Genomic DNA, 50,706 nt, shown 5'->3' on the forward strand with positions numbered 1-50,706 from the left:
GTCGTTTCCACGGACGGATATCCACATGGGAACGCGCGTAGCCGTTGCTCGCAACCTTGCCCCTGGGCCTGACAGGAATACCGCTTCGCGCGGCATCGGCGGACGCACGGCCGCATCCCGACGGGTTGCGCGCCGATTGCCGACTCACGCTCACCATCGAATTGCACAGCGCGCCGAGTCGCTGGAAAAGGCGGAGATACGGCGTCGAAATCCGCATGTCGCGAACCACGCACCTGCGCTCACCGTTAGAATGCACAGCCCTTCGATTGGGGGCCGGAGCCGGATATCGACGTCGCGGGACTCGCATCGGATGGTCACGCACTCGCGCCATTCGGCTAGAATGCGCGTCGCCCCGAACCGCGGCAACGGCCGGAAACCCGCGCCGGTGCGGGCGCACCGCCCGCTGGGGCATGACACTCACCGTTGGATTTCACAGCATTTCGCTTCGTCTTGCCGCGAGTTGTCCACACCTCGCTTCATGTCTCGCGCAGTTTCCGGTCATCCTCACCTGTGAAAACCACAGGGCGCCGAGTCGTTTCGAGGCCCGGATATCCACAACCGGGCGCCCGACCGGATCTTCATCCGCCGATCGACGGACGACTCGGCGCGAGACAACCTGAAAAAGCCGCAAAGGCTTGTCCCGACGGCCTCGGCGGCACACTCACCGTTCAAATGCACAGCGTTTCGACTGGCTCCGAGGGCGAGTTGTCCACATCCCTCCGCCAATGTTTCATCGCGCCGGCACGCGCGCCGGACGACTTTATTCCGCAATCGATCGAATGATCTTCGCCGGATTGCCGCCGACCAGCGTATTCGGCGGAACGTCCCGGGTGACGACGGCCGCGGCCGCGACGACCGCGCTCTCGCCGATCGTCACGCCGCCGATGATCGTCGCGCCCGCGCCGATCCATACGTTGCGGCCGATCACGATCGGCTTCGCGACCACGCAGTCGCGCCGCCGCGAAGGCTCGACCGGATGACCGGACGTGATCAGGCTGACGCTCGGGCCAATCATCACGTCGTCGCCGATGTCGAGCCCGCCCAGGTCGTAGAACGTGCAGTTCTGGTTGACGAACACGTTGCGGCCGACCTTCATGCCGGTGCCGCCCGTCGCGTAGAACGGCGGGATCAACGTGAAACCGTCGTCCACCTGCGTGCCGATCAGTTCACCGAACAATGCGCGTACGTCCGCCGCGTCGTCGAACGTCAGGCGGTTGAGCCGCGCGGTGATCGCCATCGCCCGTTTGACCTCGGCCACCATGGCCGCCGATTCGGGCGTTCTGCGCGGAATGATCGTGATGCGATCGTCGTTGGTCATGCGTGACGGGGCTCCAGTGAAGTGCGGCGTTGCGAGTTGCGTCGGCGATCGCGGGCGCCGATCGCGTTCCTCTGTGCGGGGACGGCGGAATGGGGCGGCCACATTGTAGTCATGCCGATTTCCGCCGCGGCGTCGGCTAATTTTAGTAACTAGTTTGTATATAACTAGTTAGCCTCTGAACTTCCATTAGGCCAGGCTTTGCGGGGTATTTCGCCCGATTCACCGCATGCAATCGAACGGGACGCCCCACGCCGCAGGCCCCGCTCGCCCGGCGCCCTGTCCCAACCGCCTGCGCTCGGGTACGCTTGAGCATCGACCGCTGCACCCAATCCGGAGGCGCGATGAAGCTCTACTACTGGCCGAAGACCCGGGCATTCCGGGCGCTGTGGATGCTCGAGGAAATCGGCGTGGTGTACGAACTCGTGCCGATCGACCTGCGCTCGCACGAACAGGGCAGCGATGCGTTCGTGCAGGTCAACCCGATGGCCAAGCTGCCCGCGCTCGACGACGGCAGCGCGCCGTTCGCCGAATCGGGCGCGGTGCTGCTCTATCTCGCCGACCGCTGCCCGGCTGCCGGGCTCGGCGTCGCGCTCGACGATCCGCTGCGCGGCCGTTTCCTCCAGTGGATGTTCTTCACGCCGACCTGCCTCGAACCGGCGATGGCCGAGAAATTCACCGGCGCGTCGGGCAACCCCGTCGCGTTCGGCTGGGGCAACATCGCGCGCGTTCAGCGCGCCCTCGCGCAAGCGCTCGCCCCTAGCCGCTGGCTCGTCGGCGAGCGCTTCACCGCCGCCGACCTGCTGCTCGCGAGCACGCTGAAAATCGCGTTCGACGCGCATCTGCTGCCGCACGACGGCGTGCTCGGCGACTACGTCGCGCGCGCCGAGGACCGCGACGCGTTCCGCCGCGCGGTCGCGATCGAACAGCGCGAAGCGGCGCGCCTGCTGCACGCGTGACGCGCAACGAGGCCGCGCCCCGCCGCCCGCGATCACGCCTGTCCGGCCGGCCCCGACGACGCCGCGTCCGCGTCGATCACCACGCCCGGCGAACCGCGTTCGTCGGTGTCGTCGTCGGCATCGATCGGCACGACTTCATGAAAATGCGTGTAATCGATGTGCGTGATGCCCTCCTCGTCGTGCATCAGGTCGACATAGCGGTGGCGCCAGCGGATCTCGCCATGCGCCCACGCGTGGCGCGCCTGCATGACCTGCGCGGTCGTCTCGTCCGAGCCCTCGATCGTGATCAGCAATTGCGCGTCGCGCGCGGCGAGCGATTCCGGCGTCTCGCCGAACAGCGCGCTCGACTCGTCGATCACGTGCATCAGGTTCCAGCCGAGCAGGAAGATCGGATGCTCGTTGCGCACGAGCGGCAGGTCGTGAATCTTGCGCAGCGCATAGCCCTCGTGCGTGCCTTCGACGCGCATCAGCCGCAGTTTCGCCTGCGCTTCGGCAATCACGTTCTGGCGGGCATTCGCGGCGCGCACCATCAGCGTCATCCGGCCGTTCAGCGGCCGCACGATCGCGTAGCGCGCGAACAGGATCTTCGCCTGCGGCCGCGAAAACCGCGCGAACACGAGCCCCGTGGCCAGCGCGATGCTCGACATCCCGACGAAAATCTCGAACGTCGCGACGAGATGCGCATAGACCGTCTGCGGATGCATGTCGCCGTATCCGACAGTCGCGAGCGTCTCGACGCTGAAGAAGAATGCGCCGCCGAAGCCGGCCGGCGCCTGGTTCGCGATCGGCGCATCACCGAGCAGATAGAGCAGCGCGAAGCCGCTGTTGAGCAGCAGGAACAGCACCGCGAGCGACAGGAAGAACACGGGCCAGCTCACCGTCAGCGCGCGGTGATAGAAGTCGCGCCAGCCGAGTGGCGGCATCCCGTATGCGATCACCGGGCGGGTGCCCGACCAGATCTTGCGGCCACGGCCGCGGGAAGCTGGGGAAGAGGAATCGACGTTCATCGCGGGGCGCCGGTTGCAGGAAGGCGATGAGCGTAGCACGCGCGGCGGCGGCCGGGAACGCGGGCCGGCCGGGAACGGCAATGCGCCGCGCAGCCGAAAAAAAAGCCGGCCGCACGAGCGGCCGGCTGCGTCGTCATGCGGATGCGCGCGTGGCGCGCGCCGCGGTCACTTCCGGTCGACGATCACCTGGTCGAACGTGCCGCCGTCGGCGAAATGGGTCTTCTGCGCGTTCGCCCAGCTGCCGAAGACCTGCTCGACGCTGAACGTCTTCAGCGCCTTGAACTCCGCCGCATGCTTCTTCAGCACGGCCGCGTCGCGCGGGCGCAGATGGTGCTGCGCGATGATCTCCTGCGCTTCCGGCGTATACAGGTAGTCGAGATACGCCTGCGCGACCTTGCGCGTGCCCTTCTTGTCGACCACCTTGTCGACGACCGCGACGGGCGGCTCCGCGAGGATGCTCGCCGACGGATACACGGCGTCGAACTGCGCGCCCGATGCGCCCGTATCCATCAGCGCGACCTCGTTCTCGAACGTGACGAGCACGTCGCCGATGCCGCGCTGCGTGAACGTCGTCGTCGCGCCGCGGCCGCCCGAATCGAGCACCGGCACGTTGCGGAAGATCGCCTTCTCGAAGTCGAGCGCCTGCTGGTCGGTCGCGCCCTTCTGCTTCTGGAAGCCCCACGCGGCGAGATACGCATAGCGGCCGTTGCCCGACGTCTTCGGGTTCGCGATGATCACCTGCACGCCCGGCTTCGCGAGATCGGTCCAGTCCTTGATCGCCTTCGGGTTGCCCTTGCGCACGAGGAACACCATCGTCGTCGAGTACGGCGAGCTGTTGTCCGGGAAGCGCGCGCGCCAGTCCTTTGGCAGCAGCTGGCCGCGCTCGGCGAGCAGGTCGATGTCGTTCGGCTGGTTCATCGTCACGACGTCGGCCTGCAGCCCCTGCAGCACCGACAGCGCCTGCGCGCTCGACGCGCCGTGCGACTGCTTGATCGTGACCGTCTCGCCGGTCTTCTGCTTGTAGGCCGCGGCAAAGCGCGTGTTGATGTCCTTGTACAGCTCGCGCGTCACGTCGTACGACACGTTCAGGATCGACGTGTCCGCGTGCGCGGCCGTCGCCGCCACGACCAGCGCCGCCGCCGCGCCCGTGTGCAGCCAGCGGCCGATCCCCTTGATGCTTGCCATCGTGATATGCCCCGTTTCCAGTGGTGGTGAATGTGCGTGACCGCCCGCGTACGCGCTGTCGTCGAAACGTAAGCGGGCATTCTAGCGGCCGGCCGCGGCGCGCCTTCCAATCAGTCGTGGAAAGCAAATCTCGAATTCTGCTAAACGACGGCCGGGGCTCGCGCGCGCCGCCGCGCCGGTGTTAAGATCGCCGCTCAGCCCATTCACGGTTCATCCATGTTCGCTACCCTGCGCTCGCCCTCGATCCTCGCCGCCTTCGCGGCAGGTGCGCGCGCGGCCGGGCTGAAACTGAAAAAACGACTCCTCGACTGACGGGGACGTCGCGTCCCGTCAGGCGAATGCCGGACGGGATGCCCGCAGGTCGTTTCTTTCTCCTTGCACGCACGCCTCGCTCCGGCACTTCGCCGGCGGAACGGTTCCTTCCCACTCCGTTTCCACCATGAGGCTTTGCATGAACACACGTTTCGAAGGTATCTGGCTGCCGATCATCACGCCGTTCCACCACGGCGAGGTCGACCACGCGGCGCTCGCGCGGCTCGCGCGCCACTATGCGGCCGCGGGCATCGCGGGTTTCGTCGCGGGCGCGACGACCGGCGAAGGCGTGCTGCTCGACGCGCGCGAACAGGACGCGGTGTTCGCGACGCTGCGCGACGCCGTGCCCGCGCTGCCGATCGTCGTGGGGCTGACCGCGAGCGCGACGCACTTCGCGGCCGCCCGCGCACGCGAACTCGCGGCGCTGCGCCCCGACGGGCTGCTCGTCACGCCGCCCGTCTACGTGCGGCCGACGCAGGACGGCATCCGCCGCCATGTCGAAGCGATCGTCGACGCGGCCGACCTGCCGGTGCTCGTCTACAACATCCCGTACCGCACCGGCGTGAACGTCGAACTGGACACGCTGCAGGCGCTCGCCTGCGACTCGCGCGTTGCCGGCATCAAGGAATGCGGCGGCACGCTCGACCGGATGAGCCGGCTGGTGCACGACACGCCGCTCGCGATCCTGTCCGGCGACGACAACCAGAACTTCGCGGCGATGTGCGCGGGCGCGCACGGCGCGATCGCGAGCAGCGCGCACGTGCTGCCCGAATGGCACGTGCGGATTCACGCGTGGCTGCGCGACGGGCGGCTCGCCGACGCGCGGCGCCTGTCGGTCGCGCTGCAGCCGCTCGTCGCGGCGCTGTTCGCGGAACCGAACCCCGCGCCGGTGAAGGCCGTGCTCGCCGCGCAAGGATGGTGCGAGGACGGGTTGCGGCTGCCGTTCGTACCGGCGAGCGACGGGTTGCGGGCGCGGTTGGACAAGCTCTGTGCGGAGCTCGAAGCGTCCGCGTCGTTGCTCCAATAGGCCGAACGTCCAGCCGCTCGATCACTGGCTTGCCGCCACCTGCGGGATCACGCCGCAAGCGCCCCCTCCGTCGCCCCCCGCACCGCCTGCGTCACGATCCGCGCGAGCCGGTCGACCGTCGGCGTCGCCGACGACGTGCGCCGCAGCAGGATCAGCGGCAAGCTCGGCAGCGCCGGCAGCCCGCACGACGCGGCGTCGAGCACGCGCACCGACGCGGGCAACCCGTAATGCGAGCGCACCGTCAGCCCGAGGCCGGCCGCCGCGGCCGCCCATAGTCCGGCCAGGCTCGGCGTCGTGAACGCGACGCGCCACGGCACGCCGGCCCGGTCCAGCGCATCGGTCGCCGCACCGAAGAACCGGCACGGCCGGTCGAACACGACGAGCGGCAACGGGTCGTCCCTCCCACGCACGGCACGACCGCCGGTTTCGCCGACACCCTCCCCGCCCGCGTCTCCGCCAGCATCCGGCACCCCGACGCCCCCGCCCGCCACCGCGCCGATCCATTGCATCGGCACGTGCGCGACCGCTTCGCCGTCGATCCCCGCCCGCGACACGAGCGCCGCCGACGCCGGGTCGCCCCACACGAGCGCCAGATCGAGCTGGTTCGCATCGAGCCGGTCCAGCAGATCGGCGTTGCGCGCCACGCGGGCCTCGATCTTCACCTTCGGATGCGCTCGCGCGAACCGCCCGAGCACGTCCGGCAGGATCGCTTCGCCGAAATCCTCCTGCAGCCCGACCCGTACCCAGCCGTCGAGCTTCACGCCACGCACGGCCGCGGCCGCCTCGTCGTTCAGCTCGATCATCCGCCGCGCGTAGCGCAGCATCGCGTCGCCGGCGTCGGTCAGCGCGAGCCCGCGTCCGGCTTTCACGAACAGCGGGGTGCCGGCCTGCTCCTCGAGCTTGCGGATCTGCGCGCTCACCGCCGAAGACGAGCGCGCGACGCGGTCGGCCGCCTTCGCGAAACTGCCGAGATCCACGCCTGCGACGAGGCTGCGCAGCGCCGCGACGTCGAAGTTGGGCCGCGCCAGCGCGGCATCGGCGCCCGCGAGCGGCTCGCCGCCGTCGCGGGGCATGTCTTGTCCGGACATCTCAACCATCCTGATTTATCGAACGATTCATCAAAAACTTTCCGATTTTCAGGATTAATGTAGGCCGGCAGACTGAGGCCGTCAACTTCGAATCGGGCTTGCCGTCATGGATACCTCGTGCATCGCTTCCCCCTCTTCGCCTGCCCGCGCCGCCCGCGGGCAGACCCATCGCTGGCGCGTGCTGGCGGCCGGCGTCGCCGCGAACATGAGCTTTTCGGCCGCCGCGGCCGGCATTCCGACCACGGCCGTGTGGATGCGCTCGGCCTATCACCTCGACAACGGCGCGCTCGGCCTCGTGCTCGGCGCGCTCGGCTTCGGCGTCGCGCTGTCCGAGCTGCCGTGGGGGATCGCCGCCGACCGCTTCGGCGATCGCCGCGTGCTGCTGACCGGGCTCGTCGCGACGGCCGCGATGCTCGCGCTGATGATGTGCACGATCGCCCCGACCGCGCACGCGGTGCCGCCGCTGATGCGCGTCGTCGCGGCCATGGGCTGCGTCGGCCTGCTCGGCGGCAGCGTGAACGGATCGAGCGGACGCGCGGTGATGCGCTGGTTCGGCGAGCGCGAGCGCGGACTCGCGATGAGCATCCGTCAGACGGCCGTGCCGCTCGGCGGCGGCCTCGGCGCGGCGCTGCTGCCGTCGCTCGCGTCGCATGCCGGCTTCGCCGCGGTGTTCGGTGCGCTGATGCTGCTGTGCGCGGGATCGGCCGCGCTCACCTGGCGCTGGCTGCACGAGCCACCCGCTGTGCCGGCGGCGGTGCACGTCGCCACGCCGCTCGCCACGCGTCTCGCCGCACAACGACCGCAGCCCGCCGGCCACGCGCGCAATCCGCTCGCGAGCGGCCCCGTATGGCGCATCGTGCTCGGCATCGGCTTGCTGTGCACGCCGCAGTTCGCGGTGCTCACGTTCGCGACGGTGTTCCTGCACGATTTCGGCCGGCTCGGCCTCGCCGGCATCAGCGCGGCGATGGTCGCGCTGCAGCTCGGCGCGATGGCGGTGCGCGTCTGGAGCGGCCGCCATACCGACCGGCACGGCAACCGGCGCGCGTACCTGCGCGGTTCCGTGTTCGTCGCCGCCGGGTCGTTCACGCTGCTCGCCGCAGCAACGGCCGGCAGCCCGCATGTACCGCTCGCCGCGATCGTCGCGATTCTCGTGTTCGCCGGCATCTGCGTGTCGGCATGGCACGGCGTCGCGTACACGGAACTCGCGACGCTCGCGGGCGCGAACCACGCCGGCACCGCGCTCGGGATGGCCAACACGGTCGTCTACCTCGGGCTGTTCGCGACGCCGCTCGCGATTCCGCCGCTGCTCGCCGCGAGTTCGTGGAGCGTGGTGTGGCTCGCCGCGGCGTTGATCGCCGCCGCGACCTATCCGCTGTTCGCGCGCTGACGGGCGCGCGGCGGCCGACGGCGTCGAGTGGCAGCCGCCGTCGCGCTGCGCGGTCAGAACTTGTACACGGCGGACAGCATCGCCGAACGGCCGTCGCCGAGCTCGACCGCCGACGACCGCGATTCGCTGCCCGACACCTGCCGCACGCGTTCGACGTACGCGCGATCGAACAGATTGTCGACGTTCAGCTGAATGCGCAGCCGGCGGCTCACGTCGTAGCTCGCCATCAGGTTGTGCACCCAGTACGCGCCGAGCTTGCCGTCGCCCTGCGACGTCACGTTGCGTCGGCCGACGAAGTGCGAACCGTAGCCGAGCGTCCAGCCCGCCGGCAACCGATAGGTCGTCCACACGTTGAACGCGTGCCGCGGCGTGTTGCCGAGCGCCTGCCCGTCGCGCCGCGGCGACGACGGCGAGCTGAGCGTCACGCTCGCCAGATACGTGTAGTTCGCGAACACGTCCCAGCGCGGCGTCACCTTGCCGGCGGCGCCGAGCTCCACGCCGCGCACGCGTTGCCGGCCCGCGAGCGCATAGCTGCCGTCGGCCATGCGTTCGCGCGCGTTCTTCTTTTCGGTCTGGAACAGCGCGCCGTTCAGCGCGATGCCCGCGAGTCCTTCCCATTTCGCACCGAGTTCGAAGCTCTCGTTTTTCTCGGGCGCGAGCGCGCCGGTCGCCGCGCTCACGCCGGAGCCGGTGGTCACGAGGAATTCGGCGGACGGGTTGAACGACGTGCCGTACGCGAAATACGCGCGACCGTTGTCGGTCGGCTTGAACACGAGCCCCGCGCGCGTGCTCAGATGTCGATCGGCGGTGTCCGCGCGCTCGGTCGGCTTGCCGGCCGCGGTCCCTTCCGACCACCCGTCGATCCAGTCGTGCCGCAGCCCGACGTCGATGTCCCAGTAGCGGCCGACCGAGATCGTGTCGAACGCGTACAGCGCCTTCACGACCAGCGCGGTGTCGTTGCGCGCGCTGTCCTGGCGCTGCGCCGGGCCGCGCCACACGCCGGGCGGCGCGGCGAGCGCGAAGCCGTCGGCCGGGTAGAAGCGGTTGAGCCCGTACGAATAGGTCGTGCGGCCGTACGTCTCGCGCGAGATCTCGAAACCCGTGACCAGCGTATGCCCGATGCCGAACGTCGAGAACGCGCCGGTGACGTTCGTCTGGTTCGCCCACATCGCGGTCGACGCATCGCGGCCATAGCCCTGCGGCCCGGCCGGCTTGTAGCGCCCCGGCGGCAGGCCCTGCAGGTTCACGTGCGACGCCGAAATCACCGTGTCGCGATTCAGGTGCGCATAGCGGCTCAGGTTCTGCACCTTCAGGCCGGACGACACGTCGTGTTCGGCCTTCACGGTGAACGTATCCGACGTGATGCGCTCGCGGTCGAGATTGCGCCAGCCGAAATAGCGGTCGCGCGGCACGCCGGCCAGCACCTGGCCGTTGTGCGCCGGCAGCCCGTAGTCGGGCAGGTTGTTGTCGTACTGGTGGAAATAGCCGAGCGTGACGCGCGTCGGCGTGCCGAGACCGAACGCGAGCGACGGCGCGATGCCCCAGCGCCGCTTGCGGACGTCGTCGCGGCCGGGCACGTCGTTGACGTGCGCCATCGCATTCAGGCGGAACGCCGCGCGGCCGTCGGAGCCGGGCAGCGGCCGGTTCGCATCGAGCGTCACGCGGCGGTAGTCCGATGTGCCGAGCATCGTGCCGGCCTCGGTGAACGCACCCGCCTTCGGTGTCTTGCTGACCAGGTTCACCGAGCCGCCCGTCGTGCCGGCGCCGCCGAACACCGAGTTCGGCCCCTTGATCACCTCGACCGCCTCGACGTTGAACAGGTCGCTGCGATTGTTCTGCGCGCTGTCGCGCAGCCCGTCGAGCTGCAGGTTCGCGTTCGCGCCGAAACCGCGGATATTGAATAGGTCGCCCGACCCACCGCCGCCCTCGCCGGCGTTGAACGTGATGCCCGCGACGTTCGACAGCGCCTCGCGCAAGCTCAGCGCCTGCTGTTCGTCGAGCACCGCGCGCGGCACAACGGTGATCGTCTGCGGCACGTCGAGCAGCGGCGTCGCATATTTGGCGGAACCCGACCGGTCGACGCGCGAACCGGCGTCGCGCGCGCCGTGCACGACGATCGGGTCCAGGTGCGGCGCGTGGCGCGGCTCGCCTTCCTCCGCGCCTGCCGGCGCGACCGCACAGGTCATCATCGCGAACGCGACGGATGCGGTCGCGCGCCGCGGCGGCGTCGCGCTCGACTGGATGCAACGGCTCATGTTCACTCCATTCTATTGATGAGAATGCTTCTCATTCAATAGAATGGAGTGCGACATGGCAATTGGACACGTCCGAACTTCGCCGTCCGAACGAATCGCCGAACGAAACGGCCGGGCTCGGCCCACGTGCGGCCGTCGGCGAGCGCGACTTCGATCGATGCGCTTCACCGATGCGAACGCGTTGATCGACGCGGCGCTGCAAGGCCGCGGCGTCGCCCTCGCGCGCCGCTCGCTGATCGAGCCCGAACTCGCGGACGGCACGCTCGTGCGCATATCGACGGTGCGCATCGCCGACGTGTACGCGCACTACGTCGTGTGGCGCCCCGACCATCCTCACGAAGCGGCGATCCGCGCGTGGCTCGACTGGCTGCGCAGCGAAGTGCGGCGCAGGACGCCGCGGCGCTGACGCCCACGCCGACGCCGACGCTCACGCGCGCATCGGCATCGCCACCTTGTCGAGCGTGATCGGCAGATCGCGCACCCGCACGCCGGTCGCGTGATAGACCGCATTGGCGATCGCGGCCGGCACGCCGGTGATGCCGATTTCGCCGATGCCGCGAATGCCGAGCGGATTGAAATGCGTGTCGCTTTCGTCGACGAAACTCACGTCGAGCTCGCCGATGTCCGCGTTCACGGGCACGTGATATTCGGCGAGATTCGCGTTCGTGAAGCGGCCGTGCCGCACGTCGAGATGCGAGCCCTCCTCGAGCGCGGTGCCGAGCCCCCACACCATCCCGCCGATCAACTGGCTGCGTGCCGTTTTCGCGTTGAGCAGGCTGCCGACGCTGTAGACGCCGACGATGCGCGGTACGCGAATCGTGCCGAGCTCGGCGTCGACGTGCACTTCGGCGAATACCGCGCCGAACGAATGGGACGCATAACGCGACTTCTCGTCGCCCGGCTTCGTCGTCGCCTGCGCGTCGATCGGCCGGCCGCCCGCGCGCGCGATCACCGCCGCGGCCGGATCGCGCCGCGACGGCTCGCCGCGCTGCACGACCCAGCCGTCGTCGACCGTCACGTCGTCGGCCGCGGCGCCGTGCAGCGGCGAACCCGGATCGGCGATCGCCAGCGCGATCAGCTTCGCGCGCGCCTGCAGCGCGGCCTCGCGCACGGCGGGCGCCACGCTCGCCGCGGATTGCGAGCCGCCCGATACCGGCGCGCGCGGCAGGCTCGAATCGCCGAGCACAAAGCGCACGTTCTGCGGCGCGAAACCGAGCGCATCGGCCGCGACCTGCGTCATCACCGTGTAGGTACCGGTGCCGATGTCCTGCGTGCCCGACGCGACTTCGGCCGTGCCGTCCGGCAGGATGCGCGCCCGCGCCGACGCTTCGCTGCGGTTCGCCGGATACGTGGCGGCCGCCATCCCGAGGCCGATCAGCGTGTCGCCGTCGCGCATCGTGCGCGGCGCGCCGGTGCGCCGCGACCAGCCGAAGCGCCGCGCGCCGACCTCGTAGCATTCGCGCAGCTTGTTGCTCGACCACGGCTTGCCGTCCTGCGGGTCGACCTCGGCGTAATTCGCGAGCCGCAGCGCGACCGGGTCCATCCCGAGTTGCCACGCGAGCTCGTCCATCGCCGATTCGAGCGCGAACGAGCCCGACGCCTCGCCGGGCGCGCGCATGAACGTCGGCGTGCCGACGTTCAGCGACACGATCCGGTGCGTGGTCGCGTGGTTCGGCACCGCGTACATGATCCGCGACGGCATCCCGCACATCTCCATCCAGTCCTCGAACGTCGACGTGGTGGCGATCGTGTCGTGGCGCATCGCCGTCAACATGCCGTCCCGGCGGGCGGCCAGCACGATGCGCTGTTCGGTGAACGGCCGCCCGCCGACCGGGCCGAACATCTGCGGCCGCGTCAGCGCGAGACGAACCGGGCGCCCGACCTGCTTCGCGGCCATCGCGCACAACGACACGTGCGACCACGACGAGCCCTTGCAGCCGAAACCGCCGCCGAGGAACGGCGAAATCACGCGCACGTGTTCCGGTGCGATGCCGAACACGGCGGCCACCGCCGTGCTCGCGCCCGACACGCCCTGCGTCGCATCGTGCAGCGTGAGCGTCGGGCCGTCCCAGCGCGCCATCGTCGCGTGCGGCTCGATCGGGTTGTGATGCTGCATCGGCGTCGTATAGGTCGCGTCGACGCGCACCGCGCCTTCGCGCAAGCCCGCGTCGACGTCGCCGCGCTGCGTATCCATCGGGCGGCCCTGCTGCTTCGGCGGCACGCGCGCGCCGCGCTTGGCCTGCGCGAAATCCGCGGCGGCATCGGTCGCGCGATAGCGCACCTGCACGGCCTGCGCGGCGTCGGTCGCCTGCTCGAGCGTGTCGGCGACGACGACCGCGACCGGTTCGTTGCTGTAGCGCACCGTGTCGTCCTGCAGCAACGTGAGCCGGCGCCCGGCCGGCGGCGACAGCGGCGGCCGGCCGCCGTCGGGCAGCCGCATCGCGTTCTCGTGCGTGATCACGATCAGCACGCCCGGCATCGCGCGGGCGCGCGCCGCATCGATCGACTCGATGCGCCCGGACGCGATCGTGCTCGTCACGAGCACCGCGTGCGCGAGCCGCGCATCGGAGAATTCGGCCGCGTAGTGCGCGCCGCCCGTCACCTTCAGTACCCCGTCGACACGGTCGAGCGGTTGTCCCGTCATCGTGTTCATGCGGCCCCTCCTGTCGTGGCGGCTGCCGTTCCGACCGCTCGGACGATCGCCCGCTGGGCGAGCGCGACCTTGAAGCCATTACCGTCGAGCGGCCGCGCATCGCGCAACGCCAGCGCGGCCGCCTCGCGCAGCGTCGCGTCGGTCGGCGTGCGGCCAACGAGATGCGCTTCCGCCTCCATTGCCCGCAACGGCTTGTGCGCGACGCCGCCGAGCGCGATGCGCGCGTCGGCGATGCGCGGACCGTCCATCCGCAACGCGGCCGCGACCGACACCAGCGCGAACGCGTAGCTCGCGCGATCGCGCACCTTCAGATAGTGCGCATGGTCGGCGAAGCGCGGCGGCGGCAGGTCCACCGCGGTGATCAGCTCGCCCGGTTCGAGCGTCGTGTCGAGATCGGGACGATCGCCGGGCAAGCGGTGAAACGACGCGATCGGAATCTGCCGTGCGCCGCGCGGGCCGCTCACCTGCACGACGGCGTCGAGCGCGGCGAGCGCGACGCTCATGTCCGACGGGTTCACCGCCACGCACTGCGGACTGGCGCCGAGGATCGCGTGCATCCGGTTGTGACCGCCGATCGCCGCGCAGCCGCTGCCCGGCGCGCGCTTGTTGCATTGCGCGAACGCGGGATCGTAGAAATACGGGCAACGCGTGCGCTGCATCAGGTTGCCGCCGACGGTCGCCATGTTGCGCAATTGCGCGGACGCGCCGGCGAGCAGCGCCTGCGACAGCAGCGGATAGTCGGCGCGCAGGTGCGGATGATCGGCCGCCTCGCTGTTGCGCACGAGCGCGCCGATGCGCACGCCGCCGCCGGGCAGCGCGTCGACCGTATCGAGGCCCGCGATGCGCGTGATGTCGATGAGCGCGACGGGCCGCGCGACGCCGCCCTTCATCAGGTCCAGCAGGTTCGTGCCGCCGCCGATGAAGGCCGCGCCGGGCCGCTGCGCCGCGCGCACGGCGCCGGCGACGTCGGTCGCGCGTTCGTAGGAGATCGCTTCCATTGCCGTGGCCTCCGCGCCTAGCCGCGCGCCGCATGGCGCGGCGCGCACGGCGGCGACGATGTTCGGGTACGCGCCGCAGCGGCACAGGTTGCCGCTCATGCGCTCGCGGATCTCGTCGTCCGACAGCTGCACGGGACGGCGCCGCACGTCGTCGGTGGCGGCGCTCCCGGCCCCCGCCGCGAACTCGTCGAGCAGCGCGGTGGCCGAGCAGAGCTGGCCGGACGTGCAGTAGCCGCACTGGAACGCATCGCATTCGACGAACGCGCGCTGCACCGGGCTCAGCTCGCCGCCGCGCGCCAGTCCTTCGACGGTCGTGATCCGCGCGCCTTCGTGCATCACCGCGAGCGTCAGGCATGCGTTGATGCGCCGGCCGTCGACGAGCACCGTGCACGCGCCGCACTGCCCGCGATCGCAGCCCTTCTTCGTGCCCGTGAGCCCCGCGTATTCGCGCAGTGCGTCGAGCAGCGTGACGCGCGGTTCGAGTTGCAGCGTGTATGCGCGCCCGTTGATGTCGAGGCGCACGGGCTGCGCCGGCACCGCGTCGCGGTGGGGCGCGGCCGGCGTGGATGCCGCGTGCGGCGGCTGCGGATGAACGTGCGATGCGGCGCTGACGGTCGCGGCCGCCGCCGCGGATTGCAGGAAACGGCGCCGCGCGGCGCTGGACGGCGTATCGGGCGGCAACGACGGCAGCGCCGCTGAACGGCCGGGCCCGAGCGGCGACGGGGCCGCATCGCGCGCCGGTTCGGCAGACGGGGAATCGGATCGATCGCTGGACATGACTTCTGCTCGCTCCGTGGTTGATTGACGCGGGCGTGCGCCGCGTGCCCGGATGGCAGCGCGGTCGGCACGCGCATCGGCAAAGAGCAATTCGGGTGCCGCGAAACGGCGGGAGCCGCGTACGGGGGCAGCGCCGGCCACCGTGAGCGGCGCGCACGGGGCGGCAGACGGGGCGAGCCGGCGGTGATAGCGCCGTCATGACGCCACGCTGGCGCGCGGCTGGCCGTTCGCTGACGAAGCGGCAATAACGCCCGGTTTTCGGGCGTGGCCGGGCGCGCATCGGTCACAAGTTGCCGGTCGCATTGGCCATGCCGCGCAGGGCGGCCGCGTCGGCCGTGGCCGGGTCCCGACGTGGCGCGCCGTGTAAATGCGCGCAGCATCGGCCTCTGCTGGAAAATTCCGCCATGGGTGCGGCAGGATCGCCGCGACAGCATTCGATCACGCTGACGAAACCATTTCGCGATCACTCGCGATCACGCCGGAATCGCAAACGATTCACCGAAACGTCGCATCGCGGCGGCATACTCGAAAACGTTTCCCGATCAGCCTGTCAGGAGAGAAGTCATGCGTCGCGTTTCCGTCGCCGTCGTTCTGTGTGCCGCCGTGTTCGTCGCCGCGTGCAGCGACGACGCGCCGCACGACGCCAACGCGACCGACGCCGCGCAGCAGGCCGGCGCGTCGAGCGGCGTCGCCAGCGCGTTCAACAGCGACGCGACCGCGAACGCCGCCGCATCCGATGCCGCGCCGCTCGCGCCGCCCGTCGTGCACTACCCGCCCGATGACGACGACGACGCGAAGCCCTCCGCCAACGCAGCCGCGTCAAGCGCCGCCGCGTCGCCGCCGGGCTGATCCCGCCGCCACGTGACAGGAGTCGCCCCTGTTCAGGCAGCGCAGTGGACGCGCGCGTCGAGCCGCTGCTGACATGACGTAATGGTAGGCGACGGCGCGAACGGCACGGTATCGCGCCGCTTCGCGAGCCATGTCGAGCATGGCCGGCCGAGGGATTCGCACCCGGCCGCCGTCAGGCAGGGCCGCCTGCGCGTTGCACGCGCGACGGCCCGCCATGCCGCGACCGCCACCGCGCGGCACGCGCCGCGCAACCCGCCCGTCAGACCGCGAGCGCGCGCTCGACGAGCGCGGCGTCGAAGCCGTCGTCCGCGTCGCGAAAACGCAGCGGCGCCGCGCAATGCACCAGCGTGTCGATGAAGTATTTCGCGCGCGGCCACGGCCCGAAGCCGGCCGCCGTATTGATGTGCCCGGCATCGCCGAGGTTCACGAACGCGCTGCCCAGGCGCTGCGCGAGCGTGCGCGCATCGGCGAGCGGCATCCACGGATCGGTCTCGCTGCCGATCACGATCGACGGCACCGCGAGCCGGCGCGCGTCGAACGGCCCGGCAAACGTGAATTTCTTCGGGCTGGCCGGCGCGACGAACAGCACGCCCGCGACATCGCCCGCGTGCGGCGACTGCGCGAGCGCATGCGCGGCCGCGAGGCAGCCGAAGCTGTGCGCGGCGAGCACGAACGGGCCGCGCTCGCGATCGAGCAGCGCGCGCACCGATTGCGCCCAGCCCGCGAGATCGGGTGCGTCCCAGTCGTGCTGCTCGACCCGCAACGCGCGCGGAAACTGCCGCTCGAGCCAGGTCTGCCAGTGAGCGCCTTCGCTGCCGTGCAGGCCCGGAACGGTGACGAGCCGCGGCGGCCACGCCGATTTGCTGCATGCGCGCATGATTGCCCTCGCTTGCTTGAAGACGAGGTTCGATTGTGGCGTCGGGCACGCGGCGGCCGAACCAATATTTTGTGCTTTGCTTTTGCGCGGCGCGGCGACCGGCGGCGGCCGCGCCACCGCGCGACGGCGGCCCGCGCCGGCCGCAAGGCCCGCACCGACGGCGCAATGTGCCGCGAAACCGTAGAATGTGGGCTTCCCGTCAGCTTCACACGGAACCGGTCCCCGCACCGACGCGCCGGGCCGGTCGTCAGGAGTCGCCCGATGTCCGCTACGTCCGCCGGCGCGCCGCGCCCGGCTTCGCTCGCCGTTCCCGTGACGCGCCTCGCCGGCGCGCGCGCCGTCACGCAATGAAGATCCTGTTCCATTCACCGCATCAGGAAGCCGTCGCCTGGCGCGACGAAATCGCCCGCGCGCTGCCCGAAGCCGAACTGCGCGCATGGCAGCCGGGCGATACGGCCGCCGCCGACTACGCGCTCGTGTGGCGCGCGCCGCGCGAGTTCTTCGCGCCGCGCGACGGCCTGCGCGCGATCTTCAACCTCGGCGCGGGCGTCGATGCGCTACTCGCGCTCGAGCGCGCGCATCCGGGCACGCTGCCCGCGCACGTGCCGCTCGTGCGGCTCGAGGATTCGGGCATGGCGCGGCAGATGGTCGAATACGTGACGCACGCGGTGCTGCGCTACCTGCGCCGCTTCGACGAATACGACCTGCAACAGCGCGAACGCCGCTGGCAGCCGCTCGAACCGCATGCGCGCGCGGGCTTCACCGTCGCGGTCCTCGGCCTCGGCGTGCTCGGCGCCGAAGTCGCCCGCGCGCTCGCCGCGCTCGGCCTGCCGGTGCGCGGCTACAGCCGCAGTGCGAAGCAGCTCGACGGCATCGCGACCTTCGCCGGCGACGGCGCGTTCCACGCGTGCATCGACGGCGCGAAAGTGCTCGTCAACCTGCTGCCGAGCACGCGCGACACCGACGGCATTCTGTCGGCACGCGCGTTCGCGCGGCTCGCGCGCGGCGCGTACGTCGTCAACGTCGCGCGCGGCGCGCATCTCGTCGAGGCCGACCTGCTCGACGCACTCGCGAGCGGCCAGGTCGCCGCGGCCACGCTCGACGTGTTTCAGCACGAACCGCTGCCGGACGACCATCCGTTCTGGCGCGCGCCGCGCATCACGATCACGCCGCACAGCTCGGCCGAGACGCTGCGCGCGGAAGCCGTCGAGCAGATCGCCGGCAAGATCCGCGCGTTCGAGCGCGGCGCGCCCGTCAGCGGCATCGTCGACTACGCGCGCGGCTACTGAATTCCGCCCGAGATAAAACTGGAGACAACCATGACGTTCCCCACCGCCGTCAAGATCGTCGAAGTCGGCCCGCGCGACGGCCTGCAGAACGAAAAGACCTTCGTGCCCACCGACGTGAAGATCGCGCTCGTCGACAAGCTGTCGCGCGCCGGCTTCCGCAACGTCGAGGCCGCGTCGTTCGTGTCGCCGAAATGGGTGCCGCAGATGGCCGACGGCGCCGACGTGATGGCCGGCATCGAGCGCCGCGCGGGCACCGTGTACTCGGTGCTCACGCCGAACCTGAAGGGCTTCGAGAATGCGGTGGCCGCCCGCGCGGACGAAGTCGTGATCTTCGGCGCGGCGAGCGAAGCGTTCTCGCAGCGGAACATCAACTGCACCATCGCCGAGAGCATCGCGCGCTTCGAGCCCGTCGCGCAGGCCGCGAAGGACGCGGGCCTGCGGCTGCGCGGCAGCGTGTCGTGCGCGCTCGGCTGCCCGTATCAAGGCGAGGTGCCGGTCGCGGCGGTCGTCGACGTCGTCGAGCGGTTCGCCGCGCTCGGCTGCGACGAGATCGACATCGCCGACACGATCGGCGTCGGCACGCCGAAGCGCACGCGCGAGGTGCTCGCGGCGGTCACGCGCGTGTTCCCGCGCGAGCGCCTGTCGGGCCACTTCCACGACACCTACGGCCAGGCGCTCGCGAACATCTACGCGGCGCTGTTCGAAGGAATCGAGATCTTCCACGCGTCGGTCGCGGGCCTCGGCGGCTGCCCGTACGCGAAGGGCGCGACCGGCAACGTCGCGACCGAGGACGTGCTGTACCTGATGCAGGGCCTGGGCATCGAGACCGGCATCGATCTCGCGCAGGTCGTCGCCGCCGGCGACTTCATCTCGAACGCGATCGGCCGCGCGAACGTGTCGCGCGCCGGTCGAGCACTGCTTGCCAAGGCGCAAAGCGCGGCCGACGCCGCGAACTGCGTCTGATCACGCCATTCCACGGATTCCTTTCCATGACGACACCCGCTTCATTCGATTCCCTCCCCGATTCCGCGCGACGCGTCGCGCTGCTGCTGCGCGAGCGCGGCCATGCGAAAGGCATCGTGATGCTCGCCGAAACCGGCAAGACGTCGGCCGAGGCCGCGGCCGGGCTCGGCTGCTCGGTCGCGCAGATCGCGAAGTCGATCCTGTTTCGCCGGCAGGCCGACGGCGCGCCCGTGCTGGTGATCGCGAGCGGCGTGAACCGCGTCGACGAGCAGAAGGTCGCCGCGCAGGTCGGCCCGGTCGGTCGCGCGGACGCGAAGTTCGTGCGCGACCACACCGGCTATGCGATCGGCGGCGTGTGCCCGATCGGCCATCTGGTCGAACCCGTCACGCTGATCGACGCCGACCTGCTCGCGCTCGACAGCCTGTGGGCCGCGGCCGGCCATCCGCACGCGGTGTTCAACCTGTCGCCGCACGAACTCGTGTCGCTGACGGGCGCGCCCGTCGCGGACGTCGCATTGCGGGCGTCCGCATGAGCGACGTGACGATGCAGGTCGCCACGGTCGCGTCGCCGTGCACCGACGTCTGCCGGATCGATCCGCGCACCGACTGGTGCGCGGGCTGCCTGCGCACGCGCGGCGAGATCAAGGGATGGCGTGAGTCGGACGACGATGCGAGGCGCGCGCTGCTCGCACGGCTGGACGCGCGTCGGCGGCTGATCGCGGGCAGCGAGACATAAAAAAAAAGCCGTTCAGCCTCACGGGCGAACGGCATCGAGATCGGAATCCTGTGAACGTGATCAACGTCACAGCCCGCATCATACGAGCGACGCGGGCGCATCGCATCGGGTGTTTCCCTACAGCTTCTTGCAGCGCTTTTCATCGATGCGCACGACGTCCGCGCGACGTCGTTGCGCAGGCAATCTGCATCCCCGACACGCGCCTTCGACGTGCCGCGGCGTGAGCGCGCCGGCGCGCCGAATCGTCCGACCGTTTCAGTTGCCGACCGTCGCGCGACGGGCCGGCACGATGCGCCAGCCGAGGTTCACGCCGGCCGCCGCGAGAAGGATCAGCAGCGCGCCGAACACCTGCGTCCATGCGAGCGTCTGCCCGAACGCCACGCGATCGACGGCGATCGCGACGACCGGATAGACGAACGACAGCGCGCCCGTCATCGCGGTCGGCAGCTTCTGGATCGCGCCGTACAGCAGCACGTACATCAGCCCCGTGTTGACGATGCCGAGCACGATCAGGTCGGCCCATTGCCCGGCCGTCGCCGGCAAGGTGTCGAACTGCGCGAACGGCGCGAGCAGCACGATGCCGAGGCCGACCTGCAGCAGCGCGAGCAGATGCGGCGGCGTGCCCTTCAGGTGCTTCGTGATGATCGACGAGATCGCATACAGGAATGCCGCGCCGAGCGACAGCGCGACGCCTTCCAGATATTCGCCGGGCACCGCGAGCACGGCCGGCTCGACGCGCACCACGAACACGAGCCCGGCGAACGCGAGCGCGAGCCACGCGAGCGTCGACGCGGTGATCCGCTCGCGGAACACGATGGCGCCGAGCGCGACGAGCATGAACGGCTGGGTGTTGTAGACGGCCGTCGCCATCGAGATCGACGCGCGCGAATAGGCGGCGAACAGCAGCAGCCAGTTCGCGACGATCGCGAGGCTGCCGAGCGTCGTGAGCGCGAGCATCCGCGGCGAGAACAGCGAGCGGCGCAGAAAGCCGAACGCCGCGCAGACGATCGCGAGCGTCGCGGCGCCGAACACGCAGCGGAAGAACACGACATTCGTCAGCGGCTGCCGCGACGACATCACGAGCCAGCCGATCGTGCCGGACATCAGCATCGCGACGATCATCTCGGCGGCGCCGCGGCGCATTTCATTCGAGGCCATCAAGAACTCCGTTGAATAGCGGGGATGACTTCGATTCTAGAAACTTGCTTCCGCCGAAACCACGGCTAAACTGAAGTGAATCAGCCGATTCACCTTCAAAAGCAAAGCGATCATGCCGAAACGCCTTTCTCCGCCCGCGGGCGCGTCGCTCGACGCGACCGACCGCGCGATCGTCGCCGCGCTGGCCGACGACGCCCGCATCGCGACCAGCGAACTCGCCCGGCAGATCGGGCTGTCGGCGCCCGCGACCGCCGACCGCGTGCGGCGGCTCGAGGCGCAAGGCGTGATCGCCGCGTTCACCGTCGAGCTCGACCCGCGCGCGCTCGGCTACACGCTGCAGGCGATCGTCCGCGTGAAGCCGCTGCCGGGCCAGTTGCATCTGGTGGAGGAGTTGCTGCGGCGCATTCCCGAATTCGTCGAATGCGACAAGGTGACCGGCGACGACTGCTTCATCTGCCGGCTCTACCTGCGCACGATCGAGCACCTCGACGACATCCTGTCGAAGGTCACGGAGCGCGCGGAGACGAGCACCGCGATCGTGAAATCGACGCCCGTGCCGCGCCGCCTGCCGCCGCTCGTCGAGGACGACCACGCGCACCGCTAAGCCGCGCGCGGCGCACGTCGCCGAGCCGCGAACAGCGCGCGCCATCGGGCCGCAGGCGGCACGCGCCGCCGCCCGCCCCGTCACGCGGCCGCGTCGCGCGCGTCGAAGAACGCGAGCAGTTCGCCGATCAGCGCGGCGGGCGCCTCTTCCGGAATGTAGTGCCCGCAATCGAGCGCGCGGCCGCTGACGTCGCGCGCGACGCGCCGCCACTCGTCGAGCGGATCGAAGCAGCGGCCGACGACGCCGTGCTCGCCCCACAGCACCCGCAGCGGGCACGCGATCTTGTTGCCGCGTTCGAGATCCGCGCGATCGTGCTCGAGATCGATCGTCGCCGAGGCGCGATAGTCCTCGCACATCGCATGCACGGCGCCCGGCTGCGCGAGCGCCGCCCGGTACGCGTCGAGCGCCTCGGGCGCGAACGGCGCGAGCCCGGCCGACCGGTTGCCCATCACGCGCTCGACGTACGCGTCGGTGTGCGCGCCGATCAGCGTCTCGGGCAGCGGCTCGGGCTGGATCAGGAAGAACCAGTGGAAATACGCGGTCGCGAACGCGCGATCGGTTTTCTCGTACATCGCGAGCGTCGGCGCGATGTCGAGCAGCATCATCCGCTCGACGGCCTCCGCGTGATCGAGCGCGAGCCGGTGCGCGACCCGCGCGCCGCGATCGTGCGCGCACACGTGGAACTGCGCGAAGCCGAAATGCCGCATCACGGCGACCTGGTCCGCCGCCATCGCGCGTTTCGAATACGGCGCGTGCCGCGCGTCGCTCGGCGGCCGGCCCGAGGCGCCGTAGCCGCGCAGGTCGGTGGCGATCACGGTGAAGTGATTCGCGAGCGTCGCGGCGACGCGATGCCAGATCATGTGGGTCTGCGGATGGCCGTGCAGCAACAGCAGCGGCGGACCCGCGCCTCCTTTGACACCGAAAATGTCGGTGTCCTGCACCGTCACGCGAAACGGTGCAAACGCCTCAAACGACATGGTTTATTTCTCGTTGGTTTGTTATGGCGGCTATTTTAGGAGCGCCGGCGCGTCTTCACAGCGGGGTAAGCACGCGAAACCGTAGAAAGAGAACACTCACTCGATTGCCGGCCCACCGCCGAGTTTGTTAAGCTCGCGTAGAATCGCACGACCGTTCGTATTAATATGAACGAACGCGTTCCGCCGCTACACTCAATACACGCAAATCACCGTCCGCCCGCAACGCCCCCGGAGACTGGAGACATCACATGGCATTGCCCACCGTCCTGCAGAACCTGACGCTGCCCGTCATCGCGTCGCCGATGTTCATCGTCAGCTACCCCGAACTCGTGCTCGCGCAATGCAAGGCGGGCATCGTCGGTTCGTTCCCCGCGCTGAACGCGCGTCCGGCCGAACTGCTGGACGAGTGGCTCACGCAGATCCAGTCGGAACTCGCCGACCACAAGGCGAAACACCCCGATGCGGTGATCGGCCCGATCGCGGTCAACCAGATCGTCCACCAGTCGAACGCGCGGCTCGAGCACGACGTGCGCGTGTGCGTCGAGCACAAGGTGCCGATCTTCATCACGAGCCTGCGCGCGCCGGCGCGCGAGATCGTCGACGCGGTGCACGGCTACGGCGGCATCGTGCTGCACGACGTGATCAACCTGCGCCACGCGCAGAAGGCGCTCGAAGCGGGCGTCGACGGGCTGATCCTCGTCGCCGCCGGCGCCGGCGGCCACGCGGGCACGACGTCGCCGTTCGCGCTGGTCGGCGAAGTGCGCAAGATCTTCGACGGCCCGATCGTGCTGTCCGGCTCGATCGCGAACGGCGGCTCGATCCTCGCCGCGCAGGCGATGGGCGCGGATTTCGCGTACATGGGCACGCGTTTCATCGCGACGCAGGAAGCGCACGCGATCGACGACTACAAGCACGCGATCCTGAATGCGAAATCGTCGGACATCATCTACACGAACCTCTTCACGGGCGTGCACGGCAACTACATCCGCGAGAGCATCGAGAAGGCCGGCCTCGATCCGGACGCGCTGCCGGAATCCGACAAGACCAAGATGAATTTCGGCAGCGACAAGACGAAGGCGTGGAAGGACATCTGGGGCGCCGGCCAGGGCGTCGGCCTGATGGACGATCTGCCGAGCGTCGGCGCGCTCGTCGAGCGGCTCAAGCGCGAGTACGACGACGCGAAGGCGCGGCTCGGCATCCCGCGCTGACGGAGGCGGCGGCCGTCGCGGCCGCCCTCGACGCGAGAATCGTCCAGCCAAACGAAAAGCGCGAACCGCAATGGTTCGCGCTTTTCGTTTGGGCCGCCGCGGCGGGAAACGTCGCTCAGACCGCGCGCTTCATCCGCGTGATCGGCAGCACGCGCAGGCGCGATTCGATCGACGGGCACAGCGACTGCCCTTCGAAACGCGCGGCCAGGAAATCGACGAACGAGCGCACCTTCGCGGACACGTGGCGGCGGCTCGCATACACCGCATAGATCGGCGCCTCGTGCGGCGGCACGGAATCGAGCAGCACCGGCACGAGCCGGCCCGATTCGATGTCGTCGCCGACCACTTCGGTGCCGAGCAGCGCGATGCCCGCGCCGGCGAGCACGGCCGCGCGCAGCCCTTCGAGATGATTGACGATCAGGTTGCCGTTCAGGCTCACGCGCGACGCGGCGGCCGCATCGATCACCAGCGAATCGAGCATCGTCGAATTCGAATCGCGCCGCAGGTAGTTGTGGTGCGCGAGATCGGCGATCGTCTGCGGCGTGCCGTGCTTCTCGAGATACTCGGGCGACGCGACCAGCAGGATGTGCGCGGTCGCGATCTGGCGCGCGACGAGCGACGACGATTTCAATCCGTTCGGCGCCGCGCGCACCGCGACGTCATAGCCTTCCTCGATCAGGTCGACCACGCGATCGGACAGCGTCATGTCGACGGTCACGTCCGGGAACCGGCCCGCATAATCGGTGACGGCCTGCATCACGTGCCGCAGCCCGAACGCGGACAGCGACGTCACGCGCAACCTGCCCTGCGGCACCACGCTCGCGGCGCCGACGGCCTGGCCGGCTTCGTCGAGTTCGGACAGCGCCTGCACGAGGCGCTCGTAGTATTCGCGTCCCGCCTCGGTCGGCGCGACGCGTCGTGTCGTGCGATGCAGCAGCCGCGCGCCGAGCTGCTGCTCGAGGTGCATCACGTGCTTGCTCGCCATCGCCGCCGACATCTGCATGCGCTCCGCCGCGCCGACGAAGCTGCCCACTTCGACGACGTAGCGAAACACATTCATGCTGACGAGGGTATCCATCGAACTAGCTCGCAATCCCGGGGAATCAACCAATTACGAGATAGGGTAACAAAGGCGTGGGAACAGAAAGGTCAAGAAAGGCAAAACGGCGCCGCGGGTGACGGCGCCGCTTCGGGCCGGAAATGACGGGCGCGAAAACATGCAGTCGGCACGCGTGATTGACGCGCGCGGCCGGCGCTTCGATCGCGCGCGTGGGTCAGAACTTCGCGCGAATGCCTGCGCCGAACGTGTTGCCGGTCGACAGGCCGCTGATATGGTCGTTCATGTAGGCCGCATAGACGTCGGTGCGCTTGGACAGCGGATAGTCGTAGCCGACGGCCCAGGTCTGGCGCGTCTGGTCGAGGCCGCCCGCGTCGCGCGAGTATGCATACGACGCCATCGCGTTGCCCACGCCGATCGGCACCGACACGCCGCCCTGCGCGGTGTTCACGTGCCAACTGCCAGCGACCTGGTCGTTCTTCGTATACATGTACTGGCCGAACAGCTTCACGAGCTTCAGGTCGTAGGTCGCGCCGACCAGCGCGATGCCCTGGCTCTTCATGCCGGTCACGAGCGCGCTCAGGTCCTGCGGGCCGTTGTTGAAGTTCACGTACTGATATACGGCGGTCGCCGCGAACGGGCCGTTCGCGTAGTTGAACTGCGCGCTCCACTTCTTCGAGCGGTTGTCGCCGGCCTGGTTGCCGAGGGCGTACATCGCGCCGAAATTCAGGCCACCGAACGAAGGCGACGTGTAACCCACCGCGTTGTTCCAGCCCGAATCGCCGACGGCGCCCTGGTCGCTCGGATAGGTCGGGAACGTGCCGAGCCCGAGGAACACGTGATACACCATCGGCGAGAAGGTGTACGAGTCGTAGAACGGGTTGAACAGGATCGTCGACAGGAACAGGTGCGTCGTCAGGCGGCCTGCCGTCACCGTGCCGTACGGCGAGCTGATGCCGACGTACGCGTTGCGCGCGAAGAACGTGTCGCCCTGGAAGCGGCCGTACTGGCCGTTCTGCGCGCGGAAGAAGCTCTCCAGCGTGAAGATCGCCTTGTAGCCGTCGCCGAGATCCTCGGTGCCGTGCAGGCCCCAGTACGACGTCGACATCCCGCCGCCCGACACGTTCCACGCACGATCGCCGCCCGGGAACTTGGTGGCGCCGACCCATTCGTCAACCTGCCCGTAGAGCGAGACGCTCGACTGCGCATGGACGGGTGCGGCGGCCGCCACGCAGGCGGCTGCGGCGATCAGCTTGACGGACGTGCGCGACGCACGGCGGGCGAATGCTTTCATGGGATCTCCAGGTTTTGTCGGATAGTCGATAAGTGGCGCGAGCGTTGTTGTTTGGAGCCGAGTGCTTGCGTCGTATGGGGCGCAGCCATCTTTACGGATCATTCGTCCGGTCAAAATTGCGCACACTTATTGCGGGTATAGCGCCCGCATTAACTTCGCGGCATGTATCCATGGCCGGAGGCACGGCGGCGGCCCGGCGCGAATGCGGTCGCACCGGCGGACGGCGGCGCGGCATGCGCGCACCGGGCGCGAAAGATAGCGCAATGCGGCGGGAAAATCAGCGGAAATCTGCGCGCGACTGTGGCGAATTCGCATCAGCCGGCAAGGGGACGAGCGCCGGGGGCGCTCAGTTTCGGTAGAAAGGGGAGAACGAAGGCGAGTGCGCAGGCTCTTCCTGCGAGCGGGGCGGCGGCATCGGGCGACCGCCGCGCTCCTCGTTGTAGCGGGCGACGTCGGCGCGGATCGAGCCGGCCCGCAGCGGGACGTTGCCGCCGCCCGGCGGGCGCGGCATCTGGCGGACTTCGGCGCTGATCGGCCGATACGGGCTTTGCGCGGCGTAATGGCCGTACGACGGCGTCGGACGCAGCCCCCAGCGGGAGCCGGCGCCGCTCACGCCGCCGGCACGTACTCCGGCAGGCGGTGCGACGTGACGCCAGACCGGACCGCCGCCGGGGCCGCCGGCCGGCCGGCCGTACGCACGCATGTCGCCGCCGCCGAAGCCGTGGCCGCCGAAGCCGTGACCGCCATGGGGCGGCTGGGCCAGCGCGAGCGGCATCAGCAGCGCGCCGAGCGCGCCTGCCACCCATCGTCCGATCTTCCGTTTCACCCGTTCCGTCATCGTTCCGTGCCCATCGACGCCCGCCGTCGGTTCCTTTCGGCCGACCCAAGGCTTTCAGTAGTAATTTATGAGCGGGGGGAAAGTGTGTCGAGCCAAAAAGTGTTAGGTCGCCGGCATCGGTGTAACACCATGTTACTGCTAGGTTTTTTCGCTTCGGCACGCGATTGCGGCAGAACGTTCTTCTGCGGTTTCGAGCATGGCCGGGGCGACGCGGCGGCCTTCGCGTCATGCAATGGATTCATCAATCGATTCACACAATGAATTTGTTTGGTGAATCGCCAACCCGGACAATAACGGCATCCGCGCGCGCGACGCGCGCCTTCGCCGTTTCCAAATCGAGTTTTCGATGGCCCGTCCCCGTTTTCTGCCCGACAACTTCACGCTCGCGCTCGTCGGCACCGTCGTGCTCGCGAGCCTGCTGCCCTGCCGCGGCCCGGCCGCCCATGCGTTCAACTGGGCGACCAACATCGCCGTCGGCCTGCTGTTTTTCCTGCACGGCGCGAAACTGTCGCGCGAAGCCGTCGTCGCCGGCGCGACCCACTGGCGGCTGCACGCGATCGTGCTGCTCAGCACGTTCGCGCTGTTCCCGCTGCTCGGCCTCGCGCTGAAACCGGTGCTGCAACCGCTCGTCACGCCGACGCTGTATGCGGGCGTGTTGTTCCTCTGCACGCTGCCGTCGACGGTCCAGTCTTCGATCGCGTTCACGTCGATCGCGAAAGGCAACGTGCCGGCCGCCGTGTGCGCGGCCTCGGCGTCGAGCCTGCTCGGAATCTTCGTCACGCCGGCGCTCGTCGGGCTGATGATCACGTCGCAGTCGGCCGCGGCCGCGTCGCCGTGGAGCACCGTCGGCAGCATCGTGATGCAGTTGCTCGTGCCGTTCATCGCCGGCCAGTTGCTGCGGCCCGTGATCGGCGGCTGGATCGACCGCAATCGCGGCGTGCTGCGCTTCGTCGACCAGGGCTCGATCCTGCTGGTCGTCTACGTCGCGTTCAGCGAGGCCGTCAACGAAGGGCTGTGGCACCAGATTCCGCCGCGCGCGCTCGGCGGCCTGCTCGTCGTCAACCTCGTGCTGCTCGCGATCGCGCTGCTGCTGACCGCGTTCGTCGGCAAGCGGCTCGGCTTCAACCGCGCCGACCAGATCACGATCATCTTCTGCGGGTCGAAGAAGAGCCTCGCGGCCGGAGTGCCGATGGCGAAGGTGATCTTCTCGGCGAACGCGGTCGGCGCGATCGTGCTGCCGCTGATGCTGTTCCACCAGATCCAGCTGATGGCGTGCGCGGCGCTCGCGCAGCGCTGGGGGGCGCGCGACACGAGCGGCGAGCACGACGAAGGCGACACGGCAGCCAGGTCCGGCGCGCTGAGCGCGGGCAAGCGCTGATGCGCGGGGGCGCGGGGGCGCGGGGGCGCGGGGGCGCGGGGGCCGCCGATGGCGGCCTTCCGCCTTCCGCCTTCCGCCTTCCGCCTTCCGCCTTTCTGCTTCCCGCCTCTCCCGCTTCCAGCCTCTCCTGCCCACTTCCCTTCCCCCCTCGCCCCGATGCGCATCCGGCTCACGGCACCGGCAACACGTGTCGTGTCACACAATCTTCATTCAATTCTCCGCCAGCGGTGCCGTTAAGCCGGTCGTCCCGTCGATTCGGCTGCCTTCGCCAATGCCCGCGTCCTCCTCCGATTCCGCCGCCCCCCGCACCACGCGCCTGATCGCGGATCGCGCGCTCGCCGCCGTGTTCCAGCCGATCGTCGACCTCGGATCGGGGACGGTCGTCGGTTACGAAGGGCTGATCCGCGGCCCGCGCGGCACCGATCTCGAGCCGCCCGCCGCGCTGTTCGCGCAGGCCGCGCGCGAAGGCGAAACCATCGCGCTCGAACGAGCCGCCGCGCTCACCTGCCTCGACGCGTTCGCCGCGCTCGGCTGCGACGGCAAGCTGTTCCTCAATTTCAGCGCGGGCGCGATCCTCACGCTCGCCAGCGAACGCGAGCGCACACGCCAGTTCCTCGGCCGCGCGCGGATCGGCGCCGAACGCATCGTGATCGAACTCACCGAGCAGAACGCGATTCCCGATCTCGCGGACATCGGGCCGGCGGTCGCGTCGCTGCGCGACGCCGGCATCCAGTTCGCGCTCGACGACTACGGCACCGCGAATGCAAGCATGAACCTGTGGCTGCGCCTGCACCCGGACGTCGTGAAGATCGACCGCTTCTTCATCCACGACATCGCGCACGACCCGCTCAAGTTCGAAGCCGTGAAGGCCATGCAGCACTTCGCGCAGGCGAGCGGCGCGAAGCTGATCGCGGAAGGCATCGAGAACGAATGCGACCTGATCGTCGTGCGCGACATGGGCATCTGCTGCGTGCAGGGCTTCCTGCTCGGGCGGCCGAACGCGCAGCCGTCGCGGGTGGTGGCGCCGGCCGCGCGCGACGCGATCCGCGCGCCGCACATCGCGGTGTTTCCCGGCGTGACGCGCGCGGTGCGGCCGGCCGGCACGATCGCCGGCAAGATGCTCGTGCCCGCCCCGGCGCTGCCGCGCGACGCGACCAGCAACGACGTGATCGACCTGTTCAACCGGATGCCCGATCTGCACGCGGTCGCGCTCGTCGAGCGCGGGCGGCCCGTCGCGCTCGTGAATCGCCGCGGCTTCATCGACCGTTTCGCGCTGCCGTATCACCGCGAGGTGTTCGGGAAGAAGCCGTGCCTGCAGTTCGCGAACGATGCGCCGCTGATGATCGACAACGCGACCACGTTCGAGCAGCTCGCGACGCTGCTCGCGCGCCACGACCAGCGCTATCTCGCGGACGGCTTCGTGATCACCGAACACGGGCGCTATGTCGGGCTCGGCACCGGCGAGAGCCTCGTGCGCGCGGTGACCGAGATGCGCATCGAGGCCGCGCGCTACGCGAATCCGCTGACCTTCCTGCCCGGCAACATTCCGATCAGCGCGCACATCGACCGCCTGCTCCAGCGCGACGCCGGCTTTCACGCGTGCTACGTCGACCTGAACCAGTTCAAGCCGTTCAACGACCAGTACGGCTACTGGCAGGGCGACGAAGTGCTGAAATTCGCCGCGACGGTGCTGGCCGGCGTGTGCGATCCGCAGCGCGACTTTCTCGGCCATGTGGGCGGCGACGATTTCCTCGTGCTGTTCCAACGCGACGACTGGCGCGAGCGCGCCGCCGACGCGATCGCACGCTTCAACGACGGCGCGCAACTCTTCTACACGCAGGCGGACCGGCAGGCGGGCGGGCTGCGCGGCGAGGACCGCCACGGCAACCCGGCGTTCTTCGGGTTCGTGACGATGGCGATCGGCGCGGTCGGCGTGCCGGCCGGCGCGCACGGCGCAAAGCGCTACGGCAGCGACGAGATCGCGTCGGTCGCGGCGCTCGCGAAGCGGCGGGCGAAGCAGCAGCCGGACGGGCTCGCGGTCGTCGATCTCGATGCCGGCCGCGCCGCGCTGCGCGATCGCGGCGAACCGCCGGCCGTGGCGATCGCGGCGGGCTGAACGGCAGGCAGCCGCCGGGTGCGCACGGAAAGCGCTCGCGCACCGTGCGGCGGCACCGATGCCCGGCCGGCGCAAGGTTCGACTATTGCGCAACGGCATCGCTCGTTGCAGGGCCGCGGCCACAGCGCGGCGCGCCCCCACGCTCGCCTCGGCCCGCAGTCCGGCTGCCCCTCGCGGCCCCTTTTCGGCACTCCGTCGGCACCGGCAGACAATCCGCACACCCACCTTGCCTTTTTCGCGTTTTGTTTAGTATTTTTAGTAACGGCGTTTTCGCAGATTAGCGCCTGAAAACCCGTTATTCGCGGGTATTCCCCGGTTATCCGGCCCGAATTCCGCGATACGTTTTACTATACAATCGCCTCCACCCTAAACAAACGGACCCCGAACGATGGGTACGACCATTCGCGACGTGGCGCGGGCGGCAGAGGTCTCGATCGGCACCGTCTCCCGCGCGCTGAAAAACCAGCCCGGCCTGTCCGAAGCCACGCGCGCGCGCATCGTCGAGATCGCGCGGCAGCTCGGCTACGATCCCGCGCAGTTGCGGCCGCGCATCCGCCGGCTCACCTTCCTGCTGCACCGCCAGCACAACCGCTTTCCGGCAAGCCCGTTCTTCTCGCACGTGCTGCACGGCGTCGAGGACGCATGCCGCGAGCGCGGCATCGTGCCGACGCTGCTCACGGTCGGCCCGAACGACGACGTGCTGCGCCAGATGCGCCCGCATGCGCCCGACGCGATCGCGGTCGCGGGCTTCATCGAGCCCGAGACGATCGAGGCGCTCGCCGCCACCGGCCGGCCGCTCGTGCTGATCGACCTGTGGGCGCCCGGGCTGCGCTCGGTCAACATCGACAACGCGACGGGCGCGGCGCTCGCGATGCGCCACCTGCTCGCCACCGGCCGCTCGCGGATCGCCTTCATCGGCGGCTCGGCCGCGCACTACAGCATCGCGCAGCGCGCGATCGGCTATCGGCGCGCGTTCTTCGAAGCCGGGCGATTGTTCGATCCCGCGTACGAAGTGACGATCGACGCGGGGCTCGACCCCGACACCGGCGCCGCGCGTGCGATGGAGCAACTGCTCGACGCGCCCGGCCCGCGCCCCGACGCGGTATTCGCGTACAACGACGCGGCCGCGCTGGCCGCGCAGCGCGTGTGCGTCGCACGCGGCCTGCGGATTCCGGACGACATCGCGATCGTCGGCTTCGACGACATCCCGGCCGCCGCGCACGCGAACCCGCCGCTCACGACGCTCGCGGTGGACAAGGAAGCGCTCGGCCGCCGCGGCGTCGAACTGCTGCTCGCGGAATCGCCCGAGCGCACCGAGATCTCCCTGCCCGTCGAGCTGATCGTGCGGGCCAGCAGCCAGCCCGCCGGCTCCCCGGCATTCGATACCGCCACGGTCCAAGAATCATGAACATGCCCCCCGCCCACTCCCGCGCCGCCGCGCCGGCCAGCCACGCGCAAGCGGCACCGTTCGTCGCGAGCTTTCGCGACCCGTCGTTCCTGCTGTCGCATATCGAAGACACGCTGCGCTTCTACGCGACGAACGCATTCGACCCGACGGGCGGCTTCCACCATTACTTCCGCGACGACGGCAGCGTCTACAACCGCACGTCGCGCCACCTCGTCAGCACCTGCCGGTTCGTCTTCAACTACGCGATGGCGTACCGCCATTTCGGCGATCCGCGCCACCTGGAATACGCGCGCCACGGGCTGCGCTTCCTGCGCGACGCGCACTGGGACGACGCGCTGCAGGGCTACGACTGGGAGCTCGACTGGCGCGACGGCGCGAAGCACGCGACGCTCGACGGCACGCGCCACTGCTACGGCCTCGCGTTCGTGCTGCTCGCGGCCGCGCACGCGACGATGGCCGGCATCGACGAAGCGCGCCCGCTGATCGCCGCCACCTACGAGCTCGCCGAGCACCGCTTCTGGGATGCGGCCGCGGGCCTGTATGCGGACGACGCGACGCCGAACTGGATCGTGTCGTCGTACCGCGGCCAGAACGCGAACATGCACATGACGGAGGCGCTGCTCGCCGCCTACGAGGCGACCGGCCACCTCACGTACCTCGATCGCGCGGAGAAGGTGGCGTCCCACGTCACGCAGCGCCAGGCCGCGCTGTCGGGCGGGCTCGTGTGGGAGCACTACCATGCGGACTGGTCGATCGACTGGGATTACAACAAGGAAGACAGCTCGAACATCTTCCGTCCGTGGGGCTTCCAGCCCGGGCACCAGACCGAATGGGCGAAGCTGCTGCTGATCCTCGAGAGGCACCGCCCGCTCGACTGGCTCGCGCCGCGCGCGGCCGAGCTGTTCGACGCGGCGCTCACGCACGCGTGGGACGCCGATCACGGCGGCCTGTGCTACGGCTTCGGCCCCGACTTCACGATCTGCGACCACAACAAATATTTCTGGGTGCAGGCGGAAACCTTCGCGGCCGCCGCGATGCTCGGCGCGCGCACCGGCAGCGAGCGCTTCTGGGACTGGTACGACGAGATCTGGCGCTACAGCTGGGCGCATTTCGTCGATCACCGCCACGGCGCGTGGTACCGAATCCTGACCTGCGACAACCGCAAGTACAGCGACGAGAAGAGCCCGGCCGGCAAGACCGACTATCACACGATGGGCGCCTGCTACGACGTGCTCGCGACCCTCGCGCGCCTGCAACGCAGCGAGCCGGCGCAATGAGCGGCGGCACGTTTCCGGCTTTCGTGTCGGCGGGCGACATCCTGACCGACATGGTGCGCGCGGGCGACGCGCAATGGACGTCGGTGCCGGGCGGCGCCGGCTGGAACGTCGCGCGCGCGGTCGCGCGGCTCGGCATCCCGAGCGCGCTCGCCGGCTCGATCGGCGAAGACTGCTTCTCCGACGTGCTGTGGCGCACGAGCGAGGCGGCCGGCCTCGACCTGCGCTTCCTGCAGCGCGTCGCGCGGCCGCCGCTGCTCGCGATCGTCCACGAGACGCGCCCGCCCGCGTACTTCTTCATCGGCGAAGCGAGCGCCGATCTCGCGTTCGATCCCGCGCGGCTGCCGGCCGGCTGGACCGAGCACGTGCAATGGGCGCATTTCGGCTGCATCAGCCTCGTGCGCGAACCGCTCGCGGGCACGCTGGCCGCGCTCGCGACCGACCTGCACGCGCGCGGCGTGAAGATCAGCTTCGATCCGAACGTGCGGAACCTGATGACGGCCGCGTACCGGCCGACGCTGGAGAAGATGGCCGCGCTCGCCGACCTGATCAAGGTGTCGGACGAAGACTTGCGGCACCTGTTCGGCGGCGACGGCCCCGACGCGATCGCGGCGGTGCGCGCGCTGAACCCGCGGGCGGCCGTGCTCGTCACGCGCGGCGCGCAGGCGGCGACGCTCTACGCGGACGGCGCCGTGCACGAGGCCAGCCCGCCGCGCGTCGAGGTGGCCGACACCGTCGGCGCGGGCGACGCGTCGATCGGCGGCCTGCTGTTCAGCCTGATGGCCGCGCCGCAGCGCGGCTGGCGCGAGCATCTCGCGTTCGCGCTGGCGGCCGGCGCCGCCGCGTGCCGGCATACGGGCGCACATGCGCCGACGCTCGATGAGGTCGTCGCGCTGCTCGAAGGTTGAACGGACAGTGAAGGGCGCGCAGGCGGGTGACCGGCCGCCGATCGGTCACCGATAAACCGCGTTCCCCATGCTGCGCCGCAGTGCTACGATGAAGCGTCCTTTTCGCGGGAGAGCACGATGGACACGAACACGTTCACGAAAGGCATCTACACGGCCAAGGCGCATACCCAGCATGCGGGCAACGGGCAGTTCCAGGGTTACGTGATCCTCGCGCGCGACGACGGGGACGACACCGAGAACATGCGCTACGACGTCCACTCGACGAGCCCCAGCGAGGAAGAAGCGTTCGACGAGGCGAAGGCGCTCGCGCACCGGATCCTCGGCGAGATCGAGCTGTGACGCGCTCCTCTTTTTCGGCGCGGCTCAGAGCAGCCGCGCCACCATCGATACCAGCATCGTCAGCACCAGCGTCGACATGAACGGGAACGGGTAGCGCCGCCCGCCGAGCGTCAGCGTGACGTCGCCCGGCATCCGCCCGATGCCGAGCTTGCCGAGCCACGGCCAGCAGCGCGTCAGAATCATCACCGCGATGAACGTCGTCAATAGCCAGCGCAGCATGCCGGGCTCCCCGTCAAAGCGCGTGCGAGCGGTCGCCGCGCGCGAACGCGTCGAGCGTGCCGTCGATCCCGCGCGAAAACGCGATCACCTTGAACAGTTCGCCCATCTCGGCTTCCGAGATCAGCTTCTGCACCGCGTTCGCGGCCGGCAGGAACTGATGGACGTCGGACGGATCGATCGCGGCCAGCGCGTCGGTGATGCCCGCGTTCAACAGGAAGCGTGCCTGCGACGTGTAGCCGAGCAGATCGGCGCCGGTCGCGACGCCCGCGTCGTAGATGCCGGTGAATTCGACGTGCGCGGTGATGTCCTGCAGGCCCGGGTACACGAACGGGTCGTCGTGCGCGTGGTGACGGTAGTGGCACATCAGCGTGCCGCGGTCGCGCTGCGGGTGGTAGTACTCGTGCGCCGGAAAACCGTAGTCGATCAGCAGCACCGCGCCGCGCGCGAGCATCGTGCAGACGGTGCGCGTGAACGCGAGCGCGGCCTCGTGCGTTTCGGTCACGTAGCCGTCGCCGACGTCGAGCGTCGCGAGCACCGCCGGCAGGCCGGCTGCGCCGACCGGCCGGTCGTCGAACACGAACGCCTGCCGCGCGTCGAGCGCGACGCCGCGCTCGCGCCACGCGCCGTCCGCCTTCGCGAAGAGGCGCACCGGCATCGCGTCGAGCACCTCGTTGCCGACCACAACGCCGTCGAACCGCTCGGGCAACGCATCGAGCCAGCGCACCTTCGCGGCCAGCGCCGGCACCGCGGCTTCGATCGTGTCGCGCTGCCGTTCGCGCAGCTCGCCGGACAGGTCGACGATCTGGTATTCGTCGAGTTCGACGCCCGTCGCGTCGAGCGCCGCCAGCAGCCCGGCCGCGAGCTTGCCCGTGCCGGCGCCGAATTCCATCACGCGACGCGTGCCGCTCGCCGCGAGCGCTTCGGCGATGGGATTCGCGAGCGTCTGCGCGAACAGCGGCGACAGCTCGGGCGCGGTGACGAAGTCGCTGCCGTCGTCGGCGCGGCGCCCGAACTTGCGCGCGCCGCCGCTGTAATAACCGAGGCCCGGCGCATACAGCGCGCGCTCCATGAAGCGGTCGAACGGCAGCCAGCCGCCGGCCGCCGCGATCTCGTCACGCAGTTGCGCGGCGAGGGTTTCGGACTGCGCGAGCGCGTCGGGGCCGGGAGCAGGTAAACTAGCGGGTTCGTGAGCTTTCGGGTTCATCCCGGCATTGTAAATGACCGTTTCAGCCGATACGTCGACCCCACGCGTGGTGCTCGTCACGGGCGCCCTGGGCAGCGCGGCCGACGCCGCATCGATCGGCCGCGCGCTCGCGACGGGTTTCGCCCGCCGCGGCTGGGACGTCGCGCTGCAGCGCAGCCCGGGTGCGCCGCGCGCGGCCGCCGACGCGCTCGTCGCCGAAGTCGCCGCGCACGGCCGCCGCGCGGCGGTGCTCGACGCCGATCCGGCCCTGGAAGCCGATGCCGCGGCCCTCGTCGCCGCGTGCGGCGAAGCGCTCGGCCGGCCCGCGTGCGCGGTATTCGTCAGCGCCAGCGCCGGCGCCGACGACGCGCACACGGTCGATGGCGCGTCGCTCGCCGCCGCGCTCGCGCGCAACGTGACCGCACCGCTGGCGCTGGCCCGCGCGCTCGCCGACGCGACACCGGACGCCGCGCGCGACGACGAAACGCTGCGCGCGTGCGCGATTCACGTACTGGATCAGGCCCTGTTTCACCCGGCGCCGGCGCAGTTGTCGCATGCGCTGATGCAGGCCGCGCTGAACCGCGCGACGTCGGCGCTCGCGCTGGCGCTCGCGCCGAAGGTGCGGGTCGCGGCGCTCGTGCGCGGCCACGCGCCGCACGCGGACGACATCGCGGCGGCCGCCTGCTATCTCGCGAGCGCGCCCGGTGTGACGGGCGCGACGCTGACCGTCGACGGCGGCGAGCACCTGGTGCCGCCCGCCGCCGGCCCGAATGAATGAACCGCGCGGGCGCGGCCTGAGAGCCGCCGCCCGCGCCGCTTTGCGTGCGCGCACGCCAATTTGACTGGGACGACCATGTTTTCCGCTCTCCTGCACCCCCGCCTCGCGGATTGCCGCAGGCTCTACCTGCGCGACTACGAGGTGCACATCAACATCGGGGCCTTCGAACACGAGAAGCGCGGCGAGCAACGCGTCGTCGTCAACATCGACCTGTTCGTGCCGCTCGCGCTGTCCACCCCCGTCGACGACCGGCTGCACGAAGTCGTCGACTACGACCTGATGAAGCAGAGCGTCGCGCAGTGCCTGGCGCGCGGCCACATCCACCTGCAGGAAACGCTGTGCGATTCGATCGCCGCGCACCTGCTGGCGCACGACACCGTGCGCGCGGTACGCGTCCGTACCGAGAAACCGGACGCCTATCCGGACTGCGACGCCGTCGGCGTCGAAGTCTTTCGCATCAAGGACGAGGAGCGCGCATGAACGCCCCCCACATGAACGACACGGCGGCCGACGCCGCCACCGCCGAAACCGGCCGCCCCGCGCTGACGCGCCGCGAGCAGAAGGAAGCGTACGAGAACAACAAGCTGTTCAAGCGGATCGTGCGCCAGGTCGGCCAGGCGATCGGCGATTTCAACATGATCGAGCAGGGCGACAAGGTGATGGTGTGCCTGTCGGGCGGCAAGGACAGCTACGCGATGCTCGACGTGCTGCTGCGCCTGCGCGAGCGCGCGCCGATCGACTTCGACATCGTCGCGGTGAACCTCGACCAGAAGCAGCCGGGCTTCCCCGAGCACGTGCTGCCCGAATACCTGAAGCAGGTCGGCGTGCCGTTCCACATCGAGAACCAGGACACCTACAGCATCGTCAAGCGGCTCGTGCCGGAAGGCAAGACGACCTGCTCGCTGTGCTCGCGGCTGCGCCGCGGGATTCTGTACCGCGTGGCCGGCGAGCTCGGCGCGACCAAGATCGCGCTCGGCCATCACCGCGACGACATCGTGCAGACGCTGCTGCTGAACATGTTCTACGGCGGCAAGCTGAAGGGGATGCCGCCGAAGCTGCAGTCGGACGACGGCAAGAACATCGTGATCCGCCCGCTCGCGTACGTGAAGGAAGCCGATCTCGAGAAATACGCGGAGCTGCGCGAATTCCCGATCATCCCGTGCAACCTGTGCGGCAGCCAGCCGAACCTGAAGCGCGCGGAAATGAAGGCGCTGATCCGCGACTGGGACAAACGCTTCCCGGGCCGCGTCGACAACATGTTCAACGCGCTCGCGAAGGTCGTGCCGTCGCACCTGATGGACACGACGCTGTACCCGTTCCAGTCGCTGCGCGCGACGGGCGAGGCCGATCCGCAAGGCGACATCGCGTTCGACGAGGAGCCGTGCGCATCGGGCGACGACGCGGCCGCGCCGGGCGCCGCCCAACCGATCTCGATCGTCCAGTTCGACGACCTGTAAGCAGGGACCGAACACCCGCCGAAACCGGGGCCGGCGGCCTCGTTTCAGCGGTGTCGCCGCGCCGCGACAGGCCCGGAGCGACAAGGGCCGCATGCTAAAATGGACGGCTTCGAACTCTGACCCACGCGCGCGCCATGAATATCGTGATTTTGGCGGCAGGCACCGGCAAGCGCATGCGTTCCGCGCTGCCGAAAGTGCTTCACCCCCTGGCCGGCAGGCCGCTCCTCTCCCACGTCATCGACACCGCGCGCACGCTGCAGCCGTCCCGGCTCGTCGTCGTCGTCGGCCACGGCGCCGAGCAGGTCCAGGCCGCCGTCGCCGCGCCCGACGTCCAGTTCGCGGTGCAGGCCGAGCAGCTCGGCACCGGCCACGCGGTCCGCCAGGCGCTGCCGCTCCTCGATCCCGCGCAACCGACGCTCGTGCTGTACGGCGACGTGCCGCTCACGCGCGCGTCGACGCTGCGGCGTCTCGTCGACGCCGCGCGCGACGGCCGCTACGGGATCCTGACCGTCACGCTCGACGACCCGACCGGCTATGGCCGCATCGTGCGCGACGCGGCCGGCTTCGTCACGCGCATCGTCGAGCAGAAGGATGCGTCGCCGGACGAACTGCGGATCGCCGAGATCAACACCGGCATCATCGTCACGCCGACGGCCCAGCTGTCGATGTGGCTCGGCGCGCTGAAGAACGAAAACGCGCAGGGCGAGTACTACCTGACCGACGTCGTCGAACTCGCGATCGAGGCCGGCTTCGAGGTCGTCACGTCGCAGCCCGACGACGAATGGGAAACGCTCGGCGTGAACAGCAAGGCGCAGCTCGCGGAGCTCGAGCGCATTTACCAGCGCAACGTCGCCGATGCGCTGCTCGTCGACGGCGTGACGCTTGCCGATCCGGCGCGCGTCGACGTGCGCGGCACGCTGCGCTGCGGCCGCGACGTGTCGATCGACGTGAACTGCGTGTTCGAAGGCAACGTGACGCTCGCCGACGACGTGACGATCGGCCCGAACTGCGTGATCCGCAACGCATCGATCGGCGCGGGCACGCGCATCGACGCGTTCACGCACATCGACGGCGCCGAGCTCGGCGCGCACACCGTGATCGGCCCGTATGCGCGGCTGCGCCCGGGCGCGCAGCTCGCGGACGAAGCGCACGTCGGCAACTTCGTCGAGGTGAAGAACGCGGTGATCGGCCACGGCTCGAAGGCGAACCACCTCACGTACATCGGCGACGCCGACATCGGCGCGCGCGTGAACATCGGCGCGGGCACGATCACCTGCAACTACGACGGCGCGAACAAGTTCCGCACCGTGATCGAGGACGACGTGTTCGTCGGCTCCGACACGCAGCTCGTCGCGCCCGTGCGCGTGGGCCGCGGCGTGACGATCGCGGCCGGCACGACGATCTGGAAGGACGTCGCCGAAGGCGTCCTCGCGTTGAACGAGAAGACGCAGACCGCGAAGAGCGGCTACGTCCGCCCGGTCAAGAAAAAGAGCTGAACCATTTGCGGGCGCCCGCGCGGCGCCCGCTTCGACTGACAGGATTGACCATTCATGTGCGGCATTGTCGGCGCAGTTGCGCAGCGTAATATCGTTCCGGTGCTGATCGAAGGATTGCGGCGCCTCGAATACCGTGGCTACGACTCGTGCGGCGTCGCCGTGCTCGAGCCGGACGCACCGAAGCGCGCGCGCAGCGTCGCGCGCGTCGCCGATCTCGATGCGCAGGTGCGCGACACGCACCTCGAAGGCGCGACCGGCGTCGCGCACACGCGCTGGGCCACGCACGGCGCGCCGGTCACGCACAACGCGCACCCGATCTTCTCGTCGAACGCGCTCGCGCTCGTGCACAACGGCATCATCGAGAACTTCGAGACGCTGCGCGAAGCGCTGCGCGCGAAGGGCTACGAATTCGTGTCGCAGACCGACACCGAAGTGATCGCGCACCTCGTGCACAGCCTGTATCGCGGCAACCTGTTCGACGCGGTGCGCGAAGCCGTGCAGCAACTGCACGGCGCGTATGCGATCGCGGTGACGCACAAGGACCAGCCGCACACCGTCGTCGGCGCGCGCCAGGGTTCGCCGCTCGTCGTCGGTCACGGCGACGGCGAGAACTTCCTCGCGTCCGACGCGCTCGCGCTGGCCGGCAGCACCGACCGCTTCACGTTCCTCGAGGAAGGCGACGTGTGCGAGCTGTCGCTCGACGGCGTGACGATCGTCGACCGTCACGGCGCCACCGTGCAGCGTGAAATCCGCGTGGTCAGCGCATACGGCGGCGCGGTCGAGCTTGGGCCTTATCGCCACTTCATGCAGAAGGAAATCTTCGAGCAGCCGCGCGCGATCGGCGACACGGTGCCGCAAACCGAAGCCTTCGACGCGACGCTGTTCGGCGACGCCGCGCCCGCCGCGTTCGCGGCGATCGACAGCCTGCTGATCCTCGCGTGCGGCACGAGCTACTACTCGGGCCTCACCGCGAAGTACTGGCTCGAATCGATCGCGAAGATCCCGACCCAGGTCGAGATCGCGAGCGAATACCGCTACCGCGAGTCGGTGCCGAACCCGCGCCAGCTCGTGCTGGTGATCTCGCAATCGGGCGAGACGGCCGACACGCTCGCCGCGCTCAAGCATGCGCAGTCGCTCGGCCACACGCATACGCTCGCGGTGTGCAACGTCGCGACGAGCGCGATGGTGCGCCTGACCGAGATGCAGTTCCTGACGCACGCGGGCACCGAGATCGGCGTCGCGTCGACGAAGGCGTTCACGACGCAGCTCGTCGCGCTGTTCGTGCTGGCCGCGACGCTCGGCAAGCTGCGCGGGCACGTCGACGCCGCGCAGGAAGCGCAATTCCTGAAGGAGCTGCGCCACCTGCCGGCCGCGCTGAACAGCGTGCTCGCGCTCGAGCCGCAGATCATCGCGTGGTCGGAGGAATTCGCGCGCAAGGAAAACGCGCTGTTCCTCGGCCGCGGGCTGCACTACCCGATCGCGCTCGAAGGCGCGCTGAAGCTGAAGGAAATCTCGTACATCCACGCCGAGGCCTATCCGGCCGGCGAGTTGAAGCACGGGCCGCTCGCGCTCGTCACGGAAGCGATGCCGGTCGTCACGGTCGCGCCGAACGACACGCTGCTCGAGAAGCTGAAGTCGAACATGCAGGAAGTGCGCGCGCGCGGCGGCGAACTGTACGTGTTCGCGGATGCGGACACGCAGATCGTCAACGACGACGGCCTGCACGTGATCCGGATGCCGGAGCACTACGGGCAACTGTCGCCGATCCTGCACGTCGTGCCGCTGCAACTGCTCGCGTATCACACCGCGTGTGCGCGCGGCACCGACGTCGACAAGCCGCGGAATCTCGCGAAGTCGGTGACGGTGGAGTAACCAGGCGACGGGATGGCCCCGTGCCGGGCCGTCCCGACCGCGTGCGGGCGCAAGGCAGGCCGTTTGGCCAGGTCGAAATATGTACCACGTAGTGGTATATAATCCTGTGCTAATTCGACCGGTTCGACATGTCTGCTTCCGTACGACGCGTCTTCAAGACGAAGTGGTTTCACAAGGCAGCCGGGAAAGCGGGAATCGCCGACGACGAGCTTTGCCGCGCGGTGCGGGAGCTGGCCCGCGGTCAGGGCGTCGATCTCGGCGGCAACGTCTGGAAGAAGCGCCTCGACGGCAATCGGCAGCGCGGGATCGTGCTGGGCAAGGTCGGGCACACGTGGGTGTTCGTGTTCCTGTTCGCGAAATGCGACCGCGACGACATCGACGCCCGCGAACTGCGCGCCTTCAGAAAGCTCGCCGCGGATGTCGGCCGACACACCGACAGCGACATCGCGACGCTGGTTACCCTGAAAGAGTGGGTGGAGATTTGCAATGGCTAAGAGTCGATTCAAGAGCGACGCGACGGAGGCGGTCCACAGCGCCGCGTCGGGCCTTTATCGTGCGCAACTGATCGACAAGAAGACGATGCGCGAATACGACGATCTCTGCATCGAAGCCGCGCCGCAATTCGATCCGGAAGCGATCGCCCGCATCCGCAAGTCGGTCAACGTCAGCCAGAGCGTGTTCGCGCTCTACCTGAACACGACGACATCGACGGTCCGCCAATGGGAACAGGGCGACAAGCGGCCGAGCGGCATCGCCGCGCGCATGCTCCAGATCGTCGAGAAACACGGGCTCGAGGTGTTCTCCTGAGCCGGCATTCCCCGAATGCCCCTGCACGGCCCCGGCTGGACGCGCGCCGCAACGAATATGACGGAGAGACAATGGTAAGACTGTTTGGATGCGGATTGCTGGCGCTGACGTTCGCGTCGTCGGGCTGGGCCGCCGAGCACTACGTCGAGGTCTGGAACCCGCCCGAGGCGCGGCAGCCTGCGGCGCGTACGCCAGGTGCCCGCACGGGCGCCGACGCACGCACCGGCAAGAGCGCGGAAAAGCACGCGAGCGCCACGCCGAAACCCATCGCGAAACCGCACAAGCGCCGCGTCGCGCAGGCCGTGAAAGCCGGCGCGCACCGCCCGGCCACGGCCGACACCCCGGCCGCCCCGCGCCCCGTCGCGCAACCCGCACCCGGGCGTCTCACGGTGATGCAGCCTGCCGCACCGGACGCGACGCGCGCACTCACCTTCTCCGACATCCCGCGTCAATACACGCCGGACGGCAACGTGCTGCAGGTCGGCACGCACGGCCGCTCCGCGGAGGTGACTCGATAATGGAAGCGCAGACCTACCACGGCTACCAGATCTGGGGCCACGCGATCCTGCAGCAGGACGAGATCATGCAGCCCGAGCGCTTCGCGGCGAGCGGCACGATCACGCAGAACAACCGGCTCGTCGAGGCGTCGGGCGTGCTCGGCGTGTTCGACACCGAAGACGACGCGCGCGACGCGGGGCTCGAATGGGCGCGCGCGTGGATCGACAACCACAGCTGACCGAACCCGGCAGCGCGCATCCGCGGCCGCCGTCGCCGGCGCTGCGCCGGGGCGTCGCGCGTCGCAAATGAACGAAGGGGCGTCGATGACGCCCCTTCTTTCGTTCGCCCCCGGAAGCCCGGAACACTCACGCCGCGGCGTGCGGCGGCCTCACCGTCTGCCGCGGCCGGCCGACGAGCCGTGCCAGCACGAGGATCGCCACCAGCGTCGCGACGTACGCGGCGATCTGGATGCCTGCCGGCCGCGCCGTATAGCCGATCAGCGTATGCAGCGCCTTGCCGACGATGCTCGATTCCTTGAGCAGCCACGACGTGTCCCAGACCACGTCGCCCCAGGACGGCACGAAGCCGGCGGCCAGCAGGAAGCCGACGCACTGGCTCGCCATGCCCGCGGCGAGCAGCACGATCAGCGCGTTGGTGACGGAGAACAGGCGCTTCAACGGGATCTGCAGCAGGCCCGCATACATCGCGTAGCCGAGCCCGGCGCCGCCGAGCACGCCAAGCAGCCCGCCGGCGATCATCTGCGGCGTCTGCCCGGGCTCGCCCGCCGCGATCCCGTACAGGAACAGCACGGCCTCGGAGCCCTCGCGTAATACCGCGACGCCGACCACGATCGCGAGCCCGGTCAACGGCCGGCTGCCGGCCGCGACCGCGCGGCCGACCTCGCCCATGTGCAGCGCCATTTCCCGGCCGTGGCGGCTCATCCAGATGCAGTGCCACGCGAGCATCAGCGTCGCGACGAACATCACGCCCGCGTTGAAGACTTCCTGCCCCATGCCGGATGCCCATTGCGAGATCACGTCGGCGAACGCCGCGATCAGGCCGGCGCCGACCACGCCGCCGACCAGCCCGCCGCCGACCCACCAGCCGCGCCGCGGCACGCCCTTGGTGGCGGCCATCACAATCGAGACCACCAGCGCGGCCTCGAGCACTTCACGAAAGACGATCAGGGCAGTGGACAGCATGTCGGTATCGGCTTACTTGACGGTCAGGTGCGTCTTCGACTGCGCTTCGTGATACTCGTCGTGGAACTCGTAGGTGCCGGCCTTCAGCGGCCCGACCAGGATCTCGACCGACTTGCCGGCCGGCACGACCTTCTCCGCCTTGAAGTCGTCGCTTTCGAATTCCGCGGGCGTCGCGTCGAGGTTCTTCACGACGAACTTCACCTTCTTGCCGGCAGGGATCGTCACGCCGTCGGGCGAAAACTTGTGGTCCTTCAACGTCAGGTTGACGACGTCGTCGGCCGCGAAAGCGGACGTGGCCGAGGCGCCCAGCAGGGCCAGCGCGAAACCGATAGCGAAACGGGTCATGGGTGTAATGAGCGGAAATATGGAAGGGAATCGATACTAAGATCGATTCGCATTTTCACCTCGGAGTACCCTTACATGGAGCATGGAGATCATGCTCCATCGATCCCGCGTGCGCGTGGCCACGCAAGGCTTCGCCGGATTTCGCCGACAATGTGCAGTCGTCAATCGGGAAAAATTCCGACTGACGCGCCTACACCAATGGCTATTCGTCAGACTTCAGCATGACAAACGACTGATGCGATGTGCATCACCGCATGCGGCGCTTGACCTTCCCACCATGGCAAGCTTCATGCTGAACATACTCATCCACCACCTACCCGGGAGAACACGATGGAATTCGAAGTCCAGGACATGACCTGCGGCGGCTGCGCCAACGCCATCACGCGCGCGGTGACGGCTGCCGACCCCGCCGCGAAGCTCGACATCGACGTCGCGGCGAAGATCGTCAAGGTCGACTCGGCGCAAGGCGCCGAGCGCGTGCAGTCGGTCATCGAGGCCGCCGGCTTCCATCCCGCGCTGCGCACCGCGTAACGCGCGCCGAAGGCCGCGGGCGCAGCGCCGGACGGCGACGCGCCCGCGCCCATGCCCGGCGGCGCGTCAGCGCAGCCGGATCAGCGTCGACTTCAGTTCGGTGTACTTCTCGAGCGCATGCAGCGACTTGTCGCGGCCGTTGCCCGACTGCTTGTAGCCGCCGAACGGGAAGTTCATGTCGCCGCCCTCGTCGTAGCAGTTCACCCACACGGTCCCCGCACGCAGGCGGCGCGATACGTCGTGCGCGGTCGTCAGGTTCGACGTCCACACGGCCGCGGCCAGCCCGTATTCGGTGTCGTTCGCGATCCGCACGGCCTCGTCGACGTCGTCGAACACGATCACCGACAGCACCGGCCCGAAGATTTCCTCGCGCGCGATCTTCGCGTCGGGCTTCACCTCGAACACCGTCGGCTCCACGTAGAAGCCGCCCGTTTCCGCATTCACGCGCGCACCGCCCGTGACGAGCCGGCCTTCGCCGCGCCCCGCTTCGATGTAACCGAGCACGCGCTCGAGCTGAATGCCGTCGACGATCGCGCCCATCGATACCGACGGATCGAGCGGATTGCCCGGCACGTACGCGCGGGCGGCCGCGACGAGCTTCTCGATGAACGCGTCCTTGATGTCGCGATGCACGAGCAGCCGCGAGCCGGCCGTGCACATCTCGCCCATGTTGTAGAAGATCGCGCCGGCCGCCGTTTGCGCCGCGCGGTCGAGATCGGGGCAATCGGGCAGCACGATGTTCGGCGACTTGCCGCCGAGTTCGAGCCACGCGCGCTTCAGGTTCGACTGCGCCGCGTACTGCATGATCAGCTTGCCGACCGCCGTCGAACCGGTGAACGCGATGCAGTCGACGTCGCGATGCAGCGCGAGCAGCTTGCCCGGTTCGCCCGCGCCCGGCACGACGTTGAACACGCCGGCCGGGATGCCGGCCTCGAACGCGAGCTGCGCGACGCGGATCGCGGTCAGCGGCGATTTCTCCGACGGCTTCAGCACGACGCTGTTGCCGGCCGCGAGCGCAGGGCCGAATTTCCATGCGGCCATCAGGATCGGAAAATTCCACGGCACGACGGCGGCCACCACGCCGACCGGCTCGCGCGTGACGAGACCGACGAGATGGTGATCGGCCGGCGCGACCTCGCCACCGACCTTGTCGATCGCCTCGGCGAACCATTCGACGCAGTACGCGGCGCCCGGCACGTCGACCGTCGTCGTGTCGCCGATCGGCTTGCCCGCGTCGAGCGTCTCGAGCAGCGACAGTTCGTCGAGATGCTCGCGCATCAGCGCGGCCCAGCGCAGCAGCACGGCCTTGCGCGCGCGCGGGTTCAGGCCGGCCCATACCCCTGCGTCGAACGCGCGGCGTGCGGCCGCGACCGCGGCGTTCACGTCCGCTTCGCCGCAGTCGGCGACCTTCGCCAGCACGCGGCCGTCGATCGGGCTCACGCAGTCGAACGTCTTGCCGCCGTGCGCGTCGCACGACGCGCCATCGATGAATGCGCGCCCTTCGATCTCGAGCGACGCCGCCTTGTGTTGCCAGTCAGCCAAAGTCAACTTGTTCATCAGGATGCCTCAATGTGGTGACATTCGCGATGCGGCCCGCCGCGCGCGTGGCGCACCGGCGGCCCGCCGCGAATGCAGTGACGCGCGGTCAGAAGGTTGCCGGCGAATTGGCCGACACGACCTCGCAGATCAGTTCCGCGCTGGGATTGCGAAAACGATGCGGCAAACGGCTTTCGAAGTAGTAGCCGTCTCCGGGGTCGAGCAGCCACGTCGCGCTATCGACGGTCAGCTCGAGCCGGCCCGACACGACGACGCCGCCCTCGTGCCCCGCGTGCACCAGCATCTCGGGCCCGGTGTCGGCGAGCGGCTGGTAGATCTCGCGCAGGATGCACATGTTGCGATCCTTCACGTTCGCGCCGACCAGGTGAAACGCGAGCGTCTCGTTGCCGAGGTTCGGCATCTCGTCGCGACGCGACACGACCGCGCGCGATTCGACGAGCTCGAACGTGAAGAACTCCGCGAGACTCATCGGGATGCATTCGAGCAGTTTCTTCAGCGAGCCGACCGACGGGCTCACGCGGCCCTGTTCGATCAGCGAGATCGTGCCGTTGGTGACGCCGGCGCGTTTCGCGAGTTCGCGCTGCGACAGGCCATGCTTGTTGCGCACGAAACGCAGGCGCTCGGCGACTTCGGTGGACATCGATTCGGTTTCGGACACGATAAGTGCGATGACAAAGTGAAACGACGCGGTGGACTGCCGTTGAATATTCTAATCACTTTATGCCGCACATCAGCGGGGAAAACCCTGAAAGGCGTTCGAAATAATGGACGGCGCGTCGATTATTCCTTTTGCGAATCTTTTGTTCGTATTGCTCGGGAAAGCCCTGATGCAGGACCGATAAAAAACATTTGACGCCGTTATTGGCTCGTATATGCTGGCTCTCAGGTCAGCGTCATCAGGCTTTCACAGGCGTCGAAAAGCGTTATCGCAACGCAACAATCGACGCCCGTGAATGTAAATGATGCCGGACCGGCGCCTCGATTATTTTAAACGCCCCGCGCGTCGAAACGATCAGGTGTTCAATACTTTCAACAAACCAGTCGAGTGTAATCGTGAGAGTCCGTGGCCCTCTGGTGAGGTGGGATCGAGGCGATGTGCGAAGTTTGCGCAGCGCCGTTCCCGCTTCCGACGGCAGTTGCGGCTGGCATAGTCCTCGCCTGCTTCACCTGTCGATCTACACCATCCTGTCCCGTCGTTCCGTTCGGCGCCACAACGCCGTTTCCGCACGCGCATTCGTCGCCGTCGATACCGACGAAGTGGCGTCGCTGCTGCCGTAGCGCCTCTCCTTTCTTCACGTCGTTCGTTTTTTCTGTCGATTCGCCAACCGCATCGTCCGTGCGGTGACGGCACGCGTTCGCGCATTCGTTGCCGCGTCGCGTATCGCAATGAAACGAACGACGGCCTGACCGTCGCGCGCAGCGCGGATCGCCACGCCATCCCGTTGCGCCCATTCACCAGCGGCCCCGCGCTCAGCGCCGGGCTGCGGGGTCGTGTCGCGCCCGCGTTTCGCCGCATTCGGGCCGACGCGCGTCACGTCCCTACGGATTACTGATTGACGTCATGGAAAGGAAACCTCTCGTCGGCATCACCGCCGACCTCACCCAGATCGGCGCGCACGTGTCGCATACGGTCGGCGACAAATACGTCGCCGCGATCGTCGACGGCGCGCATGCGCTCGCGATGGTGCTGCCGGCGCTCGGCGAGCGGCAGTCGACCGCCGACGTGCTCGACGCCGTGGACGGCCTGCTGTTTACCGGCAGTTACTCGAACGTCGAGCCGCATCGTTACGGCGGCGAGCCGAGCGAGCCCGGTACGAAGCACGACCCCGCCCGCGACGCGACGACGCTGCCGCTGCTGCGCGCGGCCATCGCCGCGGGCGTGCCCGTGCTGGCCGTGTGCCGCGGCTTCCAGGAGCTGAACGTCGTCTGCGGCGGCACGCTGCACCAGCGCGTACATGAAGTGCCCGGCTTCGCCGACCACCGCGAGGACGACGGCGCGCCGATGGACACGCAATACGGCCCCGCGCACGTCGTGCGCCTGACGCCCGGCGGCAAGCTGCATGCGCTCGCGGGCGGCCGCGACGAAGTGCACGTGAACTCGCTGCACAAGCAGGGCGTCGCGCGGCTCGGCGCCGGCCTCGCCGTCGAGGCCGTCGCGCCGGATGGGCTGATCGAGGCCGTGAGCGTCGTCGACGCCCCGGCGTTCGCGCTGGCCGTGCAGTGGCATCCGGAATGGCGACACGCGCAGGACCCGCTGTCGAGCGCGATCTTCCGCGCGTTCGGCGACGCGTGCCGCGCCCGTCGCGTCGAACGCACCCGCGCCATGGCCGCCGCCGCGCTCGCCTGAGCGCGCCCACCAGACAACGAGAACAGACATGCAAGACATCGAAGACTTTCTGAAGCAGCACCGGATCACCGAGATCGAAGCGATCATTCCCGACATGGCCGGCATCGCGCGCGGCAAGATCACGCCGCGCAACAAGTTCACGTCCGGCGAATCGATGCGCCTGCCGCAGGCCGTGATGGTGCAGACCGTCACCGGCGACTATCCGGAAGACGGCTCGCTCACCGGCGTGACCGATCCCGACATGGTGTGCGTGCCCGACACGTCGACGATCCGGCTGATCCCGTGGGCCGTCGACCCGACCGCGCAGGTGATCCACGACTGCGTGCACTTCGACGGCTCGCCGGTCGAGATCTCGCCGCGCTACGTGCTGCGCCGCGTGCTCGACCTGTACAAGGCGAAGGGCTGGAAGCCGGTCGTGGCGCCGGAGCTCGAGTTCTATCTGGTCGACATGAACAAGGACCCCGACCTGCCGCTGCGTCCGCCCGTCGGTCGCACGGGCCGCCCCGAAACGGGCCGCCAGTCGTATTCGATCGAGGCCGTCAACGAGTTCGACCCGCTGTTCGAGGACATCTACGAATACTGCGAAGCGCAGAACCTCGACATCGACACGCTGATCCACGAAGTCGGCGCCGCGCAGATGGAGATCAACTTCATGCACGGCGACGCGCTGTCGCTGGCCGACCAGGTGTTCCTGTTCAAGCGCACGGTGCGCGAGGCCGCGCTGCGCCACAACATGTACGCGACGTTCATGGCCAAGCCGATGGAAGACGAACCGGGCTCGGCGATGCACGTGCACCAGAGCATCGTCGACGAGGAAACGGGCCAGAACCTGTTCACGTCGCCGGAAACCGGCGGCGCGACGTCGATGTTCTACAACTACCTCGCGGGGTTGCAGAAGTACACGCCGGCGCTGATGCCGATCTTCGCGCCGTACATCAACTCGTATCGCCGCCTGTCGCGCTTCATGGCCGCGCCGATCAACGTGCAGTGGGGTTACGACAACCGCACGGTGGGCTTCCGCATCCCGCACTCGGGGCCGGCCGCGCGCCGCATCGAGAACCGCATCCCGGGCGTCGACTGCAACCCGTACCTCGCGCTCGCGGCGACGCTCGCGGCCGGCTATCTCGGCATGACGCAGCGCCTGGAGCCGACCGAGCCGCTGGTGAGCGACGGCTACAGCCAGCCGTACCAGTTGCCGCGCAACCTCGAGGAAGGGCTGACGCTGATGGCCGCGTGCGAGCCGCTCGGCGAGATCCTCGGGCCCAAGTTCCTGAAGGCGTATTTCGCGCTGAAGGAAACCGAATACGAAGCGTTTTTCCGCGTGATCAGCTCGTGGGAACGCCGCCATTTGCTGCTGCACGTTTAAGCGCGCATCACCGCATACGGAATCACGGAGGAAACATGACTTACCGCAACGAATCTGCCTGGATCCAGCCGGCCGCGCCGACCGCCGCGGCCACCGCGCCGCGCGCGACGCAGGCACGCACGACCGCCGAATACCGCGCGCTCGACGCCGCGCACCACATCCACCCGTTCTCCGACATGGGCGCGCTCAATCGCGCCGGCAGCCGCGTGATCGTAAAGGCCGACGGCGTCTACCTGTGGGACTCCGACGGCAACAAGGTGATCGACGGAATGGCAGGCCTCTGGTGCGTAAACGTCGGCTACGGCCGCAAGGAACTCGCCGACGCCGCGTATCGCCAGATCCAGGAACTGCCGTTCTACAACACGTTCTTCAAGACCACGCACCCGCCGGTGATCGAGCTTTCCGCGATGCTCGCGGAAGTCACGCCGGCCGGCTTCAACCACTTCTTCTATTGCAACAGCGGCTCGGAAGGCAACGACACCGTGCTGCGCCTCGTGCATCAATACTGGCGCGTGCAGGGCCAGCCGCAGAAGAAATACGTGATCTCGCGCAAGAACGGCTATCACGGCTCGACGATCGCGGGCGGCACGCTCGGCGGAATGAGCTACATGCACGAGCAGATGCCGTCGAAGGTCGAGCACATCGTGCATATCGACCAGCCGTATTTCTTCGGCGAAGCGCAGCCCGGCGAGACGCCGGAAGCATTCGGCCTCGCGCGGGCGCAGCAGCTCGAAGCGAAGATTCTCGAACTCGGCGCGGAGAACGTCGCGGCATTCATCGGCGAGCCGTTCCAGGGCGCGGGCGGCGTGATC

General features: G+C 69.0%; 51 protein-coding genes and 1 pseudogene. 31 read left to right on the forward strand and 21 right to left on the reverse strand.

The features are described from left to right. The coding region (locus AC3IFE_RS11610) for a hypothetical protein (protein ID WP_489190624.1) at positions 1–217 on the reverse strand (217 nt) is incomplete at its 3' end. Between the two features lie 543 nt (positions 218–760). Continuing rightward, a complete protein-coding gene (locus tag AC3IFE_RS11615) occupies positions 761–1,318 on the reverse strand; it encodes a DapH/DapD/GlmU-related protein (protein WP_489190625.1) in 558 nt (185 codons plus the stop codon). A gap of 341 nt (positions 1,319–1,659) precedes the next feature. Between AC3IFE_RS11615 and AC3IFE_RS11620 the strand changes: the two genes are divergently transcribed. Further along, positions 1,660–2,274 (forward strand): glutathione S-transferase family protein, encoded by a 615-nt coding sequence (locus AC3IFE_RS11620; protein WP_489190626.1) that lies wholly within the window; start codon positions 1,660–1,662, stop codon positions 2,272–2,274. 32 nt (positions 2,275–2,306) lie between these two features. On the opposite strand, the gene AC3IFE_RS11625 is transcribed toward AC3IFE_RS11620, so the two are convergent. Together AC3IFE_RS11625 and AC3IFE_RS11630 are read right to left on the reverse strand one after the other, a co-directional pair. Next, a complete protein-coding gene (locus AC3IFE_RS11625; RefSeq protein WP_489190627.1) occupies positions 2,307–3,281 on the reverse strand; it encodes an ion channel in 975 nt (324 codons plus the stop codon). Positions 3,282–3,446: 165 nt separating this feature from the next. After that, positions 3,447–4,466, reverse strand: a complete 1,020-nt coding sequence (locus AC3IFE_RS11630) for a sulfate ABC transporter substrate-binding protein (protein WP_089468606.1) — start codon at positions 4,464–4,466, stop codon at positions 3,447–3,449. 451 nt (positions 4,467–4,917) lie between these two features. On the opposite strand from AC3IFE_RS11630, the gene dapA reads away from it, so the two are divergent. Continuing rightward, entirely contained in the window at positions 4,918–5,805 is an 888-nt protein-coding gene (gene dapA / locus AC3IFE_RS11635) for a 4-hydroxy-tetrahydrodipicolinate synthase (RefSeq protein WP_489190628.1), read from the forward strand. Positions 5,806–5,852: 47 nt separating this feature from the next. On the opposite strand, the gene AC3IFE_RS11640 is transcribed toward dapA, so the two are convergent. Beyond that, positions 5,853–6,893, reverse strand: coding sequence for a LysR substrate-binding domain-containing protein (locus tag AC3IFE_RS11640; protein ID WP_489190629.1), 1,041 nt, complete (start codon positions 6,891–6,893; stop codon positions 5,853–5,855). A 106-nt stretch (positions 6,894–6,999) separates the two neighbouring features. Here AC3IFE_RS11640 and AC3IFE_RS11645 point away from each other — a divergent pair, with 106 nt between their 5' ends. Continuing rightward, positions 7,000–8,280 carry an MFS transporter gene (locus tag AC3IFE_RS11645; RefSeq protein ID WP_089468610.1) on the forward strand — a complete coding sequence of 427 codons (1,281 nt, stop codon included), beginning with the start codon at positions 7,000–7,002 and terminating at the stop codon, positions 8,278–8,280. Between the two features lie 53 nt (positions 8,281–8,333). Here the strand turns inward: AC3IFE_RS11645 and AC3IFE_RS11650 are convergent, their stop codons facing one another. Then, positions 8,334–10,535 (reverse strand): TonB-dependent receptor, encoded by a 2,202-nt coding sequence (locus tag AC3IFE_RS11650; RefSeq protein ID WP_489190630.1) that lies wholly within the window; start codon positions 10,533–10,535, stop codon positions 8,334–8,336. A 55-nt stretch (positions 10,536–10,590) separates the two neighbouring features. Here AC3IFE_RS11650 and AC3IFE_RS11655 point away from each other — a divergent pair, with 55 nt between their 5' ends. Beyond that, entirely contained in the window at positions 10,591–10,941 is a 351-nt protein-coding gene (locus tag AC3IFE_RS11655) for a LysR substrate-binding domain-containing protein (RefSeq protein ID WP_489190631.1), read from the forward strand. Between the two features lie 21 nt (positions 10,942–10,962). On the opposite strand, the gene AC3IFE_RS11660 is transcribed toward AC3IFE_RS11655, so the two are convergent. The 3 genes and pseudogenes from AC3IFE_RS11660 to AC3IFE_RS11670 all read right to left on the reverse strand — a co-directional run bounded on the left by AC3IFE_RS11660 (position 10,963) and on the right by AC3IFE_RS11670 (position 14,963). Beyond that, positions 10,963–13,188 carry a xanthine dehydrogenase family protein molybdopterin-binding subunit gene (locus tag AC3IFE_RS11660; RefSeq protein WP_489190632.1) on the reverse strand — a complete coding sequence of 742 codons (2,226 nt, stop codon included), beginning with the start codon at positions 13,186–13,188 and terminating at the stop codon, positions 10,963–10,965. Continuing rightward, on the reverse strand, positions 13,185–14,186 hold the full coding sequence (locus AC3IFE_RS11665) for an FAD binding domain-containing protein (RefSeq protein WP_089468613.1): 1,002 nt from the start codon (positions 14,184–14,186) through the stop codon (positions 13,185–13,187). The genes AC3IFE_RS11660 and AC3IFE_RS11665 overlap by 4 nt, the downstream gene beginning before the upstream one ends. A 17-nt stretch (positions 14,187–14,203) precedes the next feature. Beyond that, positions 14,204–14,963 (reverse strand): annotated as a pseudogene (locus tag AC3IFE_RS11670) ((2Fe-2S)-binding protein). A 564-nt stretch (positions 14,964–15,527) separates the two neighbouring features. On the opposite strand from AC3IFE_RS11670, the gene AC3IFE_RS11675 reads away from it, so the two are divergent. After that, a complete protein-coding gene (locus AC3IFE_RS11675) occupies positions 15,528–15,812 on the forward strand; it encodes a hypothetical protein (protein WP_089468615.1) in 285 nt (94 codons plus the stop codon). Between the two features lie 259 nt (positions 15,813–16,071). Here the strand turns inward: AC3IFE_RS11675 and AC3IFE_RS11680 are convergent, their stop codons facing one another. Continuing rightward, complete coding sequence (locus tag AC3IFE_RS11680) at positions 16,072–16,689, reverse strand: RBBP9/YdeN family alpha/beta hydrolase (protein WP_489190633.1); 618 nt, start codon at positions 16,687–16,689, stop codon at positions 16,072–16,074. A 347-nt stretch (positions 16,690–17,036) separates the two neighbouring features. Here AC3IFE_RS11680 and AC3IFE_RS11685 point away from each other — a divergent pair, with 347 nt between their 5' ends. The 4 genes from AC3IFE_RS11685 to AC3IFE_RS11700 are packed head-to-tail and all read left to right on the forward strand — an operon-like array spanning position 17,037 to position 19,677. Beyond that, positions 17,037–17,978 carry a 2-hydroxyacid dehydrogenase gene (locus AC3IFE_RS11685; RefSeq protein ID WP_489190634.1) on the forward strand — a complete coding sequence of 314 codons (942 nt, stop codon included), beginning with the start codon at positions 17,037–17,039 and terminating at the stop codon, positions 17,976–17,978. Between the two features lie 30 nt (positions 17,979–18,008). Next, on the forward strand, positions 18,009–18,941 hold the full coding sequence (locus AC3IFE_RS11690) for a hydroxymethylglutaryl-CoA lyase (protein ID WP_489190635.1): 933 nt from the start codon (positions 18,009–18,011) through the stop codon (positions 18,939–18,941). A 26-nt stretch (positions 18,942–18,967) separates the two neighbouring features. Further along, positions 18,968–19,474 carry a YbaK/EbsC family protein gene (locus AC3IFE_RS11695; protein WP_089468619.1) on the forward strand — a complete coding sequence of 169 codons (507 nt, stop codon included), beginning with the start codon at positions 18,968–18,970 and terminating at the stop codon, positions 19,472–19,474. Continuing rightward, on the forward strand, positions 19,471–19,677 hold the full coding sequence (locus AC3IFE_RS11700) for a DUF1289 domain-containing protein (protein WP_089468620.1): 207 nt from the start codon (positions 19,471–19,473) through the stop codon (positions 19,675–19,677). Before AC3IFE_RS11695 ends, AC3IFE_RS11700 begins: the two co-directional genes overlap by 4 nt. 255 nt (positions 19,678–19,932) lie before the next feature. Here the strand turns inward: AC3IFE_RS11700 and AC3IFE_RS11705 are convergent, their stop codons facing one another. Then, positions 19,933–20,835 (reverse strand): DMT family transporter, encoded by a 903-nt coding sequence (locus AC3IFE_RS11705; RefSeq protein WP_089468621.1) that lies wholly within the window; start codon positions 20,833–20,835, stop codon positions 19,933–19,935. A gap of 112 nt (positions 20,836–20,947) precedes the next feature. Between AC3IFE_RS11705 and AC3IFE_RS11710 the strand changes: the two genes are divergently transcribed. Then, a complete protein-coding gene (locus AC3IFE_RS11710; protein WP_489190636.1) occupies positions 20,948–21,439 on the forward strand; it encodes an Lrp/AsnC family transcriptional regulator in 492 nt (163 codons plus the stop codon). 80 nt (positions 21,440–21,519) lie between these two features. On the opposite strand, the gene AC3IFE_RS11715 is transcribed toward AC3IFE_RS11710, so the two are convergent. After that, entirely contained in the window at positions 21,520–22,416 is an 897-nt protein-coding gene (locus tag AC3IFE_RS11715) for an alpha/beta fold hydrolase (protein ID WP_089468622.1), read from the reverse strand. A 248-nt stretch (positions 22,417–22,664) separates the two neighbouring features. Between AC3IFE_RS11715 and AC3IFE_RS11720 the strand changes: the two genes are divergently transcribed. Continuing rightward, positions 22,665–23,624: an NAD(P)H-dependent flavin oxidoreductase gene (locus AC3IFE_RS11720; RefSeq protein ID WP_059521161.1), complete on the forward strand. Its 960-nt coding sequence runs from the start codon at positions 22,665–22,667 to the stop codon at positions 23,622–23,624. A gap of 115 nt (positions 23,625–23,739) precedes the next feature. Here AC3IFE_RS11720 and AC3IFE_RS11725 read toward each other — a convergent pair whose 3' ends face one another. From AC3IFE_RS11725 to AC3IFE_RS11735, 3 genes are all read right to left on the reverse strand, one after another. Beyond that, on the reverse strand, positions 23,740–24,702 hold the full coding sequence (locus AC3IFE_RS11725) for a LysR family transcriptional regulator (RefSeq protein WP_089468624.1): 963 nt from the start codon (positions 24,700–24,702) through the stop codon (positions 23,740–23,742). 196 nt (positions 24,703–24,898) lie between these two features. Beyond that, positions 24,899–25,975: a porin gene (locus AC3IFE_RS11730; RefSeq protein ID WP_089468625.1), complete on the reverse strand. Its 1,077-nt coding sequence runs from the start codon at positions 25,973–25,975 to the stop codon at positions 24,899–24,901. A gap of 346 nt (positions 25,976–26,321) precedes the next feature. Next, a complete protein-coding gene (locus tag AC3IFE_RS11735) occupies positions 26,322–26,813 on the reverse strand; it encodes a peptide-binding protein (RefSeq protein WP_489190637.1) in 492 nt (163 codons plus the stop codon). Between the two features lie 346 nt (positions 26,814–27,159). Here AC3IFE_RS11735 and AC3IFE_RS11740 point away from each other — a divergent pair, with 346 nt between their 5' ends. From AC3IFE_RS11740 to AC3IFE_RS11765, 6 genes are all read left to right on the forward strand, one after another. Further along, complete coding sequence (locus AC3IFE_RS11740) at positions 27,160–28,191, forward strand: bile acid:sodium symporter family protein (protein WP_489190639.1); 1,032 nt, start codon at positions 27,160–27,162, stop codon at positions 28,189–28,191. 271 nt (positions 28,192–28,462) lie between these two features. After that, positions 28,463–30,307: an EAL domain-containing protein gene (locus AC3IFE_RS11745; protein WP_301739964.1), complete on the forward strand. Its 1,845-nt coding sequence runs from the start codon at positions 28,463–28,465 to the stop codon at positions 30,305–30,307. A gap of 388 nt (positions 30,308–30,695) precedes the next feature. Beyond that, complete coding sequence (locus AC3IFE_RS11750) at positions 30,696–31,715, forward strand: LacI family DNA-binding transcriptional regulator (protein WP_089468629.1); 1,020 nt, start codon at positions 30,696–30,698, stop codon at positions 31,713–31,715. Then, positions 31,712–32,992, forward strand: a complete 1,281-nt coding sequence (locus AC3IFE_RS11755; RefSeq protein ID WP_489190640.1) for an AGE family epimerase/isomerase — start codon at positions 31,712–31,714, stop codon at positions 32,990–32,992. The genes AC3IFE_RS11750 and AC3IFE_RS11755 overlap by 4 nt, the downstream gene beginning before the upstream one ends. Then, entirely contained in the window at positions 32,989–33,897 is a 909-nt protein-coding gene (locus tag AC3IFE_RS11760; protein ID WP_489190641.1) for a carbohydrate kinase family protein, read from the forward strand. Before AC3IFE_RS11755 ends, AC3IFE_RS11760 begins: the two co-directional genes overlap by 4 nt. Before the next feature lie 117 nt (positions 33,898–34,014). Continuing rightward, positions 34,015–34,236 (forward strand): hypothetical protein, encoded by a 222-nt coding sequence (locus tag AC3IFE_RS11765; protein ID WP_027785622.1) that lies wholly within the window; start codon positions 34,015–34,017, stop codon positions 34,234–34,236. Between the two features lie 24 nt (positions 34,237–34,260). Here the strand turns inward: AC3IFE_RS11765 and AC3IFE_RS11770 are convergent, their stop codons facing one another. Next, positions 34,261–34,455 carry a DUF2905 domain-containing protein gene (locus AC3IFE_RS11770; protein ID WP_011546377.1) on the reverse strand — a complete coding sequence of 65 codons (195 nt, stop codon included), beginning with the start codon at positions 34,453–34,455 and terminating at the stop codon, positions 34,261–34,263. A gap of 13 nt (positions 34,456–34,468) precedes the next feature. After that, a complete protein-coding gene (locus AC3IFE_RS11775; protein WP_489190642.1) occupies positions 34,469–35,659 on the reverse strand; it encodes a class I SAM-dependent methyltransferase in 1,191 nt (396 codons plus the stop codon). Between the two features lie 13 nt (positions 35,660–35,672). On the opposite strand from AC3IFE_RS11775, the gene AC3IFE_RS11780 reads away from it, so the two are divergent. From AC3IFE_RS11780 to AC3IFE_RS11820, 9 genes are all read left to right on the forward strand, one after another. Further along, positions 35,673–36,416 (forward strand): SDR family oxidoreductase, encoded by a 744-nt coding sequence (locus AC3IFE_RS11780; RefSeq protein ID WP_089468633.1) that lies wholly within the window; start codon positions 35,673–35,675, stop codon positions 36,414–36,416. Between the two features lie 75 nt (positions 36,417–36,491). Further along, the gene (locus AC3IFE_RS11785; RefSeq protein WP_489190643.1) at positions 36,492–36,896 is read left to right on the forward strand and encodes a dihydroneopterin aldolase; all 405 of its coding nucleotides are present in this window, start codon (positions 36,492–36,494) and stop codon (positions 36,894–36,896) included. Further along, the gene (gene ttcA / locus AC3IFE_RS11790) at positions 36,893–37,873 is read left to right on the forward strand and encodes a tRNA 2-thiocytidine(32) synthetase TtcA (protein WP_489190644.1); all 981 of its coding nucleotides are present in this window, start codon (positions 36,893–36,895) and stop codon (positions 37,871–37,873) included. The genes AC3IFE_RS11785 and ttcA overlap by 4 nt, the downstream gene beginning before the upstream one ends. A 134-nt stretch (positions 37,874–38,007) precedes the next feature. After that, positions 38,008–39,369, forward strand: a complete 1,362-nt coding sequence (gene glmU / locus AC3IFE_RS11795; RefSeq protein ID WP_489190645.1) for a bifunctional UDP-N-acetylglucosamine diphosphorylase/glucosamine-1-phosphate N-acetyltransferase GlmU — start codon at positions 38,008–38,010, stop codon at positions 39,367–39,369. 54 nt (positions 39,370–39,423) lie between these two features. Beyond that, the gene (glmS, locus tag AC3IFE_RS11800) at positions 39,424–41,241 is read left to right on the forward strand and encodes a glutamine--fructose-6-phosphate transaminase (isomerizing) (RefSeq protein ID WP_301739969.1); all 1,818 of its coding nucleotides are present in this window, start codon (positions 39,424–39,426) and stop codon (positions 41,239–41,241) included. Positions 41,242–41,369: 128 nt separating this feature from the next. Next, positions 41,370–41,735, forward strand: a complete 366-nt coding sequence (locus tag AC3IFE_RS11805) for a type II toxin-antitoxin system RelE/ParE family toxin (protein WP_089468637.1) — start codon at positions 41,370–41,372, stop codon at positions 41,733–41,735. Continuing rightward, positions 41,728–42,048, forward strand: coding sequence for a helix-turn-helix domain-containing protein (locus tag AC3IFE_RS11810; RefSeq protein WP_489190646.1), 321 nt, complete (start codon positions 41,728–41,730; stop codon positions 42,046–42,048). The genes AC3IFE_RS11805 and AC3IFE_RS11810 overlap by 8 nt, the downstream gene beginning before the upstream one ends. A 71-nt stretch (positions 42,049–42,119) precedes the next feature. Beyond that, on the forward strand, positions 42,120–42,566 hold the full coding sequence (locus AC3IFE_RS11815; protein WP_301739970.1) for a hypothetical protein: 447 nt from the start codon (positions 42,120–42,122) through the stop codon (positions 42,564–42,566). Continuing rightward, positions 42,566–42,784 (forward strand): DUF6566 family protein, encoded by a 219-nt coding sequence (locus tag AC3IFE_RS11820; protein ID WP_006477594.1) that lies wholly within the window; start codon positions 42,566–42,568, stop codon positions 42,782–42,784. The genes AC3IFE_RS11815 and AC3IFE_RS11820 overlap by 1 nt, the downstream gene beginning before the upstream one ends. A 127-nt stretch (positions 42,785–42,911) precedes the next feature. Here AC3IFE_RS11820 and AC3IFE_RS11825 read toward each other — a convergent pair whose 3' ends face one another. Then, complete coding sequence (locus tag AC3IFE_RS11825; RefSeq protein WP_089468640.1) at positions 42,912–43,748, reverse strand: FTR1 family iron permease; 837 nt, start codon at positions 43,746–43,748, stop codon at positions 42,912–42,914. A gap of 12 nt (positions 43,749–43,760) precedes the next feature. After that, a complete protein-coding gene (locus AC3IFE_RS11830; protein WP_006488047.1) occupies positions 43,761–44,093 on the reverse strand; it encodes a cupredoxin domain-containing protein in 333 nt (110 codons plus the stop codon). Between the two features lie 330 nt (positions 44,094–44,423). Here AC3IFE_RS11830 and AC3IFE_RS11835 point away from each other — a divergent pair, with 330 nt between their 5' ends. Beyond that, the gene (locus tag AC3IFE_RS11835; RefSeq protein WP_089468642.1) at positions 44,424–44,624 is read left to right on the forward strand and encodes a heavy-metal-associated domain-containing protein; all 201 of its coding nucleotides are present in this window, start codon (positions 44,424–44,426) and stop codon (positions 44,622–44,624) included. 66 nt (positions 44,625–44,690) lie between these two features. Here the strand turns inward: AC3IFE_RS11835 and AC3IFE_RS11840 are convergent, their stop codons facing one another. Beyond that, the gene (locus tag AC3IFE_RS11840) at positions 44,691–46,181 is read right to left on the reverse strand and encodes an aldehyde dehydrogenase (RefSeq protein WP_301739972.1); all 1,491 of its coding nucleotides are present in this window, start codon (positions 46,179–46,181) and stop codon (positions 44,691–44,693) included. 88 nt (positions 46,182–46,269) lie between these two features. Beyond that, entirely contained in the window at positions 46,270–46,821 is a 552-nt protein-coding gene (locus AC3IFE_RS11845) for a cupin domain-containing protein (RefSeq protein WP_089468799.1), read from the reverse strand. 455 nt (positions 46,822–47,276) lie between these two features. Here AC3IFE_RS11845 and AC3IFE_RS11850 point away from each other — a divergent pair, with 455 nt between their 5' ends. The 4 genes from AC3IFE_RS11850 to AC3IFE_RS11865 form a co-directional block, all read left to right on the forward strand. Continuing rightward, positions 47,277–47,459 carry a hypothetical protein gene (locus AC3IFE_RS11850; protein ID WP_006488040.1) on the forward strand — a complete coding sequence of 61 codons (183 nt, stop codon included), beginning with the start codon at positions 47,277–47,279 and terminating at the stop codon, positions 47,457–47,459. Between the two features lie 283 nt (positions 47,460–47,742). Further along, positions 47,743–48,528: a gamma-glutamyl-gamma-aminobutyrate hydrolase family protein gene (locus AC3IFE_RS11855; protein WP_489190647.1), complete on the forward strand. Its 786-nt coding sequence runs from the start codon at positions 47,743–47,745 to the stop codon at positions 48,526–48,528. 28 nt (positions 48,529–48,556) lie between these two features. After that, positions 48,557–49,894, forward strand: a complete 1,338-nt coding sequence (locus AC3IFE_RS11860) for a glutamine synthetase family protein (protein WP_089468645.1) — start codon at positions 48,557–48,559, stop codon at positions 49,892–49,894. A 35-nt stretch (positions 49,895–49,929) separates the two neighbouring features. Next, positions 49,930–50,706, forward strand: a 777-nt coding sequence (locus AC3IFE_RS11865) for an aminotransferase class III-fold pyridoxal phosphate-dependent enzyme (protein WP_489190648.1), incomplete at its 3' end; no start/stop codon positions are given.

The sequence above is a fragment of the Burkholderia sp. APQ4-4ca genome (assembly GCF_057837105.1).

What these genes read in the sequence shown, in the direction of transcription:
- AC3IFE_RS11750 (WP_089468629.1), top strand. Translation starts at nt 30,696, where the DNA reads ATGGGTACGACCATTCGCGACGTGGCGCGGGCGGCAGAGGTCTCGATC.
- AC3IFE_RS11680 (WP_489190633.1), bottom strand. Translation starts at nt 16,689, where the DNA reads ATGCGCGCATGCAGCAAATCGGCGTGGCCGCCGCGGCTCGTCACCGTT.
- glmS (WP_301739969.1), top strand. Translation starts at nt 39,424, where the DNA reads ATGTGCGGCATTGTCGGCGCAGTTGCGCAGCGTAATATCGTTCCGGTG.
- AC3IFE_RS11730 (WP_089468625.1), bottom strand. Translation starts at nt 25,975, where the DNA reads ATGAAAGCATTCGCCCGCCGTGCGTCGCGCACGTCCGTCAAGCTGATC.
- AC3IFE_RS11735 (WP_489190637.1), bottom strand. Translation starts at nt 26,813, where the DNA reads ATGACGGAACGGGTGAAACGGAAGATCGGACGATGGGTGGCAGGCGCG.
- AC3IFE_RS11775 (WP_489190642.1), bottom strand. Translation starts at nt 35,659, where the DNA reads ATGAACCCGAAAGCTCACGAACCCGCTAGTTTACCTGCTCCCGGCCCC.
- AC3IFE_RS11745 (WP_301739964.1), top strand. Translation starts at nt 28,463, where the DNA reads ATGCCCGCGTCCTCCTCCGATTCCGCCGCCCCCCGCACCACGCGCCTG.
- AC3IFE_RS11755 (WP_489190640.1), top strand. Translation starts at nt 31,712, where the DNA reads ATGAACATGCCCCCCGCCCACTCCCGCGCCGCCGCGCCGGCCAGCCAC.
- AC3IFE_RS11655 (WP_489190631.1), top strand. Translation starts at nt 10,591, where the DNA reads ATGGCAATTGGACACGTCCGAACTTCGCCGTCCGAACGAATCGCCGAA.
- AC3IFE_RS11720 (WP_059521161.1), top strand. Translation starts at nt 22,665, where the DNA reads ATGGCATTGCCCACCGTCCTGCAGAACCTGACGCTGCCCGTCATCGCG.
- AC3IFE_RS11640 (WP_489190629.1), bottom strand. Translation starts at nt 6,893, where the DNA reads ATGTCCGGACAAGACATGCCCCGCGACGGCGGCGAGCCGCTCGCGGGC.
- AC3IFE_RS11630 (WP_089468606.1), bottom strand. Translation starts at nt 4,466, where the DNA reads ATGGCAAGCATCAAGGGGATCGGCCGCTGGCTGCACACGGGCGCGGCG.
- AC3IFE_RS11785 (WP_489190643.1), top strand. Translation starts at nt 36,492, where the DNA reads ATGTTTTCCGCTCTCCTGCACCCCCGCCTCGCGGATTGCCGCAGGCTC.
- AC3IFE_RS11845 (WP_089468799.1), bottom strand. Translation starts at nt 46,821, where the DNA reads ATGTCCACCGAAGTCGCCGAGCGCCTGCGTTTCGTGCGCAACAAGCAT.
- glmU (WP_489190645.1), top strand. Translation starts at nt 38,008, where the DNA reads ATGAATATCGTGATTTTGGCGGCAGGCACCGGCAAGCGCATGCGTTCC.
- AC3IFE_RS11725 (WP_089468624.1), bottom strand. Translation starts at nt 24,702, where the DNA reads ATGGATACCCTCGTCAGCATGAATGTGTTTCGCTACGTCGTCGAAGTG.
- AC3IFE_RS11695 (WP_089468619.1), top strand. Translation starts at nt 18,968, where the DNA reads ATGACGACACCCGCTTCATTCGATTCCCTCCCCGATTCCGCGCGACGC.
- AC3IFE_RS11780 (WP_089468633.1), top strand. Translation starts at nt 35,673, where the DNA reads ATGACCGTTTCAGCCGATACGTCGACCCCACGCGTGGTGCTCGTCACG.
- AC3IFE_RS11685 (WP_489190634.1), top strand. Translation starts at nt 17,037, where the DNA reads ATGAAGATCCTGTTCCATTCACCGCATCAGGAAGCCGTCGCCTGGCGC.
- AC3IFE_RS11810 (WP_489190646.1), top strand. Translation starts at nt 41,728, where the DNA reads ATGGCTAAGAGTCGATTCAAGAGCGACGCGACGGAGGCGGTCCACAGC.
- AC3IFE_RS11855 (WP_489190647.1), top strand. Translation starts at nt 47,743, where the DNA reads ATGGAAAGGAAACCTCTCGTCGGCATCACCGCCGACCTCACCCAGATC.
- AC3IFE_RS11715 (WP_089468622.1), bottom strand. Translation starts at nt 22,416, where the DNA reads ATGTCGTTTGAGGCGTTTGCACCGTTTCGCGTGACGGTGCAGGACACC.
- dapA (WP_489190628.1), top strand. Translation starts at nt 4,918, where the DNA reads ATGAACACACGTTTCGAAGGTATCTGGCTGCCGATCATCACGCCGTTC.
- AC3IFE_RS11705 (WP_089468621.1), bottom strand. Translation starts at nt 20,835, where the DNA reads ATGGCCTCGAATGAAATGCGCCGCGGCGCCGCCGAGATGATCGTCGCG.
- AC3IFE_RS11710 (WP_489190636.1), top strand. Translation starts at nt 20,948, where the DNA reads ATGCCGAAACGCCTTTCTCCGCCCGCGGGCGCGTCGCTCGACGCGACC.
- AC3IFE_RS11765 (WP_027785622.1), top strand. Translation starts at nt 34,015, where the DNA reads ATGGACACGAACACGTTCACGAAAGGCATCTACACGGCCAAGGCGCAT.
- AC3IFE_RS11620 (WP_489190626.1), top strand. Translation starts at nt 1,660, where the DNA reads ATGAAGCTCTACTACTGGCCGAAGACCCGGGCATTCCGGGCGCTGTGG.
- AC3IFE_RS11740 (WP_489190639.1), top strand. Translation starts at nt 27,160, where the DNA reads ATGGCCCGTCCCCGTTTTCTGCCCGACAACTTCACGCTCGCGCTCGTC.
- AC3IFE_RS11815 (WP_301739970.1), top strand. Translation starts at nt 42,120, where the DNA reads ATGGTAAGACTGTTTGGATGCGGATTGCTGGCGCTGACGTTCGCGTCG.
- AC3IFE_RS11615 (WP_489190625.1), bottom strand. Translation starts at nt 1,318, where the DNA reads ATGACCAACGACGATCGCATCACGATCATTCCGCGCAGAACGCCCGAA.
- AC3IFE_RS11690 (WP_489190635.1), top strand. Translation starts at nt 18,009, where the DNA reads ATGACGTTCCCCACCGCCGTCAAGATCGTCGAAGTCGGCCCGCGCGAC.
- AC3IFE_RS11835 (WP_089468642.1), top strand. Translation starts at nt 44,424, where the DNA reads ATGGAATTCGAAGTCCAGGACATGACCTGCGGCGGCTGCGCCAACGCC.
- AC3IFE_RS11665 (WP_089468613.1), bottom strand. Translation starts at nt 14,186, where the DNA reads ATGGAAGCGATCTCCTACGAACGCGCGACCGACGTCGCCGGCGCCGTG.
- AC3IFE_RS11660 (WP_489190632.1), bottom strand. Translation starts at nt 13,188, where the DNA reads ATGAACACGATGACGGGACAACCGCTCGACCGTGTCGACGGGGTACTG.
- AC3IFE_RS11645 (WP_089468610.1), top strand. Translation starts at nt 7,000, where the DNA reads ATGGATACCTCGTGCATCGCTTCCCCCTCTTCGCCTGCCCGCGCCGCC.
- AC3IFE_RS11650 (WP_489190630.1), bottom strand. Translation starts at nt 10,535, where the DNA reads ATGAGCCGTTGCATCCAGTCGAGCGCGACGCCGCCGCGGCGCGCGACC.
- AC3IFE_RS11825 (WP_089468640.1), bottom strand. Translation starts at nt 43,748, where the DNA reads ATGCTGTCCACTGCCCTGATCGTCTTTCGTGAAGTGCTCGAGGCCGCG.
- AC3IFE_RS11625 (WP_489190627.1), bottom strand. Translation starts at nt 3,281, where the DNA reads ATGAACGTCGATTCCTCTTCCCCAGCTTCCCGCGGCCGTGGCCGCAAG.
- AC3IFE_RS11840 (WP_301739972.1), bottom strand. Translation starts at nt 46,181, where the DNA reads ATGAACAAGTTGACTTTGGCTGACTGGCAACACAAGGCGGCGTCGCTC.
- AC3IFE_RS11860 (WP_089468645.1), top strand. Translation starts at nt 48,557, where the DNA reads ATGCAAGACATCGAAGACTTTCTGAAGCAGCACCGGATCACCGAGATC.
- AC3IFE_RS11760 (WP_489190641.1), top strand. Translation starts at nt 32,989, where the DNA reads ATGAGCGGCGGCACGTTTCCGGCTTTCGTGTCGGCGGGCGACATCCTG.
- AC3IFE_RS11675 (WP_089468615.1), top strand. Translation starts at nt 15,528, where the DNA reads ATGCGTCGCGTTTCCGTCGCCGTCGTTCTGTGTGCCGCCGTGTTCGTC.
- AC3IFE_RS11805 (WP_089468637.1), top strand. Translation starts at nt 41,370, where the DNA reads ATGTCTGCTTCCGTACGACGCGTCTTCAAGACGAAGTGGTTTCACAAG.
- AC3IFE_RS11820 (WP_006477594.1), top strand. Translation starts at nt 42,566, where the DNA reads ATGGAAGCGCAGACCTACCACGGCTACCAGATCTGGGGCCACGCGATC.
- AC3IFE_RS11700 (WP_089468620.1), top strand. Translation starts at nt 19,471, where the DNA reads ATGAGCGACGTGACGATGCAGGTCGCCACGGTCGCGTCGCCGTGCACC.
- AC3IFE_RS11830 (WP_006488047.1), bottom strand. Translation starts at nt 44,093, where the DNA reads ATGACCCGTTTCGCTATCGGTTTCGCGCTGGCCCTGCTGGGCGCCTCG.
- ttcA (WP_489190644.1), top strand. Translation starts at nt 36,893, where the DNA reads ATGAACGCCCCCCACATGAACGACACGGCGGCCGACGCCGCCACCGCC.
- AC3IFE_RS11770 (WP_011546377.1), bottom strand. Translation starts at nt 34,455, where the DNA reads ATGCTGCGCTGGCTATTGACGACGTTCATCGCGGTGATGATTCTGACG.